This window comes from Rikenella sp. (assembly GCF_056799795.1).
This window is the reverse complement of the sequence record NZ_JBQIQO010000013.1, coordinates 1-54,945: the sequence shown is the minus strand read 5'-3', so window position 1 is coordinate 54,945 and position 54,945 is coordinate 1. Positions and strand designations below refer to the sequence as shown.

The following is a 54,945-nucleotide window of genomic DNA, read 5'->3' as shown; positions in this document are numbered from 1 at the left end:
CGCGCGCCGCCGCCTAAAGAGGGAAATCGTCAAAATGTGCTGGCACGTTTTGACAAGATTTCCCCGGCGCGCACTAAGAACTGGGCCAAGCTGCTTAAGCGATACGTAGTATCGCTCCGTCCCGCCGGGGTCACCCGGACGCCGCCCGCGCAGGGCAGTTTTAGACGGGACAAAGCTCGACCGCGCGCCAACGCCTTAACAGGAAAATCATTCAAAAGCGATGTTCGCTTTTGAATAAGATTTTCCAAGGCGCGCGAACAAATCGACTCTGCCGAAAACTTCGTCGCCCGCCCGCCTAAAGAGGGATTTCGCTCATTTTGCATCAGCAAAATCGAGATGAAATCCCAGCGGGCGACGGAAAGGTGGCGGAGCAGTAGCGGAGCCGCAGTGAGGCGGACACGGGGCGGAGAACAGGGCTGTGCTTTGGGCTGTGCTCGTTCTTCGGGCGGGAAAAGCGGTTACGGTTTTCCCGCCGCGCTGGGCCGAGCATGGGGCTGTGGGTTGGGCCGAATTGTTGGTCGTGTTATTGCGGCTCTTCGAACCGCCGGGCTTGCGCGCAGGGCCTTCGGCCCACCCCCGGAGCGCGCAGCCCGAACCCGACAGAATTGGGGCGGTGAATGGGTGCTGTGCTTCTGCGGCTCGCAGAGCCGCGCGGGCCGAAGCCTTCCGCAGCGGAGGCTCGCAACTGGCGTTGCTTTAGGCCCCGCAGGCTTCGACCCGCTAAGGCAATTGCATTTTCTCAGGCTTGGTTGTGTCTCGTTGCGCTACCGCTGGCGGCAAACAGCTGTAGGTCAAGAGCGATTAGCGCGGTTCTCCGACCCCGACAGAATTGGGGGCGAGTTTTGAACTGCGAATCGGGCTGAATTGTTGGCCGAGCTCTTGCGGCTCTTTGAGCCGCGCAGTTCGCCGCCACCCCACGCGGCGGACTGCAACTCGTCGGAGCTCGTTGCAGTCCCCGCTGGCGGCGAATTGCTATAGGCTAAGAGCGAATAGCGCGATTCCGGACGGAATCGCCGTCCTCGGCGCGCAGCGAACGCCGAAAGCGGGCGCCGGGGGGCGAGCCCGAGGATGAATGGGCGGAGAGTTGGGCTAAACTTTTGGGCTGTGCTTTTTCGACCCTTTGGGGTCGCCGGCCTTGTCGCCCAAGCCGCTACGCGGCTTCGGGGGGATGGGCGACAGGCCGAAACCAACAGAATGGGGCGACGAATGAGGCAGTGTAGTTGCGGCTCACAGAGCCGCGCGGGCCGGAGCCACCCCCGGCGTAGGGCCGCAACTCGTGATCCTCGTTCGGCCCCCGCTGGCTCCGTCCGCCAAAGTCGACCCAGTTAGAGTAACTCCAGCCCCTTGCCCCCCGCGAGCGGCACCCCCGTTTATTCCGAGAGGCACCGCAACTGAAGACCGTGGGCCCGGTCGTACCCGCCGTTGGAGTTGAGACCCTGCGTGTTGAAGTCCAAGAACATGCCGTTAGTTTCGTTGGTTGAGCACGAATAACTATAACCGTAATTCCCGTTGTAGTACAAAGTTCCCATATGGCTATAGCGGTTGCCCGGGGCGGGCCGCCGACAGGGCGTTTTACTGGTCGCCTCGACCCCAAATGCCTCGACCCTCGTTTATTCCGAGAGGCAACGCAACTGAAAACCGCAGGCGCGGTGATAGGCGCTGCTGGGATAGAGACTCGCCACCCCGAAATTCAAATACACCCCATTGCTGTCGTTCACCGACGGCGAATAGTAAAACCCGCCGTTTCCGATGCTCCACAATGCTCCCTCGCTGCTGCCGCGGTAGCCTGGGGGTGTCGCTCGGCACTCGAACCGGGCCGCCTCGGTTTCAAGTAGGGGCAGAGGCTGCCGGTTATTGGGGTAGATACGACCAGTAAAACACCCTGTGGGTGCCCGTTTATTCCGGGAGGCAACGCAACTGAAAACCGCTGGCGCGACTGTCTGCAAAACTGCAATTGAGATATTGGGTATAGGCATTCAGGGTCGTGCCACGATAGTGGTCGCCATTCTCGCAAGACGTTCCGGATAAATAGATGCCATAATTGCCCACGCCAGATGTCTCGCCGTATCCGATGTTGCTGCGGTAGCCCGGGGGCGGAAAGGCGAATCGGACATTACAACCTCTTCCATCGCTCCGTGTTTTCCCAGGCCTCCGACTCGAAATCTTCCACCCACAACAAAAAATGAAAAACAGGTTTTCGACCCGGACGCGGCGGGTTCGGGGAATTATTCGTATCTTTGGTAGTTCGATTCGGGTGCGGGGGGCGCGTGGCGTGGGGAAAGAGTGCTCGGAATCAGACGGTTAAATGTTAAGCATCACTTAAATCTATGGGTGTTACAGCCAGCTTGCTGAAACTTTTCTTCGGCAGCAAAGCAGACAAAGACAGAAAGGCGATTCAGCCGTATGTGGACAGGATTCTGGCGGTCTATCCGCAGATTCAGCAGCTCTCGGACGATGAGCTCAGGGAACGGGTCGCGGAGCTCAAGGCGATGATCCGGGAGCGCATCCGGACGGACGAGGAGCGGATTGCCGAACTGAAAGCCCGGATGGAGGAGGCAGACGTCGAGATCAGCGAGAAAGAGGAGATCGGAACCGAGATCGACCGGCTCAAAAAACATGTGAACCAGACCATCGAGGTCGTTCTCGACGAGATACTGCCCGAGGTTTTCGCCATCGTCAAAGATACCGCGCGGCGGTTTGCGCAGGCGGGACAGGACGGGAAAGAGGGGACGATTACGGTCGCGGCGACCGAGGCCGACAGGGAACTCGCTGCCAAGGGGTGCGACTTTGTGACGATCGAGGGAGATAAGGCGGTCTATCGCAACCATTGGCTCGCGGGAGGGGCGGAGGTGACGTGGGATATGGTCCACTACGATGTCCAGCTGTTCGGCGGGGTGGCGCTCCACAAGGGGAATGTGGCCGAGATGGCGACAGGCGAGGGGAAAACGTTGGTGGCGACCTTGCCGGTATTCCTCAATGCCATGGCGGGAAAAGGGGTGCATGTGGTGACGGTCAACGACTATCTGGCGCGGCGAGACTCGGAGTGGATGGGGCCGTTGTACCAGTTCCACGGGCTGACGGTCGACTGTATCGACAAGCACCAGCCGAACTCGGATGCGCGGCGGGCGGCGTATAACTGCGATATCACGTTCGGTACCAATAACGAGTTCGGGTTCGACTACCTGAGGGACAACATGGCGATCGAACCGGGGGATTTGGTGCAGCGGGAACACCACTATGCGATTGTCGACGAGGTGGACTCGGTGCTCATCGACGATGCGCGGACGCCGCTCATCATCTCGGGGCCGGTGCCGAGGGGAGAGGATCAGCTGTTCGAGGAGTACAGGGGACAGGTCGAGGCGCTCTACGGGTTGCAGCGGAATCTCTGTACGACGCTCCTGGCGGAGGCCAAGAAGGCGGCGGCTGAGGGGGACGAGCAGAAGGCGGGGAAGTTATTGTTGTGCGTACACAAAGGGCTGCCCAAGTACAAGCCGCTTATCAAGTTCCTCTCGGAGCCGGGGATGAAGGCCCTGATGCAGAAGACGGAAAACTTCTACATGCAGGACAACAGCAAGCGGATGCACGAGGTGACGGACGACCTCTACTTTATTATCGACGAAAAGCTCCACAGTGTCGAGCTGACGGACAAGGGGCATGACGCGTTGTCGGGGAATATCAACGACAAGCGTTTCTTCATCCTGCCGGACATCGGGAGCGAGATCGCGACGCTGGAGCGCGGGGATATGACGGTCGAGGAGCGGATGGAGGCCAAGGACAAGCTGCTGTCGGAATATGCGCTCAAGTCGGAACGGGTGCACACGGTGCATCAGTTGTTGAAGGCCTATGCGCTCTTCGAAAAGGATACGGAGTATGTGGTGATGGACAACAAGGTGAAGATTGTCGATGAGCAGACGGGGCGTATTCTGGACGGGCGGAGGTATTCGGACGGGTTGCACCAGGCGATCGAGGCCAAGGAGCGGGTCAAGGTGGAGGCGGCGACGCAGACGTTCGCCACCATTACGCTTCAGAACTATTTCAGGATGTACCACAAGCTCAGCGGGATGACGGGGACGGCGGAGACGGAGGCTTCGGAATTGTGGAATATCTACAAACTGGATGTGATCGTCATTCCGACGAACCGGCCGGTGGTGAGGAAGGATTACCAGGACTTGATCTACAAGACGAAGCGCGAGAAGTATGCGGCGGTGATCGAGGAGATCGTCAAACTGGTCGGGGAGGGGCGTCCGGTGCTGGTGGGGACGACGAGTGTCGAGATTTCGGAGTTGTTGTCCAAGATGCTCAAATTGCGCGGGATCAAGCACAATGTGCTGAATGCCAAGCAGCATCAGCTGGAGGCGCAGATCGTGGCGGAGGCGGGACGTGCGGGACAGGTGACGATCGCTACGAATATGGCGGGGCGTGGGACGGACATCAAACTCACGGCTGAGGTGAAGGATGCGGGGGGGCTGGCGATTATCGGGACGGAACGGCACGAGTCGAGGCGGGTGGACAGGCAGTTGAGGGGGCGTGCCGGACGGCAGGGGGACCCGGGGAGCTCGCAGTTCTTCGTCTCGCTGGAGGACGACCTGATGCGGCTGTTCGGCTCGGAACGCATTGCGCGGCTGATGGATACGATGGGGCTGAAAGAAGGGGAGGTGATTCAGGCGGGGATGATGAGCCGCGCGATCGAACGGGCGCAAAAGAAGGTCGAGGAGAACAACTTCGGCATTCGGAAGCGGCTGTTGGAGTATGACGATGTGATGAATTCGCAGCGCGAGGTGATCTATACGCGGCGGCACAATGCGGTCTTCGGCGAACGGATCGAGGTGGATATCAACAACATGATGACGGACTTCGCGGAGACGTTCGTGGAAAATTACCGGGGGCTGCCGTTCGATGAGTTCAAGGTGGAGCTGATCCGCCAAATCTCGATCGAACCGTCGCTGACGGAGGAGGAGTACAACGACCTCAAGGATCAGCAGGTGGCGGAGATGATTCTGGGCGATATGCGGAGTGCGCTCAAACGGCGGGCGACGCAGATTGCGCAGCAGGCGTTCCCGGTGCTGGAGGCGATCTACAAGGAGCAGGGGGACAAGTTCGAGAATATTTCGGTGCCGTTGACGGACGGGAAACGCGGGCTGAATGTGCCGGTGAACTTCAAACGGGCGATCGAGTCGCGGGGGATGGAGATTCACAAGGCGTTCAGCCGGGTGATGATGCTCATCACGATCGACGACGACTGGAAGGAGCACTTGCGGGATATGGACGATCTGAAGCAGTCGGTGCAGAATGCGGCGTATGAACAGAAGGATCCGCTGTTGATCTACAAGTTCGAGTCGTTCGAGTTGTTCCGCCGGATGATCGAGAAGATCAACCGGGAGGTGATTTCGATGTTGCTGAAGGTCTACCTGCCGGTGGGGCCAGCTTCTGCTCAGGACGGGGAGGGGCGTGCCGTGCCTCAGGCGCAGCCGCAACAACAGGCGGTGCCGCAGCGTAATCGCCCGGATATGAGCCGGATGCAGACGTCGCGCAACGAGGGGCCGGTGCCGCCGGGGGCGGTTGCTCCGGCCAAGGCGGACAAACGGGTGGGGCGGAATGATCCGTGTCCGTGCGGAAGTGGGAAGAAGTACAAGAACTGCCACGGGGCGGCGTAGCTTTTGCGTTTGTTCCTCTATGTATAAGGGATGCCCTCCGGTCGCTGTGCGGCCGGAGGGCTTTTCTTTTACGGGCTCGTGCGGGGGCGTTTCTGGCGGGTCGAAGCTCGACTAAAAATGGGTTGGGCCGCGGCTGCTTTGGGGGAGAGGCTGCCGGACTGCTTGGGGTAGACACAGCCAGCCCAACGCCTTTTGTGTGTTTTGTTAGTTTACTAAGTGGCGCCCGCGCGGCTAAAGAATTGGGGAGGCTGCCGATTGCCCACTGCGGGCACGCGGGGCCTGCCTGGCCGACGCATTCGCGTCGTGACGCGCGGCCGTTGCTATTCTTTCTTAGCCTAACCGCGCGCGACCGCTGGAGTAGGAAATCATTCAAACGCATGATTTGTGTTTGAATAAGATTTCCGCCAGCGCGCGGAGCAGGGAGTTGGGCCGTGGCTGCCCACTCCGAAGTGCCGGGAGGCACCGCCCGCCCGGCGTAAGGGCAGTATCCTCCCGTAGGACGCGCGCGCCACGCCTTAAGAGGGAAATCGTCAAAATGCGCTGGCGTGTTTTGACAAGATTTCCCAAGGCGCGCGGTCAAACGGTGTGTGAAATCCGTCGCCCGCCCGCCTAAAAGGGCATATTCTGTCGGTTGGCACTTGGCCAATCCGGCAAGAATTGCCGCGGGCGACGGTTAGGACACGTTCATCTTTCGCGTGCCGAGCGGCACCGGCGGAGCGAAAGCGGAGCCGCAGTGAGGCGGACACGGGGCGGAGAACTGGGCTGTGCTTTGGGCTGCGACTGTTCTTCGGGCGCGAAAACCGGCTACGGTTTTCGCGCCGCGTTGGGCTGAGCTGTTGGTCGTGCTTTTGCGGTTCGTAGAACCGCCGGGCTTGCGCGCTGGGCCTTCGGCCCACCCTCGGAGCGCGCAGCCCGAACCCGACGGAATTGGGGCGGAGAACTGGGCCGAGCTTTTGCGACCCTTTAGGGTCGCGCGGGCCGGAGCCACCCCCGGCGTAGGGCCGCAATTTCGCGATGCTCGTTGCGCCCCCGCTGGCTCCGTCCGCCAAAGTCGAGCCAGTTAGGGTAACTCCAGCCCATTGCCCACCGCGAGTACTTCTCCTCCGTTTATTCCGAGAGGCAGCGCAACTGAAAACCGTGACCACGACCGTCTGAGCCGTTGGCGTAGAGTCCTTGGGGATCGAAACTCAGGTCCATGCCGCGGATGCCGTTCGTGGCGGCAGACCAGCTGAACCCATGACTGTCCACGCGGTTCAGCAAACCTGTATTGTAGTTGCGGTAGCCCGGGGCGGCCCGTGCGGTTCAGTGTCTCCAAAATCAGAATAAGGAAACGAATATAAGTCCGGATTCTAAGTCCCCAATCGTTCCGGAGAAGGCTCTTCTGTCCCGTTTATTCCGAGAGGCAACGCAACGGAAAACCGTGGCCATTGTAACCCGGACTGTTAGGAGTAAGACTGGCTCCGGTGAAGTATGAACAGATACCGTATGATTTGTCCGTTACGGAAGCCGACCAAATTGTTCCTTCACGACCTGTATTGCCTAATCCGCCGAACAATTTGTTATTACCCGCGTCGCGGTAGCCCGGAGCGGGTAAAGGGCTGTCTCTCTTAAAAAGGAATCGCCGGGGGATTTTCAAGGGGGATGTAAATCCCCCTTGAATGTGCTTTTTGCCTACTTTCTATCACATAATAGAAAGTAGGGGCCCCCGCGGCCCGAGCGGAGCAAAGAAAAGATTGACTTTCAAGAAATGCAATCGCATGCAACGTCCTGCGCGTTTGCGTTTCTCCGTTTATTCCGAGAGGCAGCGCAACTGAAAACTGTAGGCACGATGATCCGAGTGACTCGGATTGAGATACGTTGGTTTGAAGTCAAGCCAGAAACACCCGGAACTCGGCCTCTGAGTCGATGAATAACTGTAACCGTTGGTAGCGATGCCAACCAGTCTACCTGATGCGTAATCGCGGTAGCCCGGGGCGGGAGCAGGTCTAACTGTTCACCCGGAAGACGCGTACGATCCCTTTCAGCCGCTTGATCTTATGGATCACCATGTCGACGGCTTGGGCGCCTTTCACTTCGATCGAAAGCTGGCCCTGCATCATCCCCCGCTGGACGCCGAATGACAGGGAACGGATGTTGAGCTTCAACTCCTGGGAAACCAGATCGGTGATGCGACCGGCCAAACCCGGGAGGTCGTCGCCGGTAACACGAATCGTCGCCAGAAAGGCCCCGTTCGAGGTCGTCTCGCGCCAACGCGCGCTCAGCACCCGGTAGGGGTACTCTTCCCGAAGCCGCTTGGCGTTCGGACAGTCGGTGCGGTGGATGGTGATCCCGCTGTGGACGGTCACGAAGCCGAAAATCGGGTCGCCCAGGATCGGGTGGCAGCAGCCGCCTAACTTGTACTCCACGTCGCGCAGGGTTTCGTCGATCACCAGGCAGTCGCCGCTGCGGTCGTCGCCGGACGCCGAGGGGTCGGACTTGGCGCGACGGGGCTGGATCTCAGGCGCGGGAAGGCGACCCGAGGCGGCGTCGGTCAGGAGCTCTTTCACTTCGCCCATCGGGAGTCGTTGCTCAGATATCAGGGCGTAGACTTCGAAGCCGGTCTTGACTTTATAGTATTTCGACAGGGCGGTCACGGCCTCTTCGATGGTCAGGGGGAGTTTCCAGTTCTTCACTTTCCGCTCCAGCTCCTCTTTTCCGAGCTGGGCGCTCCGGGCCTGGTCGTCGCGCAGGATCTGTTTGATTTTCGCTTTGGCTTTCGAGGTCACGACGATGTCGAGCCAACCGGCGCGGGGACGCTGGGTCTTGGAGGTGACGATCTCGACGACGTCGCCGTTGCGCAGACGTTCGCGAAGGGAGACGTTGCGTCCGTTGATCCGACCGCCGGTGCAGGTCATACCGAGGTTGGAGTGGATGTCGAAGGCGAAGTCCAGTACGGTGGAGCCCTCGCGAAGTTTGCGGAGGTCGCCGGTGGGGGTGAAGACGAAGACTTCGTTGCTGCTCAGGGCGAGGTCGAAGCGTTCTTCGATGGTCTCGGCGGCTGCGGTGGTCTCGACGATCTCGCGCAGGCGGGCGAGCCATTGTTCGCTCCCGAAGCCTCCGCCGCCGACGCCTTTGTAGCGCCAGTGGGCGGCGACGCCGCGTTCGGCGACTTCGTCCATCCGCCGGGTGCGGATCTGGACTTCGACCCACCGGCCCTGGGGGGTCACGACGGTGGTGTGGAGCGATTCGTAGCCGTTGGATTTCGGAATCGAGATCCAGTCGCGCATCCGGTCGGGGTTGGGGGTGTAGAAGTCGGTCACGACGGAATATACCGACCAGCACTGCATCTTCTCCTGATCGGGGGGGCAGTCGATGATGATCCGGATGGCGAACAGGTCGTAGACCTCTTCGAAGGGGACGCGCTGTTTCCGCATCTTTCGCCAGATGGAGTAGATGGATTTGGTGCGGCTCTTGAGCTTGTAGCGGATGCCGAGGGCGCGGAGGCGATCTTCGATGGGGCGGACGAAGGTGGCGATGAAGGCTTGTCGGGCGGCGTCGCTTTCGCTGAGCTTGCGCACGATGTGGTCGTACTCGCGGGGTTCGAGGTATTTCAGCGAGAGGTCTTCCATCTCGGATTTGATGCCGTAGAGGCCGAGTTTGTGGGCCAGCTGGGAGTAGAGGTTCAGGGTCTCCCAGGCTTTTTTGTTGCGTTTGAGCTCGGGAAAGCTCTCCAGGGCGCGCATCACTTCGAGCCGGTCGGCCATCTTGATGAGGATGACGCGGGGGTCGGTGGAGTAGGAGACGATCAGTTCGCGGAAGTTGTCGGCCTGGAGGGTCGAGGTCTTGGGGTCGACGGCGGAGATGTGGTTGAGGCCGCGGAGGATGCCGGCGCACTCGGGGCCGTAGGCGGCCGCGATCTCCGGAAGGGGCATTCTGCCGAGCCGGGCGACGTCGTGCAGCAGGGTCGAGATCACGGAGTTACGGCCGAGGCCGATCTCTTCGGCGACGATCCGGGCGGTCTGGATGCTGTGGAATACGAAGGGGGTGCCGTCGTAGCGTTTCAGGTCGCTCAGGCTGCGGACGGCGGTGTGCAGGGCGCACCGGATCTCGTCGCAGGAGGAGGCGCTGAAGGTGGTGCGGATATAGGTCAGAAAGTCGCGGTAGAGGTTCATGGCGGGAGAGAGAGGGATGTATATTTCAGGAATTTCGTAACTTGCACTCAAATTTACGACTTAATTCGGTGTGACGGATGAAATCTGGTCTTTTTTTCTCGCTCCTCGGGCTCTCGGCGGTTGCCGCGGGGAGCGACGGGAGGGCGTTGGCGCAGGAGGCGAGGCAGGGCGATAAACCCAACATCCTGCTCTTTCTGGTGGATGACATGGGGTGGCAGGATACGTCGGTGCCGTTCTGGCACGATACCACGGAGCTGAATCGGAGGTATCGCACGCCGCAGATGGAACGGATGGCGCGGAATGCGCTGAAGTTCACCAATGCCTATGCTTCGGCGGTCAGTTCGCCGTCGAGGGTCAGCCTCATGACGGGGATGAATCCGGCGGCGCATCGGGTCACGAACTGGACGTTGTACAAGGATCGGGGGCCGGATCCGGAGAGTCGCACGCTGAGGTGGCCGGAGTGGAATGTGAACGGAATCGCGGCTACGCCGGGGGTGCCGCGGACGACGTATGCGACGATGCTGCCGGAGCTCTTGCGGGAGGCCGGATATCGAACGATTCTGGTGGGAAAGGCTCATTTCGGGGCGATGGAGACGCCGGGGGCGGATCCGTTGACGCTGGGGTTCGATGTCAATGTCGCGGGGCATGCGGCGGGGGGATTGGCTTCGTATCTGGGCGAAAACAATTTCGGAAACAGGCCGGGGGAGGAGCAACAGAGTCCGTTTGCGGTGCCGGGGTTGGAGAAGTACTGGGGGGAGGATATCTTCGTGACGGAGGCGTTGACGCGCGAGGCGAAAAAGCAGATCGATACGGCGTTGTGGCTGGATCAGCCGTTTTTTCTCTACATGAGCCACTATGCGGTGCATGTGCCGCTGGATCGGGACATGCGGTTCTATGCGAAGTATGAGGAGGCGGGGCTCGATCCGAGGGAGGCGGCTTATGCGGCGTTGATCGAGGGGATGGACAAAAGTCTGGGTGATTTGCGCGACTACCTGAAGGAAAAGGGGGTCGACCGGAATACGGTGGTTATTTTCCTGTCGGACAACGGGGGTTTGGCGGCGTGGGGACGCGGGGGAAGGCCGGGAACGCAGAATTTCCCGCTCCGAAGCGGCAAGGGATCGGCGATGGAGGGGGGGACGCGGGTGCCGATGATGGTCGAGTGGCCGGGGGTTACGGAGGGGGGGACGAATTGTCAGGTGCCGGTGGCGATCTGCGACCTGATGCCGACGGTGGTCGAGATGGCGGGGGGAGATCGGTCGAAAACGGTGCAGCGGATCGACGGGCAGAGTCTGGTGCCGCTTCTGAGGGGGGATGCGGCGATGGGGCGGAAGCATCCGCTGATGTGGCATTTCCCGAATATGTGGGATGCGGAGGGGGACGGGATTGCGCCGCACAGTTCGATTCGGATCGGGGACTGGAAGCTGATCTATTTTTACGATACGGAGCGGACGGCGTTGTTCAATCTCCGGGAGGATATTTTCGAAAAAATAGACCATGCGGAGAATCCGCGCCAGCAGAAACGGCGGGAACGGATGGCGAAGCGGCTCACGGCGGAGCTGAGGCGGATGGGGGCGCAGGTGCCGTGGAATGTGGCGCGAAACGAGTGGTGTGCGTGGCCGGACGGTTCGCCGTACCGGATCCGGCTCGACCGACGGGCGCGGAAGGTGGTGGGAGAGTCGGGGGGAGGGTCTCGGCTCCGGTAGCTGTGTGTAGGGCCCTGTTTATTCCGAGAGGCAGCGCAACGGAAGACCGTAGGCGCGGCTGTTCGAGGTGCTGGTACCGAGGTATTGCGAAGTGAAATTCAAGTCCATGCTACTGCTGCTGTTGACCGTGGACGCCCAGCTAAATCCGGCGCTGCCGACGAGGCCTGATTCGCCTGAGGGGTAGTCGAGGAAGCCCGGGGCGCACCCACAGGGTGTTTTAGAGGTACTGCGAAGTGAAATTCAAGTCCAGCTTGTAGACTTCGCTTGTTGTAGACGACCAGCTAAATCCGCTATTGCCGACAGAGCTTAACGTGCCCGTATAATAGAATCGGTAGTCCGGGGCGGGGTTTGTGCAGTCCGCCGCGCGGGGTGGCGGCGAACTGCGCGGCTCAAAGAGCCGCAAGCGTTCAGCTTAATTCACCGCCCTAATTCTGTCGGGTTCGAGCTGCGGCGTCCGGCCCGGGCATCAAAGATGCCCCGCCGCAAGCCCGGCGACCTAAAGGTCGCACGAGCACCGCACCCATTCACCGCCTAAAGCTCTCGGGTTCGGCCTGTCGCCCACCCCCTGAGCGGCTTCGCCGCTGGGCGACAAGGCCGGCGGTTCGAAGAACCGCAAGAGCAACGCCCATTCCGTCCTCGGCCGCAGCCAGCGGAGAACGAACAATAAGGCCGAGGCGGCCAGCAAAAGACGCTGTGCGTCTCCTCCGCATCCGGGGGCTGCGGGCCGACCGTTACCACGGGGACTTAGCTACTCGCTCTCCGCCCCGTGTCCGCCTCACTGCGGCTCCGCTTTCGCTCCGCCGTTTCCGTCGCCCGCTGGAATTTCATCTCGATTTTGCTCATCGCAAAACGAGTGAAATCCCTCTTTAAGCGGGCGGGCGACGGAGTTTTCGCGAGCGGACTGAGTTTTTTCGCGCGCCTGCGCGATTCATTCTATTTCGGCGCGAGCCGAAATAGCTGAATCGCTTCTTTAGGCGGGGCGCGCGGTTTGGTTTGAGGGAACTGCGCTCGGGCCGCGCGGGCCCCACGTCCCGTGGACAGGAAATGCTCACGCATTTCAACTGGCAGCCTCTATCCCCATTCTTTGTCCGCGCGCCTGTGCGATTTATTCTATTTCGGCTCACCGCCGAAATAGTTGAATCGCTTCTTTTGGCGGCGGCGCGCGTCTTTGGCTACAGGAGGGTACTGCCCTTACGCCGGGCGGGCGCACCCTTCAGGTGTTTTATTGGCAGCCTCTACCCCAAGGCCGCCTCGGCCCAATCCTTTGTCCGCGCGCTTGGAGAAATCTTGTCAAAACGTGCCAGCACATTTTGACGATTTCCTTCCCAAGGCGTGGCGCGCGGTTAAGCTTTGCCCCGCCTCGAACTGTTCTCTTTGTGAACAAAGAGAACCAGAAAAACTTTAGACGGATGCTTGCGCATCCTCCAGCTGCCGACGGCCCAATTCTTTCGTTCGCGCGCGGGCAGAAAAATATGAATCAATGACTTTAAACTCAAATAAATGACGACAATTTCCGATATGATTCGACCGATAGAGGCGTTTGCCCCGGTGGCGTGGCAGGAGGAGTGGGACAATGCCGGGTGGCAGGTGGCGCCGACCGATCCCGGGACAACGCCTTGTTCGGGGGTGCTGGTGGCGCTCGATATGACGGAAGAGGCGCTGCAAGAGGCTGTCGAGGCGGGGTGCAATCTCGTCGTTTGTCACCATCCGCTCTTTTTCAGAGGAGTGAAACGGCTCGTCGGGGCGACGCTTCAGCAGCGGATTGCGGCAGAGGCGATCCGGCACGGGGTGGCGGTCTATGCGGCCCACACCAATCTGGACGTCGCGCCCGGAGGCGTGAGCGCTCGGCTCGCCGAGAAGTTGGGGCTGAGGGAGGTCAGGGTGCTCGCACCGCGCGAAAACCGGCTCATGAAACTCGTCTTTTATACCCCGTCGGCCTATGCCGAACCGGTGAGAACGGCGGTCTGGGAGGCGGGGGCAGGCTGCATCGGGCGGTACGAGGCGTGCAGTTTCAACTGCGAGGGGACGGGGACGTTTCGGGCGGCGACACCGGAGTGTCGGCCGTTCGTCGGGAGCGTCGGCGAGCTCCATGCCGAACGGGAGGTCAGAACGGAGGTCGTCGTGCCGAAAGAGCGGATATCGGCGGCCATCAGAGCTTTGCGGGAGGTGCATCCATACGAGGAGCCGGCCTATGACCTGATTCCGCTCGCGTTGCCGGATCCGAGGGTCGGGCTGGGGTGTGTGGGCGAATTGCCGGAGGAGGTGCCGGTGGCGGAGTTTCTGGGAAGAGTGGCGCGGGCGATCGGGACGAGCTGCTTGAAACACAGTCCGATAGCGTCCGAAACGGTGCGCCGGGTGGCGGTGTGCGGAGGGAGCGGGGCGGAGTTCATTCCGGAGGCGATGGCGAGAGGGGCGCAGGTCTACCTCACGGCGGATCTGAAATACCATGATTTTCAGCGCGCAGAGGGGGGGATTACGCTGGTGGACGGGGGGCATTTCGAAACGGAACGGCAGGCGGTCGATCTTTTTTGTGAACTCATATCGAAAAAATTCCCTAATTTTGCAGTTCGGCGAGCGGGGGAGACCGGGGCGGTCGGATATTTCTTCGACGGAAGATAGGTCGCGATCACGAGAGATGCGAAATATAATCAGATAGTTACCATACACGCACCCACATGGCTACCAAAACCAAAAACGTTGCCGAAGAGTTGTCTACCGAGGAGAAAATCGGTGTACTCTATGCGCTTCAGCAGATCGATTCCAAAACCGACAGCATCAACCACATCAAGGGGGAGTTGCCTTTCGAGGTGCAGGACCTGGAGGATGTGATCGGGGGGCTCGAAACGCGCATCGGAACTTACGGAGAACAGGCCGATGAGTTGAGCCGGGAGGTCAAGGCGAAAAAAGAGGAGATCGAACAGGCGAAGGCACTCATTAAAAAATACGAGACCCAGCAGGACGATGTGCGGAATAACCGCGAGTTCGACTCGCTCTCCAAGGAGATCGAGTACCAGAAACTCGAAATCGAATTGGCCGAAAAACGTATCAAGGAGTTCAATGCCGAGATCAAAAACAAGAAAAAACTGATCGAGGATACAAAGGCGTTGCTGGAGGATCGGAAGATCGACCTCGACGCGAAGCAGGCCGAGCTGGCGGGGATCGAGGAGGAGACGGCCAAGGAGCTGGAGGAGCTCGGAAAACAGGCTGCCGAGGCGAGGGGGAAGATCGACGAGCGGTTGTTGTCGGCTTATGACCGGATTCGGAAGAATGTCCGGAACGGTTTGGCGGTGGTGACGGTCAAGCGGGATGCGTGCGGGGGGTGTTTCAACCGGATTCCGCCGCAGAGGCAGTTGGATATCCGGATGAGCAAAAAGATCATCGTCTGCGAATATTGCGGCCGGATTCTGGTCTCGGATTTGCTGGACGGGGAGGCGGAATAGCAGGAAAATCGGACAATATGGCGTGCGAACTGACAAAATGTCGGTTCGCGCGTTTTTGGTATGCGGTTTGTCTGTTCTGAGGGAGGCGAGCGGGAAGGAAATTTGGCGGATTGCGAAATTGTTCGTATCTTGTCTCCGACCCAAGGGGGGATTTTTTTACCGATTTACGATAAATACAAGTTGCCTATCGATCGATATCTACTCAAAACCACACGTTAAAACGAGTAGAAACCATGAAAACCGAAATCAGAAACGACAAGGAGCAGCGGTTGCTCCGGTCGTTCATCAATGGCGACGAATCGGCGATTGCTACCCTGATCGAAGGTTATCGAAAAAAGGTATATAACTACATCCTGATGCTGGTCAAGGATCGACAGACGGCGGACGACCTCTGTCAGGAGACCTTTATCAAGGTGATCGGGAGCCTCAGAGGGGGCAAGTATGCTGAAAACGGAAAGTTCATCTCATGGGTGTTGCGGATTGCGCACAATCAGGTGATCGATTTTTTCCGGGGAGGGCGCAGACCGGCGCATGTCACGAGCGAGGATGCGGGGTACGATGTCTTGAATAACAAGGAGTTGGCGGATCCGACGGTCGAGGATCGTATGATCCGGGATCAGCTGGAGGAGGATGTGCGGAGTCTGATCGACCGGCTGCCGGAGGAGCAACGGGAGGTGGTGGTCTTAAGGCACTATTTCGACCTCAGTTTCAAGGAGATCGCGCAGCAGACGGGGGTGAGTATCAATACGGCGCTGGGGAGGATGCGGTATGCGTTGATCAACTTGCGCAAACTGGTGGATGAGAGGCGGTTGGCGTTTGCATAAGAAATCATATTTTTGGAGTCTCCTCCTCTCTGCATAAAGCAGAGAGGAGGAGACTCTTTTGTTTGGGGGTGATTGCCTGTTAGGGCTGTTGCGAGGCGTGGGTGGAGGAGGTCTTGGGATTTGGGCTGAGGTTGCCCTTTGCCCACCGCGGGCACGCGGGGCCCGCCCGGCGTAAGGGCAGTACCCTCCCGTAGCCAAAGACGCGCGCCCCGCCTAAAGAAGCGATTCAACTATTTCGGCGCGAGCCGAATATAGATGAATCGCGCAGGCGCGCGAAAACGCGGCGGAGCGTAAGCGGAGCCGCAGTGAGGCGGACACGGGGCGGAGAACTGGGCTGTGCTTTGGGCCGCGACTGTTCTTCGGGCGGGAAAACCGGTTATGGTTTTTCGCATTGCGCTAGGCCGAGAATGGGGCTGTGGGTTGGGCTTGGCTTTTGGCCGTACTTCTGCGGCTCTACGAGCCGCCGGGCTTGCGGCGGGGCATCTTCGATGCCCGGGTCGGACGCCGCAGCCCGAACCCGACAGAATTGGGGCGAGGTTGGTGTCCGGGCTTAGGGCTTTCTCTCGGATGAGAGCGAATAGCGCGATTCCAGAAGAATCGCCGTCCTCGGCGAGGGCGACGCATTAGCGGCGCGAGGGGGCGTGCTGAGGACGAACTTTGCAAAACGGGGGCGGTGAATGGGGTGTTGTCGTGCCCAGAAATGGGCCGAGCTTTTGCGACCCGTAGGGGGGTGCAGTTCGCCGCCAGCGGTGAATAGCATCAACAAGGCGCACCGAGGACGAACCTCGCAAAACGGGGGCGGTGAATGGGGCTTGGCTTATGCGATCCTTTAGGATTGCCAGCCTTGTCACCGAAGCCGCGTAGCGGCTTCGGGGGGGGGATGGGAGGCAGGCCGAACCCAAGAGATTTGGGTGGTGAGTTAGGCTGAACACTTGCGGCTCGCAGAGCCGCGCGGGCCGAAGCCTCCGACCGCGGAGGCCCGCAACTGGTGTTGCTGTGGGCCCCGCAGGCTTCAGCCCGTTTAAACTGGGATGAGTGACAGGTCGAAATCAAGAGATTTGAGTTGTGCGTTGAGCGGCGAATTGCTATGGGCTGAGGACGAACCCGACAGGCTTGGGTGGAGTTCTTGCGACCCAAAGGGTCGCCGGGCCTGCGCGTTAGGCCGTTCGGCCCACCCCCGGAGCGCGCAGCCCGAAATCGAAAGAAATGGGGAAAAATCGAATTTGACAGCCTTGTGGGGTGATAGGGCGGATATCTTTGGTGGGTCGGACGCCCGGGCGGAACGCAACGAACATCGTGAGTTTGCGGGCCTCCCGAGGGGGAGGCGTCCGGCCCGCGCGATTCTGCGAATCGCAAGCATTCCCCGTTTATTCCGAGAGGCAACGCAACTGAAAACCGTAGCCGCGGTTGTCTGAGAAACCGGGGCCCAGGTAGTTGGAACTGAAACCCAAATCCAGACCGCCGATATTGCTCGTTGACGACGAGTAGCTGAATCCATTTTGCCCTACGACGTACAGTGTGCCCGAAGAGTTGCTGCGGAAGCCCGGGGCGGTGCCGCTCGGCACTCGAACCGGGCCGCCTCGGCTTCAAGTTAGGGTCGAGGCTGCCAGTTATTTAGGCCGAGGCTGCCAGTAGAACGTCCTTTGGGCGCGTTTATTCCGAGAGGCAACGCAACGGAAGACCGTGGGAGCGGTAGTGCGAGGTGCCGGAGTCGAGCCACGTCACGTTGAAATTCAAGTCCAGACTGTAGAGCTCGTCCGGAGAGCAAGACCAACTGTAACCGTCCTTACCGGCACTCATCAGATCCCCCAATCGCCCATTGATCCCCCCGTCGCGGAAGCCCGGGGCGGGGAGAGGCGTTTCTCTCGTTTTTATTTCGTATCTTGCAACACCTTATCAACCTTAAAACTCAATTTCGAAAATGGCTCAGGATCAATTCGTAAACAGACATATCGGAAATGCAGCCGAAGAGGTCGAACAGATGCTCGGAGTGATCGGCGTCGGATCGGTCGGCGAACTCATCGACCAGGTGGTGCCGCCGCAGATTCAGCTGCCGAAACCCCTCGAACTCGATCGACCGATGAGTGAATACGAATTTGCGGCCCATATCCGGGAGCTGGGAGCGAAAAACCGGCCGCTGCGGACGCTGATCGGGATGGGGTATTACGGGACGGCGACCCTGGCGCCGGTGATGCGCAATATTTTCGAAAATCCGGCCTGGTATACTTCCTATACGCCGTATCAGGCCGAGATTTCGCAGGGACGGCTGGAGGCGTTGCTCAACTTTCAGACCATGATCAGCTCGTTGACGGGGCTGGAGGTGGCCAACTGCTCGCTGCTGGACGAGGCGACGGCGGCGGCCGAGGCGATGATCATGATGTTCAACCTGCGGTCGCGGGAGGCGGTCAAGGAGGGGCGGAACGTCTTGTTCGTGGACGAGAATATCTTCCCGCAGACGCTCGATGTGCTACTCACGCGGTCGGAACCGCTGGGAATCGAGCTGGCGGTGGATTCGTTCGAGGAGTATGAGTTCAGCGGGCGGGAGTTCGGGGCGATCGTCCAGTATCCGGGCGCTAATGGGCATGTGGCGGATTACTCGGCTTTTGCGGCGGGGTGTCATGAGCGGGGGATGCTGGTGGCGGCGGCGGCGGATATCCTGTCGTTGGCGCTGCTGCGTGCGCCGGGTGAGTGGGGGGCGGATATCGCGGTGGGTTCGACGCAGCGGTTCGGGATTCCGATGGGATTCGGGGGGCCGCATGCGGGGTATATGGCCACGCGGGATGCCTACAAACGGCAGATGCCGGGGCGGATTATCGGGGTCTCGGTGGATCGGCTGGGGAACCGGGCGCTCAGGATGGCGCTCCAGATGCGCGAGCAGCATATCAAACGGGAGCGGGCGACTTCCAATATTTGTACGGCGCAGGCGTTGCTGGCGACGATGGCGGGCATGTTCGCGGTCTATCACGGGGCGGAGGGGCTTCGGCGGATTGCGACTCATGCCCATGCGCACGCGCATGCGGCGGCGGAACTGCTCAAGGGGATGGGGTATGAGCTGGTTTCGGACTGCTATTTCGATACGATCGAGGTGGCGGCCGATGCGGAAAAGGTGGAGGCGATTGCGGTTGCGAAGGGGCTGAATTTGTTCTATCCGACGAACGATACGGTGCATATCAGTTTCGACGAGCTCTCCACGGTGGCGGAGGTGAATACGGTTGCGGCGATCTTTGCGGAGGCGCTTTCTGCGGGAGAGGCTAAGGCTGCCCTTGTACTCGATACTGTGGACGAGGGGATTTTCCTGCCGGCGGCTTTGCTGCGGGGGGACGAGATACTGACGGAAGCGGTCTTCCGGAAATATCGCAATGAAACGGATTTGATGCGCTATATCAAGCGGCTGGAGCGGCGGGATATCTCGCTGGCGGATTCGATGATCTCGCTGGGGTCGTGTACGATGAAGCTCAATTCGGCGGTCTCGATGATGCCGCTCTCGCTGGCGAATTGGGCCGATGTCCATCCGTTCGTGCCGCTGGATCAGGCGGAGGGATACATGGAGATGATCCGAGGGCTGGAGCATGACCTGGCGGTGATTACGGGGTTCGAGGCGGTCTCGTTGCAGCCCAATTCGGGGGCGGCGGGCGAATATACGGGGCTGATGGTCATTCGGGCTTACCACATGAGCCGGGGCGATCATCAGCGGCGGGTGGCGCTGATTCCGGCGTCGGCGCACGGGACGAATCCGGCGTCGGCGGCGATGGCGGGGATGAGGATCGTGGTGGTGGCGTGCGACGAGCGGGGGAATGTCGATGTGGACGACCTGCGCAAAAAGGCGGAGGAGCATGCGGCGGAGCTGGCTTGTCTGATGATTACGTATCCGTCGACGCACGGGATTTTCGAGGGGAAGATCAAGGAGATTATCAATATTATTCATGAGAACGGGGGGCAGGTCTATTTCGACGGGGCGAACATGAATGCGCTGGTGGGACTTTCGTCGCCGGGGTTCATCGGGGCGGATGTCTGTCACCTGAACCTGCACAAGACGTTCGCGATTCCGCACGGGGGCGGGGGACCGGGTGTGGGGCCGATCGGGGTGGCGGCGCATCTGGTGCCGTTCCTGCCGTCGCACTCTATTGTAAAAACCGGGGGCACGGATGGAATTACGGCGGTCTCGGCGGCGCCGTGGGGGAGTGCGATGGTCGAGGCGATCTCGTACGGATATATCAAAATGATGGGGGCGGAGGGGTTGAAACGGGCGTCGGAGATGGCGATCGTGGCGGCCAATTACATGGCGTGCGCGCTCAAGGGTCATTATGGGATTGTCTACACGGGCGAAACGGGGCGTGTGGGGCATGAGATGATTGTGGATTGCCGGAGCTTCAGGGCGGAATATGGGGTCGAGTGCGGGGATATTGCGCGCCGGCTGATGGACTATGGGTTTCATGCGCCGACGCTGTCGTTCCCGGTGCACGATACGCTGATGGTGGAGCCGACGGAGAGCGAACCGAAGGCTGAACTGGATCGCTTTATCGAGACGCTGATTGCGATTCGCAAGGAGTGCGAGGCGTTTGCGGGGGCGGAGGATCATATCGTCAGGAATGCGCCGCATACGGCATATGAGTGTTGTGGAGCTTCGGACGAATCGGGGTGGACGCACCCGTATTCGCGGCGCGAGGCGGCGTTCCCGTTGCCGTGGGTGCGGGAGAACAAGTTCTGGCCGTATGTCTCGAAGATCGATGCGGGGTATGGCGACCGGAATCTGGTCTGCACGTGCGATCCGTTGGAGACTTATCTGTAAATCTGTTTTGGCTGTGGGGTGTGTGCCTTGCAGCAGATGTCGTCGGACACGGCGGGCACGATTGTGCCCGCCGTGTCTTTTTATCTTTCTTCGGAGCGTTGAGGCGGGCCGTTACTTAGGCCGAGGCTGCCGCCTTGGTTAAGGCAACGCGTAGCCAAAAGGAATAGTTCTAGGCGGGTCAAAGCTCGACCGCGCGCCACGCCTAAGTGGGGAAATCGTCAAAATGTGCTGGCACGTTTTGACAAGGTTTCCCCAAGCGCGCGGACAAAGGATTGGGCCGAGGCTGGTAGTGGAAATGCGCGAGCATTTCCCGTCCACGGGACGTGTAGCCCGCTTGGCCGACGCGTTCGCGTCATGGCGCGCGGCCGTTATTACTTCCCAGTTGCTCGCGTGCCCCGCCTAAAGAAGCGATTCAACTATTTCGGCGGTAGCCGAATATAGGTGAATCGCGCAGGCGCGCGAAAAAAGAACAACGCAAAAAATCTGTCGCCCGCCTAAAGGGGGCATATTCTGCCGGTTGGCACTTGGCCAACTTAGGCAGAATTGCCGCGGGCGACGGAAAAGCGGCGGAGCGACAGCGGAGCCGCAGTGAGGCGGACACGGGGCAGAGAACTGGGGCGTGCTTTGGGCTGTGCTGTTTTTCGGGCGCGAAAACCGCAGTCGGTTTTCGCGCCGCGCTGGGCCGAGCTTTGGGCTGGAATTTGGGCCGAGAGCGAGTAGCGCGATTCGCAGAATCGCCGGCCTCGTCGCCCAGCGGCGAAGCCGCTCGGGGGGAGTGGGCGACAGGCCGAACACGCCAGAAAAAGGCGTAGCTTTTGCGACCCAACGGGTCGTGCGGGCCGGACGCCTCCCACCGGCCGCAACACGCCGCTCTGCGTTGAGAGTTGCCGTACCTCCCGGGCGTCCGCCCCGCTTCAGTCAAGAATGAATATATTAAGGGTCGGAGTCAGCGTGGACGCAACTCGCAATGCTCGTTTAGGCTCCGCAGACTTCGTCCGCTTGAACTGAGAGCGAATAGCGCGATTCCTTGAGGAATCGCCGTTCTCGGCAAGGGCGACGCTTTAGCGGCGCGTGGGGGGCGCGCCGAGGACGAACCTCGCAGAATGGGACGGCGAACAAGGCACTGCTTCTGCGATCTTTTGGGTCGCGGGCCGGACGCCTTCCCCTCGGGAGAGACGCACAGTGTCTTTTACAGGCCGCCTCTACCCCATGAAAGTACCTCCCGGGCGTCCGATCCGCTTTGTTAAGGAGGTAGTGAATTAGGGATTGCTTTTGCGGGCCTCCGTTGGGGAGACTTCGGCCCGCGCGGTTCTTCGAACCGCAGAAGTGCAAATGGGGTAGAGGCTGTCGGTTACTTAGGGTAGTTCCAGCCCTTTGCCCACCGCGGGCACGCAGCGTTTATTCCGAGAGGCAACGCAACTGAAAACCGTAGGCGCGATAGTCTGGGTAGCCGGTATTGAGGCCTGTCACATAGAAATTCAAATCCAGGCCATAGATGTCGTTCGTGGCGGAAGACCAGCTGAATCCGTGATAGCCGACGCTGAGCAGTCCGCCTGAGCCTGAATAGCGGCTGCCCGGGGCGGGAGGAACACAACACCGAGAGGAAAGAATCCAAAAGAAAGGGGGAATGAGTTGATACTCATCCCCCCGTGTGTGTTTAGAGTGAGAATGTTTGACAAGGACTCACACTCCCTCCTATTCCTACTCCCATTCGATGGTTGCCGGCGGTTTCGACGAAATATCATATACTACGCGATTAATCCCTCGCACCTTATTGATGATGTCGTTCGATACCTTGGCCAGCAGTTCATACGGCAGGTGTACCCAGTCGGCGGTCATCCCGTCGGTCGAGGTCACGGCGCGTAAGGCTACGCAAGACTCATACGTCCGTTCGTCGCCCATCACGCCGACGCTCTGCACCGGCAGCAGCATGACGCCTGCCTGCCAAACCCGATCATACCACCCCCATTCGCGTAAAGCGTTGATGAAGATGGCATCGGCTTCCTGCAAAATGCGCACTTTCTCTTTGGTCACCTCGCCCAGAATGCGGATCCCCAAGCCCGGCCCCGGGAAGGGGTGACGCCCGAGCAAAAGGTCGGAGAGGCCCAGCTCCCGTCCGATCCGCCGCACTTCGTCTTTGAAAAGCAACCGCAGCGGTTCCACGATCTTGAGGTTCATCTTCTCGGGCAAGCCGCCTACGTTGTGGTGCGATTTGATGGTCACGCTCGGCCCGTTGACCGATACGGATTCGATGACGTCCGGATAGATCGTCCCCTGGGCCAGCCAACGCACCTCCTGGAGCTTTTGGGCCTCGCTGTCGAAGACTTCGATGAAGTCGCGGCCGATGATCTTCCGCTTCTGTTCCGGATCGGTCACGCCTTTCAGATCGCTCAGGAATTTGTCGCCGGCGTCGACGCCGATCACGTTGAGCCCCATGTTCTTATAGGAGTCGAGCACGCTGGAGAATTCGTCTTTCCGCAAGAGGCCCATATCGACGAAGATACAGGTCAGGTTGGCGCCGATGGCCTTGTGCAGCAATACGGCGGCTACGGAGGAGTCCACGCCGCCCGAAAGCCCGAGGACGACTTTGTCATTCCCGAGTTTCGCCCGCAGTTCGCGGACGGTGGTTTCGATGTACGATGCGGGTGTCCAGTCCTGTTTGCATCCGCAGATGTCGACGACGAAGTGTTTCAGCAGTTGAAGCCCTTCAGTGGAGTGGTAGACTTCGGGATGGAACTGAATCCCCCAGGTATCTTCACCCGCGATGTGGAAGGCGGCGACCCGTACATCTTCGGTGCTGGCGATGATTTCGCAGCCGGTCGGCTCTTTGACGATGGTGTCGCCGTGGGACATCCAAACCTGGGTCTGTTCGCTCAGACCGGCGATCAGCGGGTTCTGGCTCTGCACTTTCGAGAGCATGGCGCGGCCGTACTCTCTGCTGTTGGACGGTGCGACTTCGCCGCCGAAATGATGGGCCAGATATTGTGCGCCGTAGCAAACGCCGAGCAGGGGCAGATGTCCTTTAATCCCGCTGAGGTCGATCCGGGGCGCCTCTGCGTCGCGCACGGAGAAGGGGCTGCCGGACAGAATCACGCCTCTCACGGAGGGGTCGATGGCGGGGTAGTGGTTGTAGGGGTGTATCTCGCAATAGACGTTCAGTTCGCGTACCCGTCTGGCTATCAGCTGGGTGTACTGCGATCCGAAGTCGAGGATCAGAATTTTTTCCTGCATAGACGAACGTGATGTTAGATGGATACAAATTTACAGTTTTCGGCGGAATTTTCCACTATGGGGTCGGACTAAAGCCGGGAGACTCGGAGCGAATGGTCTTTTTCGATGGTCAGGACGAGGCCGTCGTGGCCCAAAAGGGTCTCGGGAAACTCGCTCCGGGCTTCGTCCAGCAGGGGGGCAAGGCTCTTATACCGGGCGGAGTAGTGGCCGAGCAGCAGATGCCTGACGTTCGCCTGGCGGGCGATCCGGGCGGCCTGAAGGGCGGTGGAGTGGCCGGTCTTCGCGGCGAGCGCTTTGTCTTCGTGGAGGTAGGTGGATTCGTGGTAGAGCAGATCCACGCCTTCGACGAGGGCGGCGACTTTCCCGGAGGGGGTGGTGTCGCTGCAAAAGGCGTAGCTTCTGGGGGTGTAAGGCCGGTAGGTGGCCTCGCAGGCGGTCAGGGGGGCGCCGTTGGCTAAGGTGGTATCTCGGCCTTGTTTCAGGACGGCGATCTGGTCAGGGGTCAGTCCATATCCTTCGACGAGGTGTTTGTGTACGTTCAGGCAGGGTTCGTGCTCACGAAAGAGGTAGCCGCAGCAGGGAACGCGATGCCGAAGGGGAAGGCTGGAGACGCTGAACACGCGGTTCGACCATACGTCGATCCCGGATGTTCTGGTATCCACTTCTTTGATATCCAGTGGATAAGGCAGCTCGACTCCGAAAAATCCGAAGTGGCTCCGCAGCATTTCGCCGAAGGGGTGCGGGGCGATGATTTCCAACCGCCGTGTCCGCCCCATCATGCTCATGGTGGAGAGCAGGCCGAAAATCCCGTAAACGTGGTCGCCGTGTAGATGGGTGATGAAAATCGCGTTGATCTTCAACGGATTAATCCCGTATCGAAGAAGCTGGTATTGTGTCCCTTCGCCGCTGTCGATCAAAAAAAACTGCTCATGTACGTTCAGTACATGAGCAGTATGATGCCTGGTAGCGGTCGGTCGGGCCGAACTGCATCCCAGTATGGTCACTCGAAAGGTCATAACGTATTTTAATTGTCTTCATTCTTTGCGCCGGACGGAACCGTACCTTTTCTTCAGAAAAGGTACCCAAAAGACTTTTGCAGAGGTCGTCCCGATGGGCCGACCACGTGTTCTCTCCGCCTTGTTCGTTGGGCTGAGATTTTCAGGCGAGGCGCGCTAATCGGGCATATCACCCAAGCGCGCCCGCCGAAAATCCAGCCTAACCCAAGGTCAGACACGGCCAGAGCATCCCGCAGGGATGTGCTCTGAAGTTTGGCTTCGCCTTCCTCCTCGCCGCTCGGCAATTTGCAAACTATGTTTGCATTGCTCTCGCTGGCAGCGTCGGTTTTCTGGTTCTTTTTGTGAACAAAAAGAACAGTTCTATCCAGTGGTCAATGAACGGGTACAACTAAAAGTACCTGATTAGTTTTTGCCTTCGAGCTGCGCTTTGAGTTCAGCGAGGCCAGAGATATCTCCCAGCGTGGTTTTTTCCATCGACGAGGAGAGTTTCTTCACGGCATCCTGGGTGGAAGCTTCTTTCACGGCGTCTTCTTTGCCTTTGGCTTCTTCGAAGGTGCGGGTGTGCGAAAGGATCAGTTTCCGGTTGTTTTTGCCGAATTCGAGGACGCGGAATTCCAGGGTTTCGCCCACTTTAGCGGTCGTCCCGTCGGCTTTGACCAGACCACGGCCCGGTGCGAAACCTTCACCGCCTTCGTTCAAGGTCACGACGGCGCCTTTGTCGTTGATTTCGGCGATCGTTCCGGTGTGGATGGTGTCCGGTTTATAGATGGTTTCGTAAACGTCCCACGGGTTTTCTTCCAACTGTTTGTGACCGAGGCTCAAACGACGGTTTTCTTTGTCGATTTCCAGTACTTGTACGTCGATCATGGAGTCGATCTGGGTGAATTCCGAGGGGTGTTTGATTTTCTTGGTCCAGCTGAGGTCGCTGATGTGGATCAGACCGTCGACGCCTTCCTGGATTTCGACGAAGACGCCGAAGTTGGTGAAGTTGCGTACGCGGGCCTGATGACGGGAACCGACCGGATATTTGGTTTCGATGTTTTCCCACGGATCCGGGGTCAGTTGTTTGATACCCAAGGACATCTTGTGGTCGTCGCGGTCGAGGGTCAGGATGACTGCTTCGACTTCGTCGCCGACTTTCATGAAGTCTTGTGCGGAGCGCAGGTGTTGCGACCAGCTCATTTCGGAGACGTGGATCAAGCCTTCGACGCCCGGTGCAATCTCGATGAATGCGCCGTAGTCGGCCATCACGACGACTTTACCTTTAACTTTGTCGCCGACTTTCATCTCTGCGGCCAAGGCGTCCCACGGATGCGGGGTGAGTTGTTTCAGGCCGAGGGCGATGCGTTTCTTGGCGTCGTCGAAGTCGAGGATAACGACGTTGAGTTTCTGGTCGAGTTGTACGATCTCTTCGGGGTGGTTGACGCGGCCCCAGGAGAGATCGGTGATGTGGATCAGACCGTCGACGCCGCCGAGGTCGATAAATACGCCGTAGGAGGTGATGTTCTTAACGGTACCTTCGAGGATCTGGCCTTTTTCGAGTTTGCCGATGATGTCTTTTTTCTGTTGTTCGAGTTCGGCTTCGATCAGGGCTTTATGCGATACGACGACGTTGCGGAATTCCTGGTTGATCTTAACGACTTTGAATTCCATGGTCTTGTCGACGTAGATGTCGTAGTCGCGAATGGGTTTCACGTCGATCTGGGAGCCGGGAAGGAAGGCTTCGATGCCGAAGACGTCGACGATCATACCGCCTTTAGTCCGGCATTTGATATAGCCCTTGATGATTTCGTCTTTTTCGAGGGCTTCGTTGACGCGATCCCACGAACGGAGTTGCCGTGCTTTCTTGTGAGACAGGGCGAGCTGGCCTTTCTTGTCTTCGGCGGATTCGACGTAGACTTCCACTTTGTCGCCGACTTTGAGGTCGGGGTTGTAGCGGAATTCGCTGCTGGAGATCACGCCTTCGGATTTGAAGCCGATGTTGACGAGAACTTCGCGTTTGTCGATAGCGGTGACGGTACCTTCCATCACTTCGCCGGTCTGGATGTTCGAAAGGGTCTGGTCGTACTCTTTGGCGATTTGTTCTTTGCTGGCGCCGCCGTAAAGACCGGCTTCGGTCTCGAAGGCGTCCCAGTTGAACGTTTCCACGGGTACGGAGGCGTTCGAAAGCGTCGCGGATTTGGTTTCTTCTGCGTTTGTCATTGTTTTGTTTGTGTTTGAAACTAAACGGGTTAGACTTTATGTATTGACGCCTTCCGGCTTCCTCTTTGGGGGAGTGGGCCGAAAGGCGTCGCAAAGATACGAATATTTTTAGTTATTCCTAATGGTGTCGGGGGGCGATTCGGAGGAGAGATTGTCTGGTTCGAGCGCCGCTGGGCATCGCCCCGGGCTACCGTCATACAAACTCCGGGACACTGGTATATATCGGTTGTCACGGATTCAGCTGGTCGTCCACAACGAATGACATTGATGGAGCATATCTGACATTCAGTACCGCTGATCTTGAGCCCAGTTTTGTAAACAGCCGTACCTACGGTTTTCAGTTGCGTTGCCTCTCGGAATAAACGGGGCACCGCGCGGCACTCGAATACAGGCTGGGCTACTTTATGCGGGCTGGACTTAGCGGTTCGCCGCCAGCGGTGAGTGCAACGAGCTCCGTCGAGTTGCAGTCCGCCGCAGGGGGTGGCGGCGGACTGCGCGGCTCAAAGAGCCGCAGAAGCAATATCCCATTCACCGCCCCATTCTGCGAAGTTCGTCCTCGGGCGCGCCCCCCGGCGCCCGCCTACGGCGTTCGCTGCGCGCCGAGAACGGCGATTCTACGAATCGCGCTATTCGCTCTCGGTTTAAGCGGGTTGAAGCCTGCGGGGCCCACAGCAACGTCAGTTGCGGGCCTCCGCGGTCGGAGGCTTCGGTCCGCGCGGTTCTGCGAGTCGCAAGAGCATAGCCCAAAGCTCGTCCCAGTTCCCTGCCCCGTGTCAGCCTCACTGCGGCTTCGCTGTCGCTCCGCCGCGTTTTGCCGTCGCCCGCTGGGATTTCATCTCTATTTTGCTGACGCAAAATGAGCGAAATCCCTCTTTAGGCGGGCGGGCGACGGATTTTCGCACGCTTGGGCGATTTATTCTCTATTCGGCTCACCGCCCCAAAGAGTTGGATCGCCTCTTTTGGGCGTCGGCGCGCGGTCGAGCTTCGACTGGCCTTGGGCCGGCCGGGCCCCGCGTGCCCGCGGTGGGCAATGGGCCGTGTCAGTCCAATCCTTTGTTCGTGCGTCTCTCTGAGTAGTTCGTGCCAACACATTGGAACCGCAGATCAGCCCCTGATCTGGGCGCCGGTGGCTTTGGTCAAGGCAGACGAAATGGTGCTCATAATCCGCTCGATTTCGCTGTCGGTCAAGGTCTTGGTCGGATCTTCGAGGACGAAGTTCAGGGCGTAGGATTTCTTCCCGGCCGGCAGTTTGTCGCCTTCGTAGACGTCGAAGAGGCCGACGGATTTCAGCAGTTTCTTCTCGGCCCGGCTGGCGGCGTCGCGAAGCTGGCTGAAGGTCACGGCTTTATCGACCAGCAAGGCCAAATCTCGCTTCACTTCGGGGTATTTCGAGAGCTCGACGGCCTGTATGCGGACGGTCTCGACGATCTTTTGCAGGTGGGTGAAGTTCATCTCCAGGAAGTAGACGGGCTGTTTCAGGTCGAACTGGCCCCGGCTGAGTTTCGGAGAGACGATCCCGATCTCGAAAAGCTTTTTGCCGCGGATGATGTAGGCGATCGCTTCGGAGTAGAGGTCGCTCTCCAAGGTTTCGTAACGCCCTTCGTAAATCTGGACGCCGAAGCGTTGCAACAACAGCTCTGCCAGGCTCTTGACGGTGAAGAAGTCACTCGGGCCGGGCTTCGGGTCGTTCCAGTTGGGCTGACGTTCGGAGCCGGTCACGGTCAGGGCGAGCCGGTATTCTTCCCGATAGGGACGAAGGGTGCCTTTCTGGGTGGGGTCGTCGGTGGCTTGTGCGGCGACGGCGGGGTCGTAGAAGTAGCAGTTCCCGAATTCGAAGAGGCGCAGGTCTCCGTTCCGCCGGTTGACGTTCAGGGCGACGGCTTCCAAGGCGTTGAAGAGCAGGGTCTGGCGCATCACGTTGAGTTCGTTGCTCAGCGGGTTGAGTATCCGCACGCAGTGGGAGGCGGGATAAGAGGTCAGGGATTCGTAGTAGGCGCCGCGGGTCAACGAGTTGCTCATGATTTCGACGCATCGTTGACCGACGAGCAGGTCGGCGGCGGCGTTGGCCAGTCGATCCGGGGTCTTCTGGTTGCCGGTGGTGATGACGTTCTTGATGTAGTGCGGGTCGGGCACGTTGTTGAAGCCGTAGATCCGCAAAATCTCTTCTGCGATATCGGCTTCGCGCTGCACGTCGACGCGGTAGGCGGGGACGGCGATCTCCAGTATGGTGTCGCCGTTCTCGGCGAGGGTCTCTTTCCGGATGTCGATTTCGAGGCCGGTCAGGATCGCCCGGGCAGTCTCGGTCGGAATCTCGGCGCCGATCAGCCGGTTGATGCGTCCCAGGTTGACGGAAAATTCGAAGGGAGGGACCGGTTGCGGATAGATGTCTACGATGTCGGAACCGATGATCCCGCCGGCGAGCTCTTTGACGAGCAGGGCGGCGCGGCGCAGGGCATAAGGGGCCATGTCGGGATCGGCGCCGCGTTCGTAGCGGAAGGAGGCGTCGGTGTTCAGGCCGTGTCGCCGGGCGGTTTTCCGCACGCTCACGGGGTCGAAGTAGGCGGATTCGATGAAGATGTCGGTGGTGGTGTCGCTCACGCCGCTGTCGATGTCGCCGAAGACGCCGGCGAGGCACATGGCGTGTTGTTGATCTGCAATGACGAGGTCGTCGGCGCTGAGTTTCCGCTCCACGCCGTCCAGGGTTACGATGGGTTCGCCTTCGTCGGCGCGCCGGACGATGATCTGGTGTCCGGCGACTTTACCCATGTCGAAGGCGTGCAGGGGCTGGCCGCATTCGTGCATCACGAAGTTGGTGATGTCGACGACGTTGTTTTTGGGGTTGAGTCCGATGGCGCGCAGGCGTTGTTGCAGCCATTCCGGACTGGGGCCGATCCGGACGCCGCGGACGGTCACGCCGGAGTAGCGCGGTGCGCCTGCGGTGTCGCGAACGGTGACGGTGACAGGCAGTGCGTTCGGGTCGTCTACTCGAAAGGCGGAGGTGTCGCCGAGCGATGCCTTGACGGTTTGTCTGTGTGCGGTCAGGTAGGCGCCGAGGTCTCTGGCCACGCCGTAGTGCGAAGCGGCGTCGATCCGATTCGGGGTCAGGCCGACTTCAAAAACGTAGTCGGCTTCCATATCGTAGACTTTCGCGGCGGGTGTCCCGGCGGGAATAGCGGGGTCGAGCACGATGATCCCGTCGTGTGCATTTCCCACGCCGATTTCGTCTTCGGCGCAGAGCATTCCGAAGGATTCGACGCCGCGGATTTTCGATTTCTTGATCTTGAAGCCCTCTTCTTCGCCGGTGGGGTAGAGGGTGGTGCCTACTTGGGCGAGGATCACTTTCTGTCCGGCGGCTACGTTGGGGGCGCCGCAAACCACTTGCAGCGGCTGGGCGTCTGTCCCGGTGGAGACGGTGGTCATGTGGAGGTGGTCGGAGTCGGGGTGGTCGGTACAGGTCAGCACTTCGGCTACGACGAGGCCTTCCAGGCCGCCGCGGATGCTTTCGACTTTCTCGATCCCTTCGATCTCGAGTCCGGCGGCGGTCAGTATTCCGGCGGCTTCTTCGGCGCTCAGGCCGCTATCCAAATAGCTCTTTAACCAGTTGTATGAAATCTTCATGTCTCTTTGCTGTTTTTATCCTGTCTGTTTGGTCGTTCGGGCGGCTTGGGGTACTGCTCTTGTCTCCGTTTATTCCGAGAGGCAACGCAACGGAAAACCGAAGGCTCGGTAATATTCCAGTGTCGGGTTCACTTCGGCTGTGTTGAAGTACAAATAGAGGCCGTAGTAGGTAAGGCTGGAGGCAGTTGCTGCTGACCAGACGGAGCCTTCGTCGCTGGTGTTCCATAGGTTGCCGTCGCCGTGGCCGCGGAGGCCCGGGGCGGTGCCGCTCGGCACTCGAACCGGTCAGCCTCTACCCTAAATTTTGTCCAAGAGCGTTTCTCCGTTTATTCCGAGAGGCAACGCAATTGAAAACCGCAGGCACGTAGGTTGGGATTGGTCGGATGGATGCTTGCTACATAGAAATGCAGGTGTAGTCCATTTATGTTGTTGGTTGCAACGGACCAGTAGCATCCGTGGTCGCCTATTCCGTTGAGTGTGCCTGTATTGTGAGTGCGGTAGCCCGGGGCGGCTCGGCACTCGAACCGGTTGCCTGTGCGTCAAGTTCCACAGGTTTCGGGCTGACTTGCCACCCCGTTTTTGCGTTTCGGGTTGCGCGCTCCGGGGGTGGGCCGAAGGCCCAGCGCGCGCAGGCCCGGCGGTTCGAAGAACCGCAAAAGCACAACCCATTCACCGCCCCATTCTCAGAAGTTCGTCCTCGGCGTGCTATTTGCTCTTAGTTCAAGCGGCCGAAGCCTGCGGGGTTTGGGGTAGAGGCTGGCAGCAAAAGACGCTGTGCGTCCCTCCGCGGCGGGAGGCTTCGGCCCGCGCGCCTCTAAAGGGTCGCAAGCATTCGGCCCATTCACCGCCCCCTGCTCGATCCGGCGGGAAAACCGCAATCGGTTTTTTCCGTCCGAAGAACAGGCACAGCCCAAAACTCGGCCGCAAGCACTGCCCCGTGTCTGCCTCACTGCGGCTCCGCTATCGCTCCGCCACATTCCCGTCGCCCGCTGGGATTTCATCTCGATTTTGCTCACCGCAAAACGAGTGAAATCCCCTTTTAGGCGGGCGGGCGACGGTTTTTCGCATTATTCTTGATTCCGCGCGCCTGCGCGATTCATCTATAATTCGGCTACCGCCGAAATAGTTGAATCGCTTCTTTAGGCGGCGGCGCGCGGCGGTGGGAGAGAACCGCGCTCAGGTCGCGCGGGCCCCACGTCCCGTGGACGGGAAATGCTGACGCATTTCCACTGGCCGCCTCTACCCATGCTCTGTTCCGCGCGCTGGCGGAAATCTTATTCAAACGCGAAACACGCGTTTGAATGATTTCCTACCCCAGCGATCGCGCGCGGTCAAACTTTGCCCCGCCTCGAACTCTGTGAACAGAAAGAACCAAAGAAACTTCAGACGGATGCTTCGCATCCTCCAACTGCCTGTGGTCCAGTTTTTTGTTCGCGCGCCTTGGGAAATCTTGTCAAAACGTGCCAGCACATTTTGACGATTTCCCTCCTAAGGCGGCGGCGCGCGTCTTTGGCTACGGGAGGGTACTGTTCTTTTTGTGAACAAAAAGAACCAAAAAGACTTCAGAGCGCATCCCTTCGGGATGCTCTGGCCGTGTCTGCCCGCATGTGCAAGACTGCGACCGCCTCAGCCCATTCTTTTTTCGCGCACGGGCGGAAACTTTCTCCCTCCCAATGCCCCCTACGCTTCCGGACGTTTCCGCAACAAACGGAATGTATCCGAAGCGATCACCAACTCTTCGTTCGTCGTGGCGACGACGACTTTCACCGGCGAGTCCGGGGTCGAAATAATCGCGTCTTCTCCGGCGGCTGCTTCGTTCGCGGCGTTGTCGAGGAAAATCCCCATCGATTCCAACCCTTTACATACGGTATGACGCAATTTAGCCACGTTCTCGGCGATCCCGCCGGTGAAGACGATCATATCGGCGCCTTCGAGCTCGGCCATGTAAGCGCCGACGAAGCGTTTGATCCGGAACATGTACATGTCCATCGCCAGTTGGGCCCGGTCGTTGCCGTTCTGGGCCGCTTCCCGAACGTCGCGCCAGTCGGACGAAATGCCGCTCACGCCCAGCAAACCGGACTGTTTGTTGATCAGGTCGGTGGCTTTCTGGGTGTTCAGACCCTCTTTATCCATGATTTCGAGCAGAACGCCCGGGTCGATCTCGCCGCTCCGGGTACCCATCATCAGGCCGTCTACGGTGGTGAAACCCATCGAGGTGTCGAACGATTTCCCGTCTTTAATAGCGGTGATCGAAGCGCCGTTGCCGATGTGGCAGGTGATGATTTTGGAGTGTTCGAAGTCGAGACCGGTCATTCCGCAAGCCTTCTGGGCCACATACTTGTGGCTGGTTCCGTGAAAACCGTACCGGCGGATGCGGTCTTCTTCGTAGTATTTGTACGGGATGGCGTAGAGGTAACACTCCCGCGGCATGGTCTGGTGGAAGGAGGTGTCGAAGACGGCTACCTGCGGAATGGTGGGCAGGAGGCGTTCGATGGACAAGATCCCTTTCAGGTTGGCCGGGTTGTGCAGCGGGGCGAGCTTGAAGCAGCTCTCGATCTGCTGTTTGACGGTCGGATTGACGATCGCGCTGTCGGAGAAGTACTCCCCGCCGTGGGTCACGCGGTGGCCGGCGGCGGAGATCTCGCTCAGGCTCTTGATGACGCCGTGGTGTTCGTCGGTCAGGGCGTCGAGGATCAGGTTGATCCCGACCGAGTGGTCGGGGATGCTCTGGACGAATTCGAATTTCGGCTTGCCGGTCGGTTTGTGGGTCAGGATGCCGTCGGTCAGGCCGATGCGTTCGACGAGCCCTTTGGCCAACAGTTGGTGGTCGGCGGGGCTGGTCATGCGGATCAGCTGGTATTTGATGGAGGAGCTACCGCAGTTTAATACGAGTATAATCATCTGTGTGTGAATTTATTGCGCAAAACAAGAGGGGCCGGGTACAAGAAGGGTTCGGTGGCCCGGGGGTTTAAGGCGGGTAAAGTTAGCAATTTTATTCCAAACGTTCGCGCAGCGAGTGGAGCATCTCGATTTGGGCGGGGGAGCGGAGGCGGTTCAGAAGGTCGTCGACGAGTTCGCGGGCGGTTTTCCGGGTGTCGCGCGAGCCGCGGGCGGCGACGGTCTCCAGGGAGAGGGCGAGCGGGAGGCTGTAGGGTTCGGGCAGCATGGCCATCAGCAGGCCGACGCGGGCGGTGAAGAGGTCGAGGTCGTCGCCTTGACGCAGGGCGGCTACGTCGGCCATGGCTTGCAGGGAGGGGAGCGCGGGGAGTTCGAGCCGGCGGGCGGTCTCGACGAGGGCGGCGCTCGCGGTGGCGGAGTAGGGGCGGCTACCGACGACTTCGGGCAGCAGGCCGGCGCGAAGGGCTTCTTCGAGGGTGGCGTCGACGGTTTCGCGGCCGATGGCGTGGCGGAAGGTTTCGATGTGGGTGGTCACGTATTCGAAGGCGGGGGAGTCGCTGCGCATGACGATGCTGTTCTCGAAGAGGGGCCAGACGACGCTGTTGGCGAGGTCTTGGGGGAGTTGGCCGTGCAGAAAGGCGCGCATGGCGGCGTCGGTGGCGGCGGGATCGCCGCTCTCGGCGGCGGTGTAGACGCGTCTCAGACGCCAAGTGCCGTACCCTTGGGTGGTCATCAGAAGGGCGCGGAGGCGTTGTTCGAAGTCTTCGGGGTCGAGGGTGGTGTCTATTTTGTCGAGTACGTCGCCGCCGGGGTGGAAGATCAGAATGGCGGGGTAGGAGGTGACTTCGTAGATCCGGGCGAGTTCGGCGCCTTGAGGGGTGCCGGTGGGTACCTGAACGGGGATGAACCGGTTCTCGATGAGGTTTCGGACGGCGGAGTCGCTGAGGACGTGGCCGGACATCCACCGGCTGCGGTGGTTCCAGTCGGCGTAAAATTCGACGAGCAGGGGTTTCCCCTGGCTCCGGGCTTCGTTCAGGGCGGTGTAGGGGTCGCTGCCGTGGTAGGTCAGGCGGGCTTGCCGGCCGGTTTCCTCTCCTGCGGCGGGGTGGAGGAGAAGGGGGAGCAGGAGGATGAGAAGGATTTTTTGGGGGCGCATGGCGGGTGTTTTTCGATGAGGGAGGGAACGGAAAAAGAGGCTTTGTCCGGAAAATCTTCTCTTTGCTAAAGAATAATCCGGCGAAAGCCTCTCTTGCTTTTGGCCTGCAGGTGGTCGGCGGGGCGACTCTATATATATAATAGGTATGGTTATATGGCGGGTCGCGTCCGATCTAAAGCCGGCGCGGTTAGTGGCATCCGCAGCCGCCTTCGCCGCACCCTTCTCCGCATCCGCCGTCTCCACAGTCGCCTTCACAGCCGCAGGAGCATCCGCCGGCGGGCATGGTGTCTTCGGGGCGGGCGTCGCGCACTTCGAGGATCCGGCCGCTGAAGTTCAGGGTCTTACCGGCCATCGGGTGGTTGAAGTCCATGGTGACGTCGGTGTCGTTCACGGCTTTCACGGTGCCCATCAGCCGGTTGCCGTTCTGGTCGGCCATGGGGAGCACGTTGCCGACGACGAGCATGTCGTCGGGGATGGCGCCGTCGACCATAAACACCTCTTTGGGCAGGTTCACGACGGCCTGGGGATTAACTTCGCCGTAGCCTTCGGAGGGGCTCAGCACGAATTCGAAGCTGTCGCCGGCGATCTTGCCTGCGATGTATTCTTCGAATTTGGGCAGGAGCATCCCGATGCCGTACACGAAGCCCAGGGGGCGTTCGGCGGTGGCTTGGTCGGCCACTTGGCCGTCGACGGTCAGGGTGTAGGTCAGTGACACGAATTTGTTCTCTGAAATCTTCATTCTTTGGTTTTTACGTTTGTTTTTGTTTGATAACGGGTGTTCTGGGCCTGTTATTTTACCTGTTCCGAATCTTTTTCTCGTTTATCCTTCCGTTTATTCCGAGAGGCAACGCAACTGACGACCGCCGGCACGATAGCCCGTGTTGCTGGGGTAGAGGTACGTCACGCTGAAATCCACGTCCAGGGCGCCGATATCGCCTGTGGTGGAAGACCAGTTGAAACCGTGGCGGCTGACGTTGCCCAGTGCGCCTTCGCTTCCGCCACGGAAGCCCGGGGCGGGGTTTGTGCTGTTCGCCGCCAGCGGTGAGTGCAACGAGCCCCGTTGAGTTGCAGCCCTCTGCCTGTCGGGGCAGCGGCGAACTGCGCTGCTCAAAGAGCCGCAACTGCACTACCTCATTCGTCGCCCCAATTCTTTGGGGTTCGGGCTGCGGCGTCCGGCCCGGGCATCAAAGATGCCCCGCCGCAAGCCCGGCGACCTAAAGGTCGCACGAGCACCGCACCCATTCACCGCCTAAAGCTCTCGGGTTCGGCCTGTCGCCCACCCCCGAGGCGCTTCGCCGCTGGGCGACAAGGCCGGCGGTTCGGAGAACCGCAAGAGCACAGCACCTATTTACCGCCCCCAATTCTGCGAATCACGCTACTCGCTCTCAGTTCAAGCGGTCGAAGCCTGCGGGGCCCACAGCAACGTCAGTTGCGGGCCTCCGCTGGGGGAGGCTTCGGCCCGCGCGGCTCTGCGAGCCGCAGGAGCTCGGCCCAAAGCACTGCCCCGTGTGTGCCTCACTGCGGCTCCGCTGTCGCTCCGCCGCGTTTTCGCGCGCCTGCGCGATTCATTCTATTTCGGCTCACCGCCGAAATAGTTGAATCGCTTCTTTAGGCGTGGCGCGCGTCTTTGGCGACGGGAGGGTACTGCCCTTACGCCGGGCGGGCGGTGCCTTCCGGCACTCGGAATGGACAAACTCTACCCCTGTTCTTTGTTCGCGCGCCGGCGGAAATCTTATTCAAAGCGCAAGACGCTTTGAATGATTTCCTACTCCAGCAGTCGCGCGCGGATCGAGCTTTGACCCGCCTGAAACTGCCCTGCGCGGGCGGCGGCCGGGTGACCCCGGCGGGACGGAGCGATACTGTGTATCGCTTAATCAGCTCGGCCCAGTTCTTGGTGCGCGCCGGGGGAAATCCTGTCAAAACGCGCAAGCGCATTTTGACGATTTCCCTCTTTAGGCGTCGGCGCGCGGTTTAGTTTGAGGGTACTGCGCGCGGGCCCCACGTCCCGTGGACGGGAAATGTTTACGCATTTCCACTGGCAGCCTCGGCCCAACCCTTTGTCCGCACGCTTGTTGGTCGCCGCTTCCCTAAATATGAAAACCTACAACCCTCGCTCGGCCTGGGACTGGCAGGCGGTAATCGCTACCAGATTCACGATGTCGCTCACGGAGCAACCTCGCGAAAGGTCGTTGATCGGGGCGGCCATACCTTGCAGAATCGGCCCGATGGCTTCGGCATCGGCCAAGCGTTGAACGAGCTTATAGGCGATGTTTCCCACTTCCAAGGTCGGGAAAACCAGTACGTTGGCACGACCGGCGATCTTGGAGTCCGGCGCTTTCTTAGCGCCTACGCCCGGCACGATGGCGGCGTCGGCCTGAAGCTCGCCGTCGATCTTCATGTCCGGTGCCATCTCCTGGGCCAACTTCGTGGCTTCGACGACTTTATCTACCATCTCGTGCTTGGCCGAACCTTTAGTCGAAAAGCTCAACATGGCGATCCGCGGCTCCATCCCGACGATCGCACGCGTGGTTTTGCCGGTCTCGACGGCGATCTGTGCCAGCTCCGGGGCGGTGGGGTTCGGATGCACGGCGCAGTCGGCGAAGATCATCATTCCGTTCTCGCCGTAGTGCTTGTCTTTCAGGAGCATAATGAAGGCGCCCGAAACTACCGAAATCCCGGGCTTGGTCTTCACGTACTGGAAAGCGGGTCGCAGCACGTCGCCGGTGGCATTCCCCGCACCGGCCACTTCACCATCGGCGTCGCCGGCTTTGATCATCATTACGGAGAGATACAACGGATTGAGAATGAGTCGTTCGGCATCTTCCCGCGTAAGTCCTTTCGAGGCGCGGATCTGGAGCATCAGGTCGACGTAAGCCTCTTTTTTCGCATGATCGGCCGGATCGACGATCCGGATGTCGCCGTTCAGCACGTGTTCCAGTCCCCAGTCTTTGGCCAACTCTTTGAGTTCGACGGGGTTGCCGATCAGGATGATCTCGGCGATGCCCTGTTCAACGATCTCGTTGGCGGCGCGCATGGTGCGCTCTTCGTTCCCTTCGGGCAGTACGATGCGCTGCTTGGCGGTGCGCGCCTGTTCTTTGATGCGGTTTAAAAGTTCCATTATTTCGATAATTTTATTGTCATTCCCAAGGCGGTGGCCCCCAAACAGAGTGCGAGGCTCAGGCCGATATAGAGCAGGGCGGTGTGGGGCTCTCCCGCGCGCAGCAGGCGCACGCTTTCGAGTGAAAAGGTCGAAAAGGTGGTGAAGCCGCCGCAAAATCCCACTACGCCTAAAAGATGTCGGGCGGTGCCGGTCTCGAAATGCTGTAAAAGCAGCCCGATTACGAATGATCCGACGAGGTTGACGCTCAGCGTGGCCCACGGAAATCGCCCTTCGCGTCCGGCGAACAGGGCGGCGAGGGCTACGGAGGTGCCGTAACGTGCTACGGAACCGGCGAAGCCGCCGAGACCTACCCACAATAAGTTGCTCCACATAATGCTAACAAAGGTACTATTTTTATTTGTGTCTTTGTTCTTTGTGCCGGACGGAACCGTACCTTTCTTGAAAGAAAGGTACCCAAAGAACTTTTGCAGAGGTCGTCCCGGTGGGACGACCACGGGTTCTCTCCGCCTTGTTTCGTTGGGCTGTGGTTTTCCGGCGGGGGCGCATTGGGGTAATACTCGCATTATAGCGCCCCGCCGAGAAAACCCAGCCCGACAGACTCGCGAAGAATGAGGACTGCGGAGCCTAAGGCGTAGCGTAGCTGTCATAAAAGTTTTTGGTGCCGCTTTTTCCAAAAAGCGGCAGTTCCATCCGGCACAAAGAAGTAGGTTACAAATAATTAATTTGTACCTTCGCGGTGGTTTTCACATTTTAAATCTGTCATACGATGAGCAAAGGACCGATTTCGCAGTTTATTACGCACAATTACCGGCATTTCAACGCGGCGGCGCTGGTGGATGCGGCGAAGGCTTACGAAGAGCACATGAATGCGGGGGGGAAGATGATGATTACGCTCGGCGGGGCGATGTCTACGGCGGAGCTGGGGATTTCGCTGGCCGAGATGATCCGGCAGGACAAGGTGCAGATCATTACGTGTACGGGGGCCAATCTGGAGGAGGATTTGATGAATCTGGTGGCCCATTCGCATTACAAACGGGTGCCGCACTATCGTGACCTCACGCCGCAGCAGGAGCGAGAGTTGCTGGACAATCACCTCAATCGGGTGACGGATACGTGTATCCCGGAGGAGGAGGCATTCCGGCGGTTGCAGGGGCATATGGAGAAGATTTGGAAGGAGGCGGACGCACGGGGGGAACGTTACCTGCCGTATGAGTTCATGTACAAGCTGATTCGCAGCGGGGTGCTGGAGCAGTATTACGAAATCGATCCGAAAAACAGCTGGATGTTGGCGGCGTGCGAGAAAAATCTCCCGATTATCGTGCCGGGGTGGGAGGATTCGACGATGGGGAATATCTTCACGTCGTATGTCATCAAGGGCGAAATGAAGGCTTCGACGGTCAAGGGGGGGATCGAGACGATGATGTTCTTGTGCGACTGGTACAAGCAAAACAGCGGCGGAAAGGGTGTGGGATTTTTCCAGATCGCGGGGGGGATTTCGGGCGACTTCCCGATTTGCTGTGTGCCGATGATGTATCAGGACTTGGGGTGGGAGGAGACGCCGTTCTGGGCTTATTTCTGTCAGATTTCGGACTCAACGACTTCCTATGGGTCGTACTCGGGGGCGGTGCCGAACGAAAAAATTACGTGGGGCAAGTTGGATATCGATACGCCGAAGTTCATCGTGGAAAGCGATGCGACGATCGTGGCGCCGCTGATGTTCGCTTACATTTTGGGCTGGTAGTTCGGTGCGGGTGTGATAATTTGCGGGTTCGGGCCGTCCTTAATTCCAAGGACGGCCCGAACCTTTTTTCTTTTGGGTGTTGTTGCTGCGCATATGTTGGGCGGAGGCAGCCTTGGGGTAAAGGCTGTCCCTTCCGAGTGCCGGGAGGCACCGCCCGCCCGGCGTAAGGGCAGTACCCTCTTTGGGGACAGATCGCGCGCTCCGCCTAAAGAAGCGATTCAACGATTTCGGCGATGAGCCGAAATAGAATGAATCGCGCAGGCGCGCGAATAAAGAACTACGCGCGAAATCCGTCGCCCGCGGCGGAGCGACAGCGGAGCCGCAGTGAGGCTGACACGGGGCGGAGAATTGGGGCGAGCTTTGGGCTGCGATTGTTCTTCAGGCTCGAAAACCGTAATCGGTTTTCGAGCCGCGCTGGGCTGAGCATGGGGCTTGGATTTGGGCGGTGAGTTGAGCTGTACTCTTGGCCAAGCTTTGGGCCGAGAGCGAGTAGCTAAGTCTCCGTGTCAACGATCGGCCCGCAGCTCTCGGATGCGGAGGAGATGCACAGTGTCTTTTACTGGCCGCCTCAGCCTTAATATTCGTTCTTCGCTGGCTGCGGCCGAAAACGAACTCGGCAGATTGGTGATGAATTGGGTGGTGCTTTTGCGGTTCTTCGAACCGCCGGGCTTGCGCGCTGGGCCTTCGGCCCACCCGGGGAGCGCGCAGCCCGAAACCAACAGAATGGGGTGAACTATTGGCCTGGCTTTGGGCTGAACCGTTGGTCGTGCTCTTGCGACCCTTTAGGGTCGCGCAGTTCGCCGCCACCCCCTGCGGCGGGCTGCAACTCGTCGGAGCTCGTTGCACTCCCCGCTGGCGGCGAATTGCTATAGGCTAAGAGCGAATAGCGCGATTCCTCGAGGAATCGCCGTCCTCGGGCGCAGCGACGCCATAGCGGCTCGGGGGAGGCGAGCCGAGGACGAATAGGCGGAACTTGTAGCTGGTAAGTAAGATAGTGTGGGTCGGACGCCCGCCAGTATTCGAGTGCTTCGCGTCCCCGTTTATTCCGAGAGGCAACGCAGCTGAAAACCGTAGACACGGCCGATCAAGTGGTTGGGTTGAGCTGCATTCACGACGAAGCGCAAATAGACACTGGCCGTCCCGTTGGCCGCAGCCGACCAGACGGAACCTTCGCCGCCGACGCTGATCAGCGCGCCTGAATTGTAGTAGCGGAAACCCGGGGCGGGCGGACAGCGCCGTCGCAGAGAATCGAGGTAAAACAACTCTCTCTCCGGAAGACCGAAGAGAGGGTGGATAAAATGGATATAACGAAGGATCGTGGAATACGGCCTACATGCCGCATTCCATCTTAATATAGGTGTGGTGAGGGCCGAACCGTTCGAAAGCGGCGTGATCCAGCTCTTCGCGGTGCTCCGGAGCGGCCACGCTGATGACCAGCCGGGCCCGTTCCTGCAAGGTCTTGCCGTACAGGTTCACGGCGCCGTGTTCGGTGACGAACCAGTGCATGTGCGCGCGCGTGGTCACGACACCGGCACCCGGATTGAGTATCGGAGCGATCTTGCTGATCCCTTTGTTGGTTTTAGACGGCATGGCGACGATCGCTTTCCCGTTTTTCGACAGCGAAGAGCCGTAAATAAAGTCGATCTGGCCGCCCACGCCCGAGTAGTGCTTCGTGCCGATCGAGTCGGCGCAGACCTGGCCGGTCAGGTCGATCTGAAGGGCCGAGTTGATGGCCGTGAAGTTCGGGTTCTGGGAGATGATGTGCGGGTCGTTGGTGTACCCTACGTCCATCATCAGCACGCCGGGGTTGTCGTCGATAAAGTCGTAGACCTCCTGAGAGCCCATCAGGAAGGTCGATACCATTTTGCCCGGGTCGGTCACTTTGTTCATCCCGTTGATGACGCCCGATTCGACGAGCGGCAGAACGCCGTCGGCGAACATTTCGGTGTGTATCCCCAGATTTTTATGCCCGCCGAGCTGGGCGAGTACGGCGTTCGGAATCGCGCCGATGCCCATCTGAAGGCAGGCGCCGTCTTCGATCAGTTCGGCGCAGTGTTTCCCGATGGCGGTCTCGACTTCGTTCGGTGCGGTGAACGGCGCTTCGATCAGCGGGGTGTCGTCTTCGCACCAGATGTCGATCTCGGACATCCGGATCATGGCCTGGCCGAACGATCGGGGGACGTATTTATTGATGACGGCGATGACGGTATGGGCGCATTCAACTGCTGCCAATGTGGCGTCCACCGATGTCCCGAGCGATACGTAGCCGTGTTTGTCGGGCGGCGATACCTGGATCATGGCGACGTCGATGGGCAAGGCGCCGCAGCGGTACAGTTTTTGCGTTTCGCTCAAAAAAACGGGAATATAGTCGGCATACCCCTCCTGGGTGGCGCGACGCAGGTTGCTGCCGACGAAAAACTGGGAGGATTGGAAGATCCCTTCGTATTTCGGATCGGCATAGGGCGCCGGGCCTTCGGTGTGGAGGTGGTGGATGAAGACGTCACGGAGTTCGCCGCGGTCGCCGCGATCGCAAAGGGCTTTGATCAGGCATTGCGGAGCGCTGGCCACCGAACTCAGGTGGATATGGTCGCCGCTCTTGACGACTTGTACAGCCTCGGCAGCCGAAACGATGCGGATGTTGGGGTTGTTCATAAGCGATGGTGTTTTTGCGTGTTTTTGGTTGGCAAAAAGTAAAGTTCCGGACAAATTTAGGAATTTTAATTATCTTTACTGCAACTTACTTAACAAAGAATAGGTTATGAAACGGTTGTTTACGTTTTTGGCGGTCTGGACGGCGGGAGTGGGGGTGTGTGCGGCGGCGCAGCAGGGGGTGGCGGCGGGGAAGGAGAAGGTCTATACGGTGACGGAAAACATGCGCTTTCCGGAGGGGACGCTGGTGCTCAGGAGCGGGGAGATACTGGTGTCGAATTTCGGGACGGATTCGCTGGCGCCGCTCAACCGGGAAGGACGGGGGTATATCGTTTCGCTGAATAAGGAGAATCGGATTCTGATTCCGGCGCGGGGGGCGCTGAATGCGCCGAAGGGGATGGCGGTCAAGGAGGATTGTCTGTTCGTGGCGGATGTGGGGTGCGTGACGGTTTTTCACCTGAAAAAGCCGGGGGTGCAGCCGGTGAAGATCGCCTTTCCGGAGGGGGAGGTGTTTGTGAACGATATCGTGGCGATGGGGGATTTTCTGTTGGTGTCGGTGACGAATACGGGACATATTTATGCGTTGGATGTGCGGGATTGCGAGGCGGTGTGGGGGGCGCGGAGGCCGGTGCCGAAGCTGGTGGCGACGATTCCGGGGGCGAACGGGCTGGCGGAGTATGAGGGGACGTTGTATGTGGCGTCGTATGATCCGGAGGAGAGGCCGGGGGCGGAAAATGGTATTTATGCGGTGAATATGACGGATTTGACGGCGGAACCGGTGAATCTGATGGGGGATCGGTTCGGTCAGTACGACGGGGTGGCGGTCTCGGGGGATGGCAAGAGGCTCTATTTCAGCAATTGGAGGGGGGAGAACGGTGCGGGAGAGGTGGGGTTTGTCGATCTGACGCCGGAGGGGAAAAATGCGGTGACGGTGTTGGATTTGGGGGTGGAGCTGCGGGGGCCGGCGGATATTTCGGTGGCTAAGGGATATTTGGTTGTGCCGGATTTGCCGGCGAGCAGGGTCTATATGGTGGCGTTGTAGTTTTTGTGGGCTTTTGAGTTTTTTCGTTGCCTCGCCGACTGTTCGGCGAGGCTTTTTTGTGGCTTGGGGTGTGGTTTCGGGGGTGTGGTTTCGGGCGGTTTCGGGCCGCTGCTGCCGGCTGCTTAGGGTAGCTTTTGGGATAGAGGCTGCCCTTATTTTTAGGGTAGACTCGGCCCTTTGCCCCCGCGGGCCCGCGGCCCGTTTATTCCGAGAGGCAACGCAGCTGAAAACCGTGGGCGAATCCGTTCGCTGCGTTGAGGCTGATATATTGCGACAGGAAATTCAGATCCATGCCACCGTTTCCTCGGACTGTGGATGACCAACTGTATCCGTTGTTTCCGACTCCGCCCAGTTCGCCGGTGGCATAATAGCGGAAGCCCGGGGCGGTGCCGCTCGGCACTCGAACCGGGCAGTCTCGGCTTAAATAGCCGGCCTCCTTTACCAAGGCGCCTTTACCTAAAGAAACCGTCGGGGGATTTTCAAGGGGGATGCGAATCCCCCTTGAATGTGCTTTTTGCCTACTTTTTAACTGCGCTACGCTTGTTTTCCTCCTCGCCGTTCGGCAATTAGCAAACTTTGTTAGCATTGCCCTCACAGGCAGCGTCGGTTATCACATAATAAAAAGTAGGGGCCCCCGCGGCCTAAGCGGATCAGAGAGAAGAGATAAACAGTCTCCTCGACATGGACAGCCGCCCGACTTTAATTCGAAAACATCGAGTTCTATCCGCGCGCCTAGGGAAATCTTGTCAAAACGTGCCAGCACATTTTGAAGATTTCCCTCTTTAGGCGTGGCGCGCGGTTTGGTTTGAGGAGACTGGCCTCGGGCCGGCCGGGCCCCACGTCCCGTGGACGGGAAATGCTTCGCATTTCTGCGGCTGTGTCAGTAAAACTGGGGAAAAGCGGCCGGTTGCTTGGGGGGTACACGGCCATTAAAAGACGCTTAGCGTCCGTTTATTCCGAGAGGCAACGCAGCTGAAAACCGTAGCCGCGGTGGAGTGCTCGGTTGGGATGGAATATCGTTGAATGGAAGTACAAATATATCGCCTCCACGCTGCTGTTTGTCGAAGACCAACTGGCTCCGTGATTGCCGGCGCTACCCAGGTCTCCGAAACGTTTTTCATTGCCTGCGTCGCGGTAGCCCGGGGCGGGGAAGCGGGAAACGGCGGATTGGCCGATCGCTTGGACGGTTCGGACGGAAAGGTTATTTTTGTCCTCTACGAATGCGGTGCATTCTCGTTTCAAAAAGAAAAGGAATGAAAAATTCAGTCTGGATTTGGGCGCTTCCGGGCCTGCTGGGGCTCGCAGGATGTAATAAAACGAACGATCCGATGCCGCCGGAACATTCGAAGTGGATCGCCCGAATCGTAAGTTATACGCCCGCTCCCGGACAATTCGTCAATTCGGAGATGGGAACCCGGGAGGCGGCTGAATCGCTTGTCGGCGGGAAAAAGGGATGTCTCTCCCTGGGGGGCTTCGGCGGTGCGGTCGTCTTCGAGTTCGATCACGAACTCAAAAATATCGAGGGGCCTGATTTCGTCATTTTCGGAAACGCTTTCGACGGGAGTTCCGAACCGGGCGTTGTCGAGGTCAGTCCGGACGGAGAACGCTGGTATCGATTGCGCGGGGCGGCGGACGAGGCGACGGGAAGCGTGGCGGACTACGAGATAACTTACTTCCGACCGAAGCAGGTGGCGCAGGCGGAGGAGGTGGCATGGACGGACAATCGGGGAGGGAGCGGGACGATCGAGGCGTTGGCGACTATCCATCCGCAGAGTTATTGGCCGGCGGCGGCGCAAGGGGAGCGGACGATCGTTTTCCGAGGGCTCCGATTGCCGGATCCGGCGGAGTGGAACGGGGTGAAGTATGTGCTGCGCGATCTGGGGGAGGGATATGCGGACAACTGGTCGCCGGATTATACGACGGTGGTCGGCGGAGATCCGGATACGCGGTACGGCAATAAATTCGACATCGATCGGGCGGTGGACGAGGCGGGGCGGAGGGTCGAGCTCCGAACGGTCAAACAAATCCGGGTCTATACGGCGGTCAATCAGCAGGTTGGAGGAACGCTGGGCGAGGTTTCGACCGAAATTTGCGGGGCGTTGTCGTTGTCGGCCGGGCTGTAAGCCTGTTTTTGTCATATCAGACGGAATGTGACAAGTCGGGATTTAAGTGGTTGTCGGTTTGTTGTCGGCACCCTCCTGAATGAAAATTTGTCATAATTTTCAGTGGCCGGTAAAATGGTGACAATTATTTTTATTGATATATAAGTATTTGTATTTCATAGGTTTGTGAAAGGTGTATTTTTAGCGACAGGTCGGGTTTTCGGACGATCTTTCCGACGTTGATTTTTTGTCATATCTTTTTTCGGAGCCCCCGAGGGGTGGAATTTTTCCGGCTTCATCGCTTCGAAGCCTCTGTTTCCTGCCGGTAGGGTGAAATATTTATACATAAAAAAATTTGCAGGTATGATTTATTGCAGTATCTTTGTTGTCAGATATTGAAGCGTCGAATGGGGGAGAGGAATGGATTTTTCATTCGATAGGAGGATTTATAAACTTGGGAATCAATGATTTTGATTCCTTTTGGACTTTACGGAAACGAGTGGATTTTCGGGGCGTTCGGTCGCGGGAAATCCGAATGGATATTTAAGCGATCATGGTCAGAGGGTTTGTTGTAAATACGGGCGATGCGAGTTCGGCGGAGGTGGTGAGGCTGATGAATTACGGGGTGGACGGGTTGGATGTGGCGGAGGATGCGGGGCGGGCGAAAGATCGCTTTCTGGAGGTGGCGGAGCTGCTGGGGGTTGGAGATAAGCTGGTGGTGTGCTCGCTGAGGGATATATGCGTGGGGGTGGAGGATATTGTGGAGGTGCTGCTGATGTGGTCGCGCAGGCGATTCAAATTGGTCTCGCTGGCGGAAGAGTGGCTGGAGGGGTGTTGGGAGATTCTGTGTCACGGGGGCGGAGAGGAGTTGTTGGCATGTATTCACCATCGGATGGTGCCGGTATTGGGGCGGGAAACGGGTGGCGAGGGACGGACGAGGGGGCGGAAATCGACGGTGAGGGGTGGGCGGCCGAAAGGGTCGATCAAAATGAACGAAGAGAAACTCGACCTGGCGGTGCGGATGTATTGTCAGGGGGATTTTACGGTGAGGGATATTTGCGATATCGTGCGGTGCAACGAACGGAGTATGTATCGGTACCTGAAACTCAGAGGGGTGGCGGGGATGAGAAAAATAAACGGAGCGGAGATGACGAAGGGTGTAGGGGAGGGGGGTAGCGGCGGAGAGATGTGAGGCTCGGATGCGGTGGTGAGAGAGCGGATTATTTTTCGGAGACACGGAGTTTTTGGCGCTTAAACTAAGATATGCAGCGAAATAGAATGAATAAACAACGCTTGTTTGCGATGGCGGTAGGGATGCTGTCGGCGATGGTCGGCTCCTTGGGGGAACTCAGGGCGCAGATGTATACGGAGGGCATATTCGCCTCTACCGGTGCCGCGGCGGCGCGGAAAGCGGCGGTGGTGAGACCGCAGAGAATCAAATTCTATTTCGTTACGGGGAGTAGCGATCTGGTGTTCCAATACGGGCCGAACCTGATGCAGCGTCAACAGTTCGACTCGCTGGCCAGACGGGTGGCCGAACAGGAGACGGTGGCGATCGACTCGATCGTCTTGACGGCGTACACTTCTACGCTGGATAGCCGCATCGGGACGCGGGAGTTGGCGGAGGCCAGGATTTTGGCGGTGAAGGATTTCCTCGTGGGGCGATTGGAACACAATGAGTTGCACGGGGTGCGTTTTCTGACGCATGTGCGGGAGGCGGAAGAGGATTATTACGATTCGGACGGCGAATTCGGCGATGGGAATGACGGCGCGGATGCGTGGCTGGGGGGAGATGATATATATAATAAGGTAAGGCGGGTGGAAGTCGCCACCTATCTCAGTGGCGGGAAGGGAGCCAAAGGGGTTGCGGCGGCGAACCGCATGCAGTCGCAGATCAATGTGACGCGGGAGCTGACGGATGCCATTTCGGATACCATGTCGGCGGCGCAGCGGGAACGCCAGCTGGCGGCGATTCGAACCAACCCGTATCCGGTTTGGCGGCCGGGGGTGATGGGGCGTAATGTAAGGGCGAAGTATGAAGGGCCGATCGATCAGATTCTTTCGTTGCGGACCAATTTACCCTACTGGTTGGTGGCGGCGCCGAATGCGGGGCTGGAGTTTCATATCGGCGGTCACTTCTCGATCTTGCTCGAAGGGACGCTGACCTATTGGGAAAAGCAGGATAATACGGGGAACAAGGGGGTATACGTGGCTGGTGCGGGGCCGGAGTTCAGATACTGGTTCGGGGACGACCGCTCGAGAGCGGGGCATATTATCGGCCTCTATGGACAGTATGCCGACTACGATATCAAACTGAACCAGAAAGGACGTCAGGGGACGGTGATGGGGGGCGGGATCAGTTACGGTTACTACTTGCCGGTGGGACGGCGTTGGGCGTTCGAGTTCGGGATCGGGATCGGATATTTGGCCAATAAAATGGACGTTTACGAGTGGAACTCGATCGTGAAGCGCAACTTGTGGGTGGAACAGAAGAACAAACCGTGGATCGGGCCGACTAAGGTGCGGGCGACGGTGATCTTCCGGATGGGGCATAAGGAGCGGGTGTATTAGGCTGGTGTGATTGGGATGAGATGGAGAGGAGGGCGTTTTTTTGAGTGAAATTATGACGAAAATTCGGAACACTGACAATATTTCGGTACCCTATTCCGATTATACTAAGTGCTCTGTAATATCCGAAATGTCGGAAAAGATAACTAAAGAATGAAAATGCGGTTGAAATACGGAACTCTGTCGGCGACGTGGCTCGTGCTTGTCGCGATATGCGGAATACTGACTTTCGGCGGATGTAACAAACGGCCTTATACCCGGATCAAACAGTTGCCGCTGAAGGTGATACCGGAGTGGAGCGAGGTGCCGGAGGGGGCGGAGTTGCCGACGACGCTCGAATTTTATCTCTATCGCGAAGACGGGACGATGATGGGGAAATACGCCATTCCGAGGGACGGGGGATTTGTGGGGAGCGAACAGATGGTCTTCTCGGTGGGGGTTTATCACATGATTCTGGTCAATCAGAACGACTATGTCGAAGTATTGAAACCGGAAACCTTTGCGACGGCGCAGATTAGCGCAAAGAAGGCGTCGGCGGCGTACTTGCAACAGAATAATTTCTCGAAGGCGGACGGTGTGGAGGTGGTTTATCAGCCGGGGTGGATTTTCTCGTCCAGCTTGGAAAATGTCAATCTCAACGGCATTGTGATCGTCGAAGACGACGCTTCGTGTATCGAGGTGAAGATGCCGATGAAACGCCAGGTCAAGGTGGTGAATTTCAAAATCAACCTGACAGGTTTGACGGATCAGGTCAAGTCGATGAGAGGGTTGTTGGGGAATGTGGCCTCGGGGGTCGATCTCTCAACGGGGCAGATTGTGGGGGGAATGCAGTGCGCTTCGCCGTTCGAATTGACCGATATTTCGGGTAACAAGACGACTTGGAGCGGAAATATGCTGATCTTTGGGAACCAGGCGGAAATCGATGCGGCGCTGCGCAATAAACTCCAATTGTACTTCGATACCGATACCGAGTCGGGGAGAACGCTTATCCACGAGGAGGATATCACGGAGCAATTGAAAAATGGGGCGACGGAAAATGATTTGAACATCAAGGTCGAAGCGGATATCGAAGTGAAGGCGAATGCGGGATTTTTGACGGTGATCGTGAAGTGGAAGGACGGTAAGGGAGAGGATGTCGACGGGATTTAATACACTCGGGTGTAGGAAATGGCTATGAAAAAACAAATGAAATATATCGTACTCGCGGGATGGGCGGTCGTGATGCTTGCCGGTTGCAGCAAACGTACCGTCGGTGAAGGGATGGGGGATGAGGAGGGATATCCCGTGCGGTTTGCTGTCGGAGAGGTGACGACTTCGAAGGTGCTGGATGACGATAAGTTCGAAGAGGGGGATGTGATCGGGATGTACGCTTATCCGCAAAATAGCTCCATGTTCGCTACCGGAGATGAGTTCGTGCGGCAGAATGTGCCGTATGTGCAGATGAGTAACGGAGAACTGTTGGTAGAGGCGGGGAATGACCCGATTACCTTCCCGGAATCTAAAAAACTCTACTTTGTCGGATATTATCCTTATTCGGCAGAGGCGGATGCGGCGGGAAAAGTGGAGATGGATATAGCGGATCAGACCAACGGGATGACCGGCGCGGTGCTCTATTCGGATACTTGGAAAACAAAAGGCGTTTCCAGAACGTTTGAATATGTGAAACTGGAGTTCCGGTATGTGGTGGCGCAGGTGGTCATTAATATCAAATTCGATCCGGTTACGATGCCGGATGGGGATGTGGGCGATATTACGTCCGTGACTTTTGCGGGCGATGGATTGCAGACGGGATATCAATTCGATGTCCAGAGCGGGGGAACTGCGTTGTTGAATGGAGGAACGGGGACGGGGGCGAGAGGAGAACTCGATTTGGAACCGGGAGTGAGCGTTTGTAAAGCTGCGGTGGTGCCGAACGGGAATATCAAAAACATGGAATTTAAGGTGACGACGGCGGACGGTATGACTTATAACGCGAAGCCTAATGATATCACCTATGTCAAGGGGACGAGATATACCTATAACCTCACGTTGAAAGACAGCGGTTCGGCGATCTTGGGAGATGCCGAGATTACGGATTGGAAGCCGGGTAATGACGGCGGAACGCATATCTCGGGATCGGTGCAATAAGAAATTGGAAGAGACAGCGATGAAGCAGACAATCATCATATTATCTTTGTGTACGGCAGCGTTGTTCGCCGGATGTAAGGCCAAGCAGGTCGTTACGGAAGAGGTCGCACAGGGAGAGGTCGTGAGATTCTCGGCCAAGGCTGAGACGGTTACCAAAGTCTCGGATAAGGACACTAATCCGGCACTCTCGGCGCCGCAGTTCGATCAGGGAGATAAGATCTCTGTCTTTGCTCCGTTGGAGGGGCAGACAATCTCCGGGAATTATGGCCAGAATACGGCGAAAGGGGAGGCTAAGGACTGTCGGTATGTGGCAGATAACAACAACAACTTCTCGGCCGAAACCATTCAAGACCGGATACGGTTCGGTTCGACATCGACCAAGTTGGACTTCTATGCCGTTTGGCCGGCGGTGGGGCCGGAACCGGAGGAAGCGGAGGTGGATCAGAACGATTATACCATCGACCTCAAGGATATCGGGGATCAGAGTACGGTAGGGAACGTTTTGCCGTACATGTATTCCAATAACGCGAAGGGCAAAGGGATGCAGAGTGGTAACGTGGGAAGTGTGGTTAACTTGACTTTCCGGTATGTATTGTCCAAAGTCAAGGTCGAAGTGGAATACGACCCGAGTATGATGGGCGGGGAGTTGACCGGCGTCGAGTTCTATGCCGATGGCGGGCTGTATCGCGAATGCGTGATCGACCTCAAACAGGAGGCTTATGATAAGGTGGCGACCAATGGCGGGCGGACGAGTGCGGTGGCGGATGACGCGAATCCGTATCAGTTCTGGGTTTTGCAACAGGTGGCGGGGACTAACGGGTTGGTGGCTACTTCTACCTGGGGCTACGTCGTGCCGAATGCGGGAGCGGGGAAAGTGGTGAACCCGGTGATTCGGTTGACGTTTAATGGTGGGACGAATCTGATTTGTCCGATTCCGAAAACCGACAAAATGGTGACCGGAGGATTGTTGCCGGGGAAAGAATATCGGTATATCGTCGATATCGAACCCGAAACGCCGGTGACTGTCGAAGGATCGATCGAAGAGTGGGAAGTAGTGGGGAATGATTTCCCGACCTTTTGGGCACAGTAATTTAACCGAGTGCAATACGCCGGAGTGGTTTCCGGCTAAAAATAAGAACGACCAAAACACAAGGAAAACAAACATTTTAACAACCAAAACAAAACAACAATGAAAAAGAGTCTTCTTTTGGCAGCTGCGTCACTTGCTGTGATCGCCTGCTCGAAACGGACCATCGGGGAAGCTCCGGTAGACCCGAATCTTCCGGCAGACAACGTTGTGCGCTTCTCCAGTGCGGCAAGCACTGCAACGGTATCGAAAGCCGGCTTGGATGCTGACGGACACAGTACCTTTGAAGTAGATGATACGATCGGTATCTATGCTGTGTTGGATACCAAAACTTTGGGGGCTGCTCCGGCTTCGGTATTCCCGACTAACGCAGATTTCCAGTATCTGAACCGGAAATATGTGGTAAAATCGGTGGATCCGTATGATGGTACGACTAACCCGGCTACTCCGGTACCGGCGATTGCTCACTTTGAACCGTTTGTAGATCCGACTGCTACACCGGATCCGATCGATAATACTATGTATTATCTTGCTGGGGGGCAGGGTTGGAACTATTATGCTTACTATCCTACGACCTTGCCGGGTAACTTGGCAGACGCTTCGGGTAATGTTTTTGAGATGCCGACCACTGTGGCCAGTGCTACGAATACTAATTTTGTCGGAACGGGTGATATGACCAACAGTACCATTAAATTCTTTGATCAGACGGGTACACCGGGTACTGTTACGAAAAACGCTTATCCGGGGCCGATTATGTTTGCTTATTACGGTAAGAAAGATACGCAGGCTGCGCTGGGGACTCGTCAGGATCCGGTTCGGTTGCAGTTTAAATATGCGGTGGCGAAACTCACCCTCGAAGTAACTGTGGCTCACACGGTGACCAGAGATATCCCGAAAGAACTGAAAGCGATTGCGATGTATGGCGACGGGATGAATCAGGGCTTTAAGTTCGACCTCACGCAGGCAAAACAAGTGGATGCTACGAGCGGCGTATACAACGTGGTAACGACCGATGCTACTGCTCCGGCGATGGCGAATTGGACTAATATTACGACTTTCCCGACTTTCTCGGGTTCGAGTCCGTTCACCGGTTATCTGTTCAAGATTCCCTCGGCAGCAAGCGATACCACGACGACGACTATTACGATTCCGGCTGGTACAGGCGGAACTCCTGCTGCAACTACGAAACCTGCTGCGAAATTTACCGTAACCGGTTATCTGATTCCGGCAGGGAATAACGCTACCTCTTCGGTCGGTGGGGATTTGACCAATGTGTTCATCAAATTCTATGTAAGTGGTCAGACGAATGGTAAGGATCCGGAAGTTTATACCGCTACGCTCGACCAGACTAAAGGTGGTTTGGTAACGACGCTTCCGGGAACTTCTACCGCTGCGAAGAATTATTTGCCGGCGATTGCTCCGGGGAAAGAATACAAATTCAAACTTACGTTGGATAAGAACGAAATCGAGTTTGAGGGTGAAATCCAAGACTGGGAAGTAGTAGAACCGAATGGTTCTGACGAAATTCCGGCAGTTTAGTCTGTCATCCGACGACTGAAACCTTAGGGTGAGAGGGGTGCGTAATTTTGCCTCCGGGTGACGTGCGCTCCCCTCTTCTTTTACCCTCACCTTTCAGCCTCAAGCGCAGAGCGGGAATAATTCCCGTTCTAACCAAACTTAGAAAACGGATGAAACGGATTTTAATACTGGCTACCACACTGCTGGTAGCGGTAAGTTGTAACAAAATTACGTTCGACGACTCAGTGCCCGCTACTCCGGACACCGCACAGCCTGTTCAGTTCGGCTCCGGTGCGCCTACGGTAGAGATCACTAAAGCCAACATCGCCCTTGGAGATGGATCGAATGGTACCTTGAAGATGGATCGGATCGGGATTTTCGCTTTCCGTTCCGCTACCGTTCCGACCACGGCTACCGCGGCTGCGACGGCTTTGTGGCACAACAGTTCGAACGATAAAACCGCCAACGTCTCGTATCACTTCTTTGATGACCAGCAGAATCAGCCTACCTCAAAGTACTATCGCGAGGAACAGCAGTCGGGCAAAAGTCCGCTCTTGTTTTGGCCTGCATCAGGAACTGCGAATGCGGAGTTGACCTTCCTCGGGTATTTCCCGTGGATAGCGTCGGCTACAGCTTCTGCGCCGGGAATGCCGGCAGCGCCGAATCAACGGGCGTATGTCGATAATACGACGTTCCAGCTCAAGGCAGACCTCTCTGATCAGACGATTCAGACCGGGAAGACGGAAGTGTACGACTATGGATTCGCATGGGCGACTCCTTTGTTGAATGTGGCACGTCCGGCCGATCCAGCAAACAACCGCCAGAAATTGATCTTCAGCTACAAAGTGGCTAAAATCACCTTGGTGGTTAAAGGCGAGGACGAAGACGGGTTGCAGGTCAGCGCAGGCGGGGCGAAAGATAAAGGTTTGAAAGCGATCAAGATCTATTCGAAGACCGGTGGCTTGTGCTCGGATTTCACCTTGGACTTACTGAAAGGGATAGTAGCGACGGGTAGCACGGCTGCCACTGAAACGATTCCGATTAAGATTCAACCGGTGAATAATCCGGGTGATCCGACGGCGACGGTTCCGATCAAACCTTACATCGATGCGATAGGGTACTTGGTACCGGTTACGGGAACGGATTTGAATACCGATTCTGACCCGGCGAAAAACGGGATTGTAATCGAGGTGGTTCATAATGACGGAAACAAAGATCAGTCATATTTCGCTAATATTAACTCTACGACGGTGACTAATCCGTCTACGGGTGGGAAACCGGACTTGACTGGCGGGATCGAAGCGGGGAAAAACTATAAGTATACCGTGAAATTCGGTAAGAATGGACTCACCTTTACCGGTCAGGTAGAGGATTGGGTAGATGCCGATGCGATTCCGGAAATTGACCTCGACGATCTTTTGTAAAGCATTTTTTCTGAAGCATTCGGGCTTACTCTTTGACGGGAGTAAGCCCGTTTTGTTTTGTGGCCGGTTCTTTGGGAGGGTATGGTTGCTGGATGTCCGATATGGGTAGAAAACATTAGCGGCACAGGGATTTATCTGAACTTTCCCTGTGCCGCTAATACCCAAAACAAACAAAACAAATCGTAAACAACCGTCGAATCGTCAGTCCGGATAGGGCGGAAATCCTTTTCATTTTGCCGCTCTCCAGCGATTCGATAATCATTATTGCATAAAGCGTGCCAAAGTGATAGGGTTCTTATGGCGGGGGGTATTGGGTGTAGAGGTTGTTCACTCCGAGTGCCGGTAGGCACCGCCTGCCCAGTGTAGGGGTAGTTCCTCCTGTAGGACAGGCGGGCGGGCGACGCAAATGCGGCGGAGCGAAAGCGGAGCCGCAGTGAGGCGGACACGGTGCGGAGAACTGGGGCAAGCTTTGGGCTGTGCTTGTTCTTCAGGCGGGAAAACCGTAACTGGTTTTCCCGCCGCGCCGGGCCGAGCAGGGGGCTGTGGATGGGGCGCTGCTTTTTGCCGAACTTTGGGCCGAGCTTCTGCGACCCTTTCGGGTCGCGCAGTTCGCCGCCACCCCATGCGGCGGACTGCAACTCGACGGAGCTCGTTGCACTCACCGCTGGCGACGAACTGTTATAGGCTGAGAGCGAATCCCACAGAATGGGGTGGTGAATGGGCTGTGCTTTTGCGGTTCTCCGAACCGCCGGATCTGCGCGCTGGGCTGTTCGGCCCACCCGGGGAGCGCGCAGCCCGAACCTGAAAGAATAGGGCATTGCCAAACGGGGCGGGCGCCCGGGAGTGGCCGCAGTGAGCTTGCGAACATTGCGGGCCTCCCGTGG

At 58.2% G+C, this 54,945-nt stretch carries 39 protein-coding genes; 17 read left to right on the top strand and 22 right to left on the bottom strand.

The window, feature by feature from the left end; all coding sequences use genetic code 11:
- A partial coding sequence (locus ACTO3O_RS04910; RefSeq protein ID WP_482596520.1) for a hypothetical protein occupies positions 1–234 on the top strand: 234 nt, incomplete at its 5' end.
- 1,136 nt (positions 235–1,370) lie between these two features.
- Here ACTO3O_RS04910 and ACTO3O_RS04905 read toward each other — a convergent pair.
- The 3 genes from ACTO3O_RS04905 to ACTO3O_RS04895 all read right to left on the bottom strand — a co-directional run bounded on the left by ACTO3O_RS04905 (position 1,371) and on the right by ACTO3O_RS04895 (position 2,049).
- Positions 1,371–1,529 (bottom strand): hypothetical protein, encoded by a 159-nt coding sequence (locus tag ACTO3O_RS04905; protein WP_298081092.1) that lies wholly within the window; start codon positions 1,527–1,529, stop codon positions 1,371–1,373.
- 81 nt (positions 1,530–1,610) lie between these two features.
- Positions 1,611–1,760: a hypothetical protein gene (locus ACTO3O_RS04900; protein ID WP_297624134.1), complete on the bottom strand. Its 150-nt coding sequence runs from the start codon at positions 1,758–1,760 to the stop codon at positions 1,611–1,613.
- A gap of 136 nt (positions 1,761–1,896) precedes the next feature.
- Complete coding sequence (locus tag ACTO3O_RS04895) at positions 1,897–2,049, bottom strand: hypothetical protein (protein WP_297831578.1); 153 nt, start codon at positions 2,047–2,049, stop codon at positions 1,897–1,899.
- A 278-nt stretch (positions 2,050–2,327) separates the two neighbouring features.
- On the opposite strand from ACTO3O_RS04895, the gene secA reads away from it, so the two are divergent.
- The gene (gene secA / locus ACTO3O_RS04890) at positions 2,328–5,654 is read left to right on the top strand and encodes a preprotein translocase subunit SecA (RefSeq protein ID WP_297831575.1); all 3,327 of its coding nucleotides are present in this window, start codon (positions 2,328–2,330) and stop codon (positions 5,652–5,654) included.
- Positions 5,655–6,761: 1,107 nt separating this feature from the next.
- Here secA and ACTO3O_RS04885 read toward each other — a convergent pair.
- Positions 6,762–6,914: a hypothetical protein gene (locus ACTO3O_RS04885; RefSeq protein ID WP_294594375.1), complete on the bottom strand. Its 153-nt coding sequence runs from the start codon at positions 6,912–6,914 to the stop codon at positions 6,762–6,764.
- Between the two features lie 725 nt (positions 6,915–7,639).
- Positions 7,640–9,805, bottom strand: a complete 2,166-nt coding sequence (locus tag ACTO3O_RS04880; RefSeq protein ID WP_482596521.1) for a RelA/SpoT family protein — start codon at positions 9,803–9,805, stop codon at positions 7,640–7,642.
- Positions 9,806–9,882: 77 nt separating this feature from the next.
- On the opposite strand from ACTO3O_RS04880, the gene ACTO3O_RS04875 reads away from it, so the two are divergent.
- From ACTO3O_RS04875 to ACTO3O_RS04860, 4 genes are all read left to right on the top strand, one after another.
- Positions 9,883–11,508, top strand: a complete 1,626-nt coding sequence (locus tag ACTO3O_RS04875) for a sulfatase (protein WP_298081096.1) — start codon at positions 9,883–9,885, stop codon at positions 11,506–11,508.
- 1,518 nt (positions 11,509–13,026) lie between these two features.
- Positions 13,027–14,127, top strand: coding sequence for a Nif3-like dinuclear metal center hexameric protein (locus ACTO3O_RS04870; protein WP_297832827.1), 1,101 nt, complete (start codon positions 13,027–13,029; stop codon positions 14,125–14,127).
- A gap of 56 nt (positions 14,128–14,183) precedes the next feature.
- Positions 14,184–14,948 carry a zinc ribbon domain-containing protein gene (locus ACTO3O_RS04865; RefSeq protein WP_297832824.1) on the top strand — a complete coding sequence of 255 codons (765 nt, stop codon included), beginning with the start codon at positions 14,184–14,186 and terminating at the stop codon, positions 14,946–14,948.
- A gap of 233 nt (positions 14,949–15,181) precedes the next feature.
- Complete coding sequence (locus tag ACTO3O_RS04860; RefSeq protein ID WP_294594337.1) at positions 15,182–15,772, top strand: RNA polymerase sigma factor; 591 nt, start codon at positions 15,182–15,184, stop codon at positions 15,770–15,772.
- Positions 15,773–17,139: 1,367 nt separating this feature from the next.
- On the opposite strand, the gene ACTO3O_RS04855 is transcribed toward ACTO3O_RS04860, so the two are convergent.
- Positions 17,140–17,337 (bottom strand): hypothetical protein, encoded by a 198-nt coding sequence (locus ACTO3O_RS04855; RefSeq protein ID WP_297831518.1) that lies wholly within the window; start codon positions 17,335–17,337, stop codon positions 17,140–17,142.
- An 88-nt stretch (positions 17,338–17,425) separates the two neighbouring features.
- Positions 17,426–17,572 (bottom strand): hypothetical protein, encoded by a 147-nt coding sequence (locus ACTO3O_RS04850; protein WP_297831521.1) that lies wholly within the window; start codon positions 17,570–17,572, stop codon positions 17,426–17,428.
- A 121-nt stretch (positions 17,573–17,693) separates the two neighbouring features.
- Between ACTO3O_RS04850 and gcvP the strand changes: the two genes are divergently transcribed.
- Positions 17,694–20,561, top strand: a complete 2,868-nt coding sequence (gene gcvP / locus ACTO3O_RS04845) for an aminomethyl-transferring glycine dehydrogenase (protein ID WP_297831524.1) — start codon at positions 17,694–17,696, stop codon at positions 20,559–20,561.
- A gap of 1,701 nt (positions 20,562–22,262) precedes the next feature.
- Here the strand turns inward: gcvP and guaA are convergent.
- The 11 genes from guaA to crcB all read right to left on the bottom strand — a co-directional run bounded on the left by guaA (position 22,263) and on the right by crcB (position 38,174).
- Positions 22,263–23,792 carry a glutamine-hydrolyzing GMP synthase gene (guaA, locus tag ACTO3O_RS04840; RefSeq protein WP_297831526.1) on the bottom strand — a complete coding sequence of 510 codons (1,530 nt, stop codon included), beginning with the start codon at positions 23,790–23,792 and terminating at the stop codon, positions 22,263–22,265.
- A 68-nt stretch (positions 23,793–23,860) separates the two neighbouring features.
- Positions 23,861–24,808 carry a ribonuclease Z gene (locus tag ACTO3O_RS04835; protein ID WP_297831529.1) on the bottom strand — a complete coding sequence of 316 codons (948 nt, stop codon included), beginning with the start codon at positions 24,806–24,808 and terminating at the stop codon, positions 23,861–23,863.
- A gap of 402 nt (positions 24,809–25,210) precedes the next feature.
- Positions 25,211–27,010, bottom strand: coding sequence for a 30S ribosomal protein S1 (gene rpsA, locus ACTO3O_RS04830; protein ID WP_294594387.1), 1,800 nt, complete (start codon positions 27,008–27,010; stop codon positions 25,211–25,213).
- A gap of 1,104 nt (positions 27,011–28,114) precedes the next feature.
- Positions 28,115–30,628, bottom strand: coding sequence for a phenylalanine--tRNA ligase subunit beta (pheT, locus tag ACTO3O_RS04825; protein ID WP_297832742.1), 2,514 nt, complete (start codon positions 30,626–30,628; stop codon positions 28,115–28,117).
- Between the two features lie 69 nt (positions 30,629–30,697).
- Complete coding sequence (locus tag ACTO3O_RS04820; protein WP_297832746.1) at positions 30,698–30,904, bottom strand: hypothetical protein; 207 nt, start codon at positions 30,902–30,904, stop codon at positions 30,698–30,700.
- A gap of 1,404 nt (positions 30,905–32,308) precedes the next feature.
- Positions 32,309–33,529, bottom strand: a complete 1,221-nt coding sequence (locus tag ACTO3O_RS04815; RefSeq protein ID WP_297832758.1) for an acetate/propionate family kinase — start codon at positions 33,527–33,529, stop codon at positions 32,309–32,311.
- Positions 33,530–33,620: 91 nt separating this feature from the next.
- On the bottom strand, positions 33,621–34,682 hold the full coding sequence (locus ACTO3O_RS04810; protein ID WP_297832761.1) for a thioredoxin family protein: 1,062 nt from the start codon (positions 34,680–34,682) through the stop codon (positions 33,621–33,623).
- Between the two features lie 187 nt (positions 34,683–34,869).
- Entirely contained in the window at positions 34,870–35,421 is a 552-nt protein-coding gene (locus ACTO3O_RS04805; protein ID WP_297832763.1) for an FKBP-type peptidyl-prolyl cis-trans isomerase, read from the bottom strand.
- 93 nt (positions 35,422–35,514) lie between these two features.
- A complete protein-coding gene (locus tag ACTO3O_RS04800; RefSeq protein WP_297832765.1) occupies positions 35,515–35,733 on the bottom strand; it encodes a hypothetical protein in 219 nt (72 codons plus the stop codon).
- A 1,050-nt stretch (positions 35,734–36,783) separates the two neighbouring features.
- Positions 36,784–37,800 (bottom strand): phosphate acetyltransferase, encoded by a 1,017-nt coding sequence (gene pta / locus ACTO3O_RS04795; RefSeq protein ID WP_297832875.1) that lies wholly within the window; start codon positions 37,798–37,800, stop codon positions 36,784–36,786.
- Positions 37,800–38,174: a fluoride efflux transporter CrcB gene (gene crcB, locus ACTO3O_RS04790; protein ID WP_297832873.1), complete on the bottom strand. Its 375-nt coding sequence runs from the start codon at positions 38,172–38,174 to the stop codon at positions 37,800–37,802. The genes pta and crcB overlap by 1 nt, the downstream gene beginning before the upstream one ends.
- A 395-nt stretch (positions 38,175–38,569) precedes the next feature.
- On the opposite strand from crcB, the gene ACTO3O_RS04785 reads away from it, so the two are divergent.
- Positions 38,570–39,544: a deoxyhypusine synthase family protein gene (locus ACTO3O_RS04785; RefSeq protein WP_294594780.1), complete on the top strand. Its 975-nt coding sequence runs from the start codon at positions 38,570–38,572 to the stop codon at positions 39,542–39,544.
- Positions 39,545–40,584: 1,040 nt separating this feature from the next.
- Here the strand turns inward: ACTO3O_RS04785 and ACTO3O_RS04780 are convergent.
- Both ACTO3O_RS04780 and ACTO3O_RS04775 read right to left on the bottom strand, forming a co-directional pair.
- Positions 40,585–40,806: a hypothetical protein gene (locus tag ACTO3O_RS04780; RefSeq protein WP_297831051.1), complete on the bottom strand. Its 222-nt coding sequence runs from the start codon at positions 40,804–40,806 to the stop codon at positions 40,585–40,587.
- A 67-nt stretch (positions 40,807–40,873) separates the two neighbouring features.
- On the bottom strand, positions 40,874–42,196 hold the full coding sequence (locus ACTO3O_RS04775) for an acetyl-CoA hydrolase/transferase family protein (RefSeq protein WP_297831055.1): 1,323 nt from the start codon (positions 42,194–42,196) through the stop codon (positions 40,874–40,876).
- Positions 42,197–42,302: 106 nt separating this feature from the next.
- On the opposite strand from ACTO3O_RS04775, the gene ACTO3O_RS04770 reads away from it, so the two are divergent.
- Positions 42,303–43,235, top strand: coding sequence for an NHL repeat-containing protein (locus ACTO3O_RS04770; RefSeq protein ID WP_297628348.1), 933 nt, complete (start codon positions 42,303–42,305; stop codon positions 43,233–43,235).
- Positions 43,236–43,437: 202 nt separating this feature from the next.
- On the opposite strand, the gene ACTO3O_RS04765 is transcribed toward ACTO3O_RS04770, so the two are convergent.
- Positions 43,438–43,635 (bottom strand): hypothetical protein, encoded by a 198-nt coding sequence (locus tag ACTO3O_RS04765; protein WP_297831059.1) that lies wholly within the window; start codon positions 43,633–43,635, stop codon positions 43,438–43,440.
- A gap of 551 nt (positions 43,636–44,186) precedes the next feature.
- Positions 44,187–44,477 carry a hypothetical protein gene (locus ACTO3O_RS04760; protein ID WP_297831062.1) on the bottom strand — a complete coding sequence of 97 codons (291 nt, stop codon included), beginning with the start codon at positions 44,475–44,477 and terminating at the stop codon, positions 44,187–44,189.
- An 11-nt stretch (positions 44,478–44,488) separates the two neighbouring features.
- Here ACTO3O_RS04760 and ACTO3O_RS04755 point away from each other — a divergent pair, with 11 nt between their 5' ends.
- The 8 genes from ACTO3O_RS04755 to ACTO3O_RS04720 all read left to right on the top strand — a co-directional run bounded on the left by ACTO3O_RS04755 (position 44,489) and on the right by ACTO3O_RS04720 (position 54,061).
- A complete protein-coding gene (locus ACTO3O_RS04755) occupies positions 44,489–45,358 on the top strand; it encodes a hypothetical protein (RefSeq protein ID WP_297831065.1) in 870 nt (289 codons plus the stop codon).
- Positions 45,359–45,890: 532 nt separating this feature from the next.
- Positions 45,891–46,529, top strand: a complete 639-nt coding sequence (locus ACTO3O_RS04750; RefSeq protein ID WP_294593282.1) for a helix-turn-helix domain-containing protein — start codon at positions 45,891–45,893, stop codon at positions 46,527–46,529.
- Positions 46,530–46,615: 86 nt separating this feature from the next.
- The gene (locus ACTO3O_RS04745; RefSeq protein WP_297831069.1) at positions 46,616–47,908 is read left to right on the top strand and encodes a DUF3575 domain-containing protein; all 1,293 of its coding nucleotides are present in this window, start codon (positions 46,616–46,618) and stop codon (positions 47,906–47,908) included.
- A 162-nt stretch (positions 47,909–48,070) separates the two neighbouring features.
- Positions 48,071–49,054 (top strand): DUF5119 domain-containing protein, encoded by a 984-nt coding sequence (locus ACTO3O_RS04740; protein ID WP_297831072.1) that lies wholly within the window; start codon positions 48,071–48,073, stop codon positions 49,052–49,054.
- A 36-nt stretch (positions 49,055–49,090) separates the two neighbouring features.
- Positions 49,091–50,032, top strand: a complete 942-nt coding sequence (locus tag ACTO3O_RS04735) for a fimbrillin family protein (RefSeq protein WP_298080993.1) — start codon at positions 49,091–49,093, stop codon at positions 50,030–50,032.
- 19 nt (positions 50,033–50,051) lie between these two features.
- Positions 50,052–51,122, top strand: coding sequence for a fimbrillin family protein (locus ACTO3O_RS04730; protein WP_297831078.1), 1,071 nt, complete (start codon positions 50,052–50,054; stop codon positions 51,120–51,122).
- 99 nt (positions 51,123–51,221) lie between these two features.
- On the top strand, positions 51,222–52,658 hold the full coding sequence (locus tag ACTO3O_RS04725) for a hypothetical protein (RefSeq protein ID WP_297831081.1): 1,437 nt from the start codon (positions 51,222–51,224) through the stop codon (positions 52,656–52,658).
- Between the two features lie 224 nt (positions 52,659–52,882).
- A complete protein-coding gene (locus ACTO3O_RS04720) occupies positions 52,883–54,061 on the top strand; it encodes a fimbrillin family protein (RefSeq protein ID WP_297831084.1) in 1,179 nt (392 codons plus the stop codon).
- The last annotated feature ends 884 nt before the right edge of the window (positions 54,062–54,945 follow it).

Coding starts and splice junctions, on each gene's coding strand:
- ACTO3O_RS04905 (WP_298081092.1), bottom strand. CDS start 1,529: ATGGGAACTTTGTACTACAACGGGAATTACGGTTATAGTTATTCGTGC.
- secA (WP_297831575.1), top strand. CDS start 2,328: ATGGGTGTTACAGCCAGCTTGCTGAAACTTTTCTTCGGCAGCAAAGCA.
- ACTO3O_RS04880 (WP_482596521.1), bottom strand. CDS start 9,805: ATGAACCTCTACCGCGACTTTCTGACCTATATCCGCACCACCTTCAGC.
- ACTO3O_RS04875 (WP_298081096.1), top strand. CDS start 9,883: ATGAAATCTGGTCTTTTTTTCTCGCTCCTCGGGCTCTCGGCGGTTGCC.
- ACTO3O_RS04870 (WP_297832827.1), top strand. CDS start 13,027: ATGATTCGACCGATAGAGGCGTTTGCCCCGGTGGCGTGGCAGGAGGAG.
- ACTO3O_RS04865 (WP_297832824.1), top strand. CDS start 14,184: ATGGCTACCAAAACCAAAAACGTTGCCGAAGAGTTGTCTACCGAGGAG.
- ACTO3O_RS04860 (WP_294594337.1), top strand. CDS start 15,182: ATGAAAACCGAAATCAGAAACGACAAGGAGCAGCGGTTGCTCCGGTCG.
- ACTO3O_RS04850 (WP_297831521.1), bottom strand. CDS start 17,572: ATGAGTGCCGGTAAGGACGGTTACAGTTGGTCTTGCTCTCCGGACGAG.
- gcvP (WP_297831524.1), top strand. CDS start 17,694: ATGGCTCAGGATCAATTCGTAAACAGACATATCGGAAATGCAGCCGAA.
- guaA (WP_297831526.1), bottom strand. CDS start 23,792: ATGCAGGAAAAAATTCTGATCCTCGACTTCGGATCGCAGTACACCCAG.
- ACTO3O_RS04835 (WP_297831529.1), bottom strand. CDS start 24,808: ATGACCTTTCGAGTGACCATACTGGGATGCAGTTCGGCCCGACCGACC.
- rpsA (WP_294594387.1), bottom strand. CDS start 27,010: ATGACAAACGCAGAAGAAACCAAATCCGCGACGCTTTCGAACGCCTCC.
- pheT (WP_297832742.1), bottom strand. CDS start 30,628: ATGAAGATTTCATACAACTGGTTAAAGAGCTATTTGGATAGCGGCCTG.
- ACTO3O_RS04815 (WP_297832758.1), bottom strand. CDS start 33,529: ATGATTATACTCGTATTAAACTGCGGTAGCTCCTCCATCAAATACCAG.
- ACTO3O_RS04810 (WP_297832761.1), bottom strand. CDS start 34,682: ATGCGCCCCCAAAAAATCCTTCTCATCCTCCTGCTCCCCCTTCTCCTC.
- ACTO3O_RS04805 (WP_297832763.1), bottom strand. CDS start 35,421: ATGAAGATTTCAGAGAACAAATTCGTGTCACTGACCTACACCCTGACC.
- pta (WP_297832875.1), bottom strand. CDS start 37,800: ATGGAACTTTTAAACCGCATCAAAGAACAGGCGCGCACCGCCAAGCAG.
- crcB (WP_297832873.1), bottom strand. CDS start 38,174: ATGTGGAGCAACTTATTGTGGGTAGGTCTCGGCGGCTTCGCCGGTTCC.
- ACTO3O_RS04785 (WP_294594780.1), top strand. CDS start 38,570: ATGAGCAAAGGACCGATTTCGCAGTTTATTACGCACAATTACCGGCAT.
- ACTO3O_RS04775 (WP_297831055.1), bottom strand. CDS start 42,196: ATGAACAACCCCAACATCCGCATCGTTTCGGCTGCCGAGGCTGTACAA.
- ACTO3O_RS04770 (WP_297628348.1), top strand. CDS start 42,303: ATGAAACGGTTGTTTACGTTTTTGGCGGTCTGGACGGCGGGAGTGGGG.
- ACTO3O_RS04755 (WP_297831065.1), top strand. CDS start 44,489: ATGAAAAATTCAGTCTGGATTTGGGCGCTTCCGGGCCTGCTGGGGCTC.
- ACTO3O_RS04750 (WP_294593282.1), top strand. CDS start 45,891: ATGGTCAGAGGGTTTGTTGTAAATACGGGCGATGCGAGTTCGGCGGAG.
- ACTO3O_RS04745 (WP_297831069.1), top strand. CDS start 46,616: ATGAATAAACAACGCTTGTTTGCGATGGCGGTAGGGATGCTGTCGGCG.
- ACTO3O_RS04735 (WP_298080993.1), top strand. CDS start 49,091: ATGAAATATATCGTACTCGCGGGATGGGCGGTCGTGATGCTTGCCGGT.
- ACTO3O_RS04730 (WP_297831078.1), top strand. CDS start 50,052: ATGAAGCAGACAATCATCATATTATCTTTGTGTACGGCAGCGTTGTTC.
- ACTO3O_RS04725 (WP_297831081.1), top strand. CDS start 51,222: ATGAAAAAGAGTCTTCTTTTGGCAGCTGCGTCACTTGCTGTGATCGCC.